Annotated in this window: 62 protein-coding genes (2 of these 62 running past the window's edge); 43 read left to right on the top strand and 19 right to left on the bottom strand. The window is 38.6% G+C overall.

The window, feature by feature from the left end; genetic code table 11:
- Together RMB03_RS10720 and RMB03_RS10725 are read right to left on the bottom strand one after the other, a co-directional pair.
- Positions 1-272: the 5' end (the start) of an FAD-dependent oxidoreductase gene (locus RMB03_RS10720; RefSeq protein WP_311076004.1), read on the bottom strand. It extends 934 nt beyond the left edge of the window; the window shows 272 of its 1,206 coding nt (coding positions 1-272); it begins with the start codon at positions 270-272; its stop codon lies beyond the left edge, outside the window.
- Positions 273-429: 157 nt separating this feature from the next.
- A complete protein-coding gene (locus RMB03_RS10725) occupies positions 430-978 on the bottom strand; it encodes an Rrf2 family transcriptional regulator (RefSeq protein WP_311076006.1) in 549 nt (182 codons plus the stop codon).
- 392 nt (positions 979-1,370) lie between these two features.
- Here RMB03_RS10725 and RMB03_RS10730 point away from each other — a divergent pair, with 392 nt between their 5' ends.
- On the top strand, positions 1,371-1,739 hold the full coding sequence (locus RMB03_RS10730) for a hypothetical protein (protein ID WP_311076134.1): 369 nt from the start codon (positions 1,371-1,373) through the stop codon (positions 1,737-1,739).
- Positions 1,740-1,796: 57 nt separating this feature from the next.
- Here RMB03_RS10730 and RMB03_RS10735 read toward each other — a convergent pair whose 3' ends face one another.
- Together RMB03_RS10735 and RMB03_RS10740 are read right to left on the bottom strand one after the other, a co-directional pair.
- The gene (locus tag RMB03_RS10735) at positions 1,797-2,816 is read right to left on the bottom strand and encodes an MBL fold metallo-hydrolase (RefSeq protein WP_311076008.1); all 1,020 of its coding nucleotides are present in this window, start codon (positions 2,814-2,816) and stop codon (positions 1,797-1,799) included.
- Between the two features lie 139 nt (positions 2,817-2,955).
- Entirely contained in the window at positions 2,956-3,525 is a 570-nt protein-coding gene (locus RMB03_RS10740) for a TetR/AcrR family transcriptional regulator (RefSeq protein WP_205469143.1), read from the bottom strand.
- A gap of 166 nt (positions 3,526-3,691) precedes the next feature.
- On the opposite strand from RMB03_RS10740, the gene RMB03_RS10745 reads away from it, so the two are divergent.
- From RMB03_RS10745 to RMB03_RS10755, 3 genes are all read left to right on the top strand, one after another.
- Positions 3,692-4,090, top strand: a complete 399-nt coding sequence (locus RMB03_RS10745; protein WP_311076011.1) for a hypothetical protein — start codon at positions 3,692-3,694, stop codon at positions 4,088-4,090.
- A 591-nt stretch (positions 4,091-4,681) separates the two neighbouring features.
- Positions 4,682-5,236, top strand: a complete 555-nt coding sequence (locus RMB03_RS10750; RefSeq protein ID WP_311076013.1) for a TetR/AcrR family transcriptional regulator — start codon at positions 4,682-4,684, stop codon at positions 5,234-5,236.
- A 227-nt stretch (positions 5,237-5,463) separates the two neighbouring features.
- Complete coding sequence (locus RMB03_RS10755) at positions 5,464-5,673, top strand: hypothetical protein (protein ID WP_035357968.1); 210 nt, start codon at positions 5,464-5,466, stop codon at positions 5,671-5,673.
- A 275-nt stretch (positions 5,674-5,948) separates the two neighbouring features.
- Here RMB03_RS10755 and RMB03_RS10760 read toward each other — a convergent pair whose 3' ends face one another.
- Together RMB03_RS10760 and RMB03_RS10765 are read right to left on the bottom strand one after the other, a co-directional pair.
- Positions 5,949-6,953 (bottom strand): NADP-dependent oxidoreductase, encoded by a 1,005-nt coding sequence (locus RMB03_RS10760; RefSeq protein WP_311076015.1) that lies wholly within the window; start codon positions 6,951-6,953, stop codon positions 5,949-5,951.
- A gap of 55 nt (positions 6,954-7,008) precedes the next feature.
- A complete protein-coding gene (locus RMB03_RS10765) occupies positions 7,009-7,812 on the bottom strand; it encodes an oxidoreductase (RefSeq protein WP_198078217.1) in 804 nt (267 codons plus the stop codon).
- Positions 7,813-8,241: 429 nt separating this feature from the next.
- Between RMB03_RS10765 and RMB03_RS10770 the strand changes: the two genes are divergently transcribed.
- Positions 8,242-8,373, top strand: a complete 132-nt coding sequence (locus RMB03_RS10770; protein WP_264158064.1) for a hypothetical protein — start codon at positions 8,242-8,244, stop codon at positions 8,371-8,373.
- A gap of 54 nt (positions 8,374-8,427) precedes the next feature.
- On the opposite strand, the gene RMB03_RS10775 is transcribed toward RMB03_RS10770, so the two are convergent.
- The gene (locus RMB03_RS10775) at positions 8,428-9,126 is read right to left on the bottom strand and encodes a TetR/AcrR family transcriptional regulator (RefSeq protein ID WP_013197756.1); all 699 of its coding nucleotides are present in this window, start codon (positions 9,124-9,126) and stop codon (positions 8,428-8,430) included.
- Positions 9,127-9,273: 147 nt separating this feature from the next.
- Between RMB03_RS10775 and RMB03_RS10780 the strand changes: the two genes are divergently transcribed.
- The 8 genes from RMB03_RS10780 to RMB03_RS10815 all read left to right on the top strand — a co-directional run bounded on the left by RMB03_RS10780 (position 9,274) and on the right by RMB03_RS10815 (position 18,345).
- The gene (locus tag RMB03_RS10780; RefSeq protein WP_311076019.1) at positions 9,274-10,380 is read left to right on the top strand and encodes an enoyl-CoA hydratase/isomerase family protein; all 1,107 of its coding nucleotides are present in this window, start codon (positions 9,274-9,276) and stop codon (positions 10,378-10,380) included.
- Positions 10,377-11,294, top strand: coding sequence for an alpha/beta fold hydrolase (locus tag RMB03_RS10785; RefSeq protein WP_311076021.1), 918 nt, complete (start codon positions 10,377-10,379; stop codon positions 11,292-11,294). The genes RMB03_RS10780 and RMB03_RS10785 overlap by 4 nt, the downstream gene beginning before the upstream one ends.
- Positions 11,295-11,332: 38 nt before the next feature.
- Positions 11,333-12,793, top strand: coding sequence for an AMP-binding protein (locus tag RMB03_RS10790; protein ID WP_311076023.1), 1,461 nt, complete (start codon positions 11,333-11,335; stop codon positions 12,791-12,793).
- Between the two features lie 80 nt (positions 12,794-12,873).
- Positions 12,874-14,475 carry a GMC family oxidoreductase gene (locus RMB03_RS10795; RefSeq protein WP_311076025.1) on the top strand — a complete coding sequence of 534 codons (1,602 nt, stop codon included), beginning with the start codon at positions 12,874-12,876 and terminating at the stop codon, positions 14,473-14,475.
- A 275-nt stretch (positions 14,476-14,750) separates the two neighbouring features.
- Positions 14,751-15,764: an alpha/beta hydrolase gene (locus RMB03_RS10800; protein ID WP_311076027.1), complete on the top strand. Its 1,014-nt coding sequence runs from the start codon at positions 14,751-14,753 to the stop codon at positions 15,762-15,764.
- Between the two features lie 24 nt (positions 15,765-15,788).
- Complete coding sequence (locus RMB03_RS10805) at positions 15,789-16,652, top strand: alpha/beta hydrolase (RefSeq protein WP_311076029.1); 864 nt, start codon at positions 15,789-15,791, stop codon at positions 16,650-16,652.
- A gap of 47 nt (positions 16,653-16,699) precedes the next feature.
- Entirely contained in the window at positions 16,700-17,086 is a 387-nt protein-coding gene (locus RMB03_RS10810) for a hypothetical protein (RefSeq protein WP_004642957.1), read from the top strand.
- An 8-nt stretch (positions 17,087-17,094) separates the two neighbouring features.
- Complete coding sequence (locus RMB03_RS10815) at positions 17,095-18,345, top strand: NADH:flavin oxidoreductase/NADH oxidase family protein (RefSeq protein ID WP_311076030.1); 1,251 nt, start codon at positions 17,095-17,097, stop codon at positions 18,343-18,345.
- A gap of 62 nt (positions 18,346-18,407) precedes the next feature.
- On the opposite strand, the gene RMB03_RS10820 is transcribed toward RMB03_RS10815, so the two are convergent.
- Positions 18,408-18,848: a helix-turn-helix domain-containing protein gene (locus RMB03_RS10820; RefSeq protein WP_311076032.1), complete on the bottom strand. Its 441-nt coding sequence runs from the start codon at positions 18,846-18,848 to the stop codon at positions 18,408-18,410.
- 106 nt (positions 18,849-18,954) lie between these two features.
- Entirely contained in the window at positions 18,955-19,314 is a 360-nt protein-coding gene (locus tag RMB03_RS10825) for a helix-turn-helix domain-containing protein (RefSeq protein ID WP_311076034.1), read from the bottom strand.
- 127 nt (positions 19,315-19,441) lie between these two features.
- Between RMB03_RS10825 and RMB03_RS10830 the strand changes: the two genes are divergently transcribed.
- On the top strand, positions 19,442-20,299 hold the full coding sequence (locus RMB03_RS10830; RefSeq protein WP_311076035.1) for an SDR family oxidoreductase: 858 nt from the start codon (positions 19,442-19,444) through the stop codon (positions 20,297-20,299).
- A 102-nt stretch (positions 20,300-20,401) separates the two neighbouring features.
- Here RMB03_RS10830 and RMB03_RS10835 read toward each other — a convergent pair whose 3' ends face one another.
- The 3 genes from RMB03_RS10835 to RMB03_RS10845 all read right to left on the bottom strand — a co-directional run bounded on the left by RMB03_RS10835 (position 20,402) and on the right by RMB03_RS10845 (position 25,048).
- The gene (locus RMB03_RS10835; protein WP_311076037.1) at positions 20,402-21,979 is read right to left on the bottom strand and encodes an aldehyde dehydrogenase (NADP(+)); all 1,578 of its coding nucleotides are present in this window, start codon (positions 21,977-21,979) and stop codon (positions 20,402-20,404) included.
- Positions 21,980-21,996: 17 nt separating this feature from the next.
- Positions 21,997-23,784, bottom strand: coding sequence for an IlvD/Edd family dehydratase (locus RMB03_RS10840; protein ID WP_311076039.1), 1,788 nt, complete (start codon positions 23,782-23,784; stop codon positions 21,997-21,999).
- Between the two features lie 88 nt (positions 23,785-23,872).
- A complete protein-coding gene (locus RMB03_RS10845) occupies positions 23,873-25,048 on the bottom strand; it encodes a fumarylacetoacetate hydrolase family protein (protein WP_311076041.1) in 1,176 nt (391 codons plus the stop codon).
- Positions 25,049-25,159: 111 nt separating this feature from the next.
- Between RMB03_RS10845 and RMB03_RS10850 the strand changes: the two genes are divergently transcribed.
- The 4 genes from RMB03_RS10850 to RMB03_RS10865 all read left to right on the top strand — a co-directional run bounded on the left by RMB03_RS10850 (position 25,160) and on the right by RMB03_RS10865 (position 29,575).
- Positions 25,160-26,095, top strand: coding sequence for a LysR family transcriptional regulator (locus RMB03_RS10850; RefSeq protein ID WP_311076043.1), 936 nt, complete (start codon positions 25,160-25,162; stop codon positions 26,093-26,095).
- Between the two features lie 220 nt (positions 26,096-26,315).
- Complete coding sequence (denD, locus tag RMB03_RS10855; RefSeq protein WP_132069628.1) at positions 26,316-27,287, top strand: D-erythronate dehydrogenase; 972 nt, start codon at positions 26,316-26,318, stop codon at positions 27,285-27,287.
- 33 nt (positions 27,288-27,320) lie between these two features.
- The gene (locus RMB03_RS10860) at positions 27,321-28,697 is read left to right on the top strand and encodes an MFS transporter (RefSeq protein ID WP_132069630.1); all 1,377 of its coding nucleotides are present in this window, start codon (positions 27,321-27,323) and stop codon (positions 28,695-28,697) included.
- Entirely contained in the window at positions 28,697-29,575 is an 879-nt protein-coding gene (locus RMB03_RS10865; protein ID WP_311076048.1) for an NAD(P)-dependent oxidoreductase, read from the top strand. Before RMB03_RS10860 ends, RMB03_RS10865 begins: the two co-directional genes overlap by 1 nt.
- Positions 29,576-29,677: 102 nt before the next feature.
- On the opposite strand, the gene RMB03_RS10870 is transcribed toward RMB03_RS10865, so the two are convergent.
- Positions 29,678-30,727 (bottom strand): AraC family transcriptional regulator ligand-binding domain-containing protein, encoded by a 1,050-nt coding sequence (locus RMB03_RS10870; protein WP_311076050.1) that lies wholly within the window; start codon positions 30,725-30,727, stop codon positions 29,678-29,680.
- A gap of 108 nt (positions 30,728-30,835) precedes the next feature.
- Here RMB03_RS10870 and RMB03_RS10875 point away from each other — a divergent pair, with 108 nt between their 5' ends.
- The 5 genes from RMB03_RS10875 to RMB03_RS10895 are packed head-to-tail and all read left to right on the top strand — an operon-like array spanning position 30,836 to position 35,463.
- A complete protein-coding gene (locus tag RMB03_RS10875) occupies positions 30,836-31,639 on the top strand; it encodes an SDR family oxidoreductase (RefSeq protein WP_311076053.1) in 804 nt (267 codons plus the stop codon).
- Positions 31,636-32,382, top strand: a complete 747-nt coding sequence (locus RMB03_RS10880; protein ID WP_045431675.1) for an acetoacetate decarboxylase family protein — start codon at positions 31,636-31,638, stop codon at positions 32,380-32,382. Before RMB03_RS10875 ends, RMB03_RS10880 begins: the two co-directional genes overlap by 4 nt.
- A gap of 13 nt (positions 32,383-32,395) precedes the next feature.
- A complete protein-coding gene (locus RMB03_RS10885; RefSeq protein WP_311076057.1) occupies positions 32,396-33,265 on the top strand; it encodes a metal-dependent hydrolase in 870 nt (289 codons plus the stop codon).
- Positions 33,266-33,322: 57 nt separating this feature from the next.
- Positions 33,323-34,552, top strand: a complete 1,230-nt coding sequence (locus RMB03_RS10890; RefSeq protein ID WP_311076060.1) for an NADH:flavin oxidoreductase/NADH oxidase family protein — start codon at positions 33,323-33,325, stop codon at positions 34,550-34,552.
- 35 nt (positions 34,553-34,587) lie between these two features.
- On the top strand, positions 34,588-35,463 hold the full coding sequence (locus tag RMB03_RS10895) for a metal-dependent hydrolase (RefSeq protein WP_311076062.1): 876 nt from the start codon (positions 34,588-34,590) through the stop codon (positions 35,461-35,463).
- A 71-nt stretch (positions 35,464-35,534) separates the two neighbouring features.
- Here the strand turns inward: RMB03_RS10895 and RMB03_RS10900 are convergent, their stop codons facing one another.
- On the bottom strand, positions 35,535-36,467 hold the full coding sequence (locus tag RMB03_RS10900; RefSeq protein ID WP_311076064.1) for a LysR substrate-binding domain-containing protein: 933 nt from the start codon (positions 36,465-36,467) through the stop codon (positions 35,535-35,537).
- A 99-nt stretch (positions 36,468-36,566) separates the two neighbouring features.
- On the opposite strand from RMB03_RS10900, the gene RMB03_RS10905 reads away from it, so the two are divergent.
- Together RMB03_RS10905 and RMB03_RS10910 are read left to right on the top strand one after the other, a co-directional pair.
- Positions 36,567-36,995, top strand: coding sequence for a DMT family transporter (locus tag RMB03_RS10905; RefSeq protein WP_311076066.1), 429 nt, complete (start codon positions 36,567-36,569; stop codon positions 36,993-36,995).
- Between the two features lie 9 nt (positions 36,996-37,004).
- Entirely contained in the window at positions 37,005-37,469 is a 465-nt protein-coding gene (locus RMB03_RS10910) for a DMT family transporter (protein WP_005040330.1), read from the top strand.
- 434 nt (positions 37,470-37,903) lie between these two features.
- On the opposite strand, the gene RMB03_RS10915 is transcribed toward RMB03_RS10910, so the two are convergent.
- Positions 37,904-38,050 carry a hypothetical protein gene (locus tag RMB03_RS10915; RefSeq protein WP_311076069.1) on the bottom strand — a complete coding sequence of 49 codons (147 nt, stop codon included), beginning with the start codon at positions 38,048-38,050 and terminating at the stop codon, positions 37,904-37,906.
- Positions 38,051-38,099: 49 nt separating this feature from the next.
- Here RMB03_RS10915 and RMB03_RS10920 point away from each other — a divergent pair, with 49 nt between their 5' ends.
- Together RMB03_RS10920 and RMB03_RS10925 are read left to right on the top strand one after the other, a co-directional pair.
- Positions 38,100-38,672: a TetR/AcrR family transcriptional regulator gene (locus tag RMB03_RS10920; protein WP_311076071.1), complete on the top strand. Its 573-nt coding sequence runs from the start codon at positions 38,100-38,102 to the stop codon at positions 38,670-38,672.
- A gap of 59 nt (positions 38,673-38,731) precedes the next feature.
- On the top strand, positions 38,732-38,986 hold the full coding sequence (locus RMB03_RS10925) for a hypothetical protein (RefSeq protein ID WP_311076073.1): 255 nt from the start codon (positions 38,732-38,734) through the stop codon (positions 38,984-38,986).
- Positions 38,987-39,037: 51 nt separating this feature from the next.
- Here the strand turns inward: RMB03_RS10925 and RMB03_RS10930 are convergent, their stop codons facing one another.
- Positions 39,038-39,748 carry a hypothetical protein gene (locus tag RMB03_RS10930; RefSeq protein WP_311076075.1) on the bottom strand — a complete coding sequence of 237 codons (711 nt, stop codon included), beginning with the start codon at positions 39,746-39,748 and terminating at the stop codon, positions 39,038-39,040.
- A gap of 430 nt (positions 39,749-40,178) precedes the next feature.
- On the opposite strand from RMB03_RS10930, the gene RMB03_RS10935 reads away from it, so the two are divergent.
- The gene (locus RMB03_RS10935; protein ID WP_005040355.1) at positions 40,179-40,319 is read left to right on the top strand and encodes a hypothetical protein; all 141 of its coding nucleotides are present in this window, start codon (positions 40,179-40,181) and stop codon (positions 40,317-40,319) included.
- A 221-nt stretch (positions 40,320-40,540) separates the two neighbouring features.
- Here the strand turns inward: RMB03_RS10935 and RMB03_RS10940 are convergent, their stop codons facing one another.
- Positions 40,541-41,476 carry a LysR family transcriptional regulator gene (locus RMB03_RS10940; RefSeq protein WP_311076079.1) on the bottom strand — a complete coding sequence of 312 codons (936 nt, stop codon included), beginning with the start codon at positions 41,474-41,476 and terminating at the stop codon, positions 40,541-40,543.
- A gap of 87 nt (positions 41,477-41,563) precedes the next feature.
- Between RMB03_RS10940 and RMB03_RS10945 the strand changes: the two genes are divergently transcribed.
- The 10 genes from RMB03_RS10945 to RMB03_RS10990 all read left to right on the top strand — a co-directional run bounded on the left by RMB03_RS10945 (position 41,564) and on the right by RMB03_RS10990 (position 52,944).
- On the top strand, positions 41,564-42,814 hold the full coding sequence (locus RMB03_RS10945) for an acyl-CoA dehydrogenase family protein (protein WP_311076081.1): 1,251 nt from the start codon (positions 41,564-41,566) through the stop codon (positions 42,812-42,814).
- A gap of 2 nt (positions 42,815-42,816) precedes the next feature.
- A complete protein-coding gene (locus RMB03_RS10950) occupies positions 42,817-43,878 on the top strand; it encodes a phosphotransferase family protein (protein ID WP_311076082.1) in 1,062 nt (353 codons plus the stop codon).
- Positions 43,879-43,893: 15 nt separating this feature from the next.
- A complete protein-coding gene (locus RMB03_RS10955) occupies positions 43,894-44,658 on the top strand; it encodes an SDR family oxidoreductase (RefSeq protein WP_311076084.1) in 765 nt (254 codons plus the stop codon).
- Between the two features lie 12 nt (positions 44,659-44,670).
- On the top strand, positions 44,671-45,426 hold the full coding sequence (locus RMB03_RS10960; RefSeq protein WP_003651898.1) for an SDR family NAD(P)-dependent oxidoreductase: 756 nt from the start codon (positions 44,671-44,673) through the stop codon (positions 45,424-45,426).
- Positions 45,427-45,471: 45 nt separating this feature from the next.
- Positions 45,472-46,383 (top strand): SDR family NAD(P)-dependent oxidoreductase, encoded by a 912-nt coding sequence (locus RMB03_RS10965; RefSeq protein ID WP_000154577.1) that lies wholly within the window; start codon positions 45,472-45,474, stop codon positions 46,381-46,383.
- A 2-nt stretch (positions 46,384-46,385) separates the two neighbouring features.
- Entirely contained in the window at positions 46,386-46,847 is a 462-nt protein-coding gene (locus RMB03_RS10970; RefSeq protein WP_311076088.1) for a MaoC family dehydratase, read from the top strand.
- Between the two features lie 9 nt (positions 46,848-46,856).
- A complete protein-coding gene (locus RMB03_RS10975) occupies positions 46,857-48,680 on the top strand; it encodes an acyl-CoA dehydrogenase (protein ID WP_311076091.1) in 1,824 nt (607 codons plus the stop codon).
- 212 nt (positions 48,681-48,892) lie between these two features.
- On the top strand, positions 48,893-50,266 hold the full coding sequence (locus RMB03_RS10980) for a long-chain fatty acid transporter (RefSeq protein WP_311076093.1): 1,374 nt from the start codon (positions 48,893-48,895) through the stop codon (positions 50,264-50,266).
- A gap of 68 nt (positions 50,267-50,334) precedes the next feature.
- Complete coding sequence (locus RMB03_RS10985; protein WP_311076095.1) at positions 50,335-51,975, top strand: AMP-binding protein; 1,641 nt, start codon at positions 50,335-50,337, stop codon at positions 51,973-51,975.
- 84 nt (positions 51,976-52,059) lie between these two features.
- Entirely contained in the window at positions 52,060-52,944 is an 885-nt protein-coding gene (locus tag RMB03_RS10990) for a bile acid:sodium symporter family protein (protein WP_311076097.1), read from the top strand.
- A gap of 318 nt (positions 52,945-53,262) precedes the next feature.
- Here the strand turns inward: RMB03_RS10990 and RMB03_RS10995 are convergent, their stop codons facing one another.
- Positions 53,263-53,526 (bottom strand): Arc family DNA-binding protein, encoded by a 264-nt coding sequence (locus RMB03_RS10995; RefSeq protein WP_311076099.1) that lies wholly within the window; start codon positions 53,524-53,526, stop codon positions 53,263-53,265.
- 202 nt (positions 53,527-53,728) lie between these two features.
- On the opposite strand from RMB03_RS10995, the gene RMB03_RS11000 reads away from it, so the two are divergent.
- The 3 genes from RMB03_RS11000 to RMB03_RS11010 all read left to right on the top strand — a co-directional run bounded on the left by RMB03_RS11000 (position 53,729) and on the right by RMB03_RS11010 (position 55,050).
- The gene (locus tag RMB03_RS11000; RefSeq protein ID WP_311076101.1) at positions 53,729-54,025 is read left to right on the top strand and encodes a hypothetical protein; all 297 of its coding nucleotides are present in this window, start codon (positions 53,729-53,731) and stop codon (positions 54,023-54,025) included.
- A 175-nt stretch (positions 54,026-54,200) separates the two neighbouring features.
- Positions 54,201-54,623, top strand: coding sequence for a hypothetical protein (locus tag RMB03_RS11005; RefSeq protein ID WP_005040396.1), 423 nt, complete (start codon positions 54,201-54,203; stop codon positions 54,621-54,623).
- 196 nt (positions 54,624-54,819) lie between these two features.
- The gene (locus RMB03_RS11010; protein WP_005040408.1) at positions 54,820-55,050 is read left to right on the top strand and encodes a hypothetical protein; all 231 of its coding nucleotides are present in this window, start codon (positions 54,820-54,822) and stop codon (positions 55,048-55,050) included.
- A 277-nt stretch (positions 55,051-55,327) separates the two neighbouring features.
- On the opposite strand, the gene RMB03_RS11015 is transcribed toward RMB03_RS11010, so the two are convergent.
- A complete protein-coding gene (locus RMB03_RS11015; RefSeq protein WP_003652272.1) occupies positions 55,328-55,504 on the bottom strand; it encodes a hypothetical protein in 177 nt (58 codons plus the stop codon).
- 353 nt (positions 55,505-55,857) lie between these two features.
- Between RMB03_RS11015 and RMB03_RS11020 the strand changes: the two genes are divergently transcribed.
- A complete protein-coding gene (locus tag RMB03_RS11020) occupies positions 55,858-56,067 on the top strand; it encodes a hypothetical protein (RefSeq protein WP_004643165.1) in 210 nt (69 codons plus the stop codon).
- Positions 56,068-56,304: 237 nt separating this feature from the next.
- A protein-coding gene (locus tag RMB03_RS11025; protein WP_311076136.1) for a DUF2314 domain-containing protein crosses the window boundary here: on the top strand, positions 56,305-56,691 show its 5' portion. 327 nt of this gene lie beyond the right edge of the window; only the first 387 of its 714 coding nucleotides appear in the window; it begins with the start codon at positions 56,305-56,307; the stop codon falls past the right edge of the window.

Below are 56,691 nucleotides of genomic sequence, written 5' to 3' on the forward strand. Positions count from 1 at the left end.
ACTTCAATTGCCTGTTGGTCGACATCAATTTTATTTACCCAACCTGCTAGAAATTTAACCCCAACCACACTTAATAAATCTGAAATATCAGGGTTCATGTTTTCTAGTACGGCTTCATAAAGACGAGGACGAATATCAACATTCGGGCTAGGGGAAACCATCACTACTTCAATATTTTGTTCTTGCGACGCTAAGTAAATTGCTCTTTGTGCAGCAAGTGCAGCCCATAAACCAGCAAAGCCAGAACCAGCAATAATAATACGCTTACTCATTTGATTATCCTTTTGATCGATTTTTCGGACAACAAATTCCAGCTCATCACAAAATTTAGGGTGAGCGAATCCTTTCTCTGATTGTCCGAAAAATCTGAGAAGGCGTTTAAAACGATTAGTGGAGTTTTAGCTTAGGGTTTGAGGCCCTATCAGCTCGTTAGTCGGGGGTGTCCTGCGATATTTTATTTTTCCGCATTTTTGCTGTTCTTCCTTCAATGCGATCATTGATCCAGCCATTTACATCGCTAAAAAATACGTCGGGTGCATAACGGCCAAAACGGTCTGCAATATCGCCAAGTGTATGAGCACCTAGCGCATCTCGCATGGCTTTTTCGGCCTGTAGCATGACCGCATGCACTGCACACACACCACTGGTTGCCCAATCTGGCGGGGCATGATTAAAGACCGCACATTTCCCACGAACTTCTTGGCACTCAAAAAGCGGTTTTTCACCTTCGATTGCATTCACGATATCTAAAAAACTGATTTCATGAGCGGATCGAGCGAGTAAATACCCACCACGAACACCTTCTTGAGCAATAACAAGACCTGCCTTTTCAAGTTTAGGAAAAATCTTGGCCATAAAACTCGGAGAGACTCCTTGTAATTCGGCAAGATCCTTACTACTCAAGGGTTTATCTTCATTGTTCACAAGAAAAAGAAGACAGTGAATCGCATACTCGACGCTACTAGTGATATAAGCCATTTAATTTCATAATTGATCAATTACAAACACAGACTAACTCGGTCTGTGTTTGTAGTCAATAATAAAACTAAGACAAAGTTAATCTTAGTTTTAAGAGGACTCTTTTAAAGCATCAATTATGAATATATCTAATTGAATAATTTAAATTTTATTAAATAATAAATTTTTAATAATTTATTTAGTTCTCTTGAGTGTAAAAATTTCTAATAGATGCTTAATGAGGTAGTTCACAACTTATAAGTAAGATAGAGGAAAGGGGGGAGATATTTATCTTTTATTTATAGAGTCTTTTAAATTATATTTGTGTAGATTGTTTCAATTAAAATATTGAATAGCTTTATCTGAATAAAAATATTTTTTACATAGCACGATGAATGAATAAGAGAGTTGTTTTGAAAACTGAATTTATTATTAGATGTATTTATGCACTTTGTCTTATCGGTGCAGGGTTCAATCATTTACAAACAGTTCTAATGCACGGTTTGTTTTGGGACTATAACAATGCACCACTATTTACCTGTATTTATTGGACATCTTTAACGTTTATTGATCCACTTGCAGCAATTCTTCTATTTTATAGACCTCGTATCGGCTTAATTCTAACTTTTCTCATTATATTTAGTGATGTCATTCACAACACTTGGATTACATTAAAAGTAGGCCGAGACTTACTCAACTATATGTATATTTCCCAATTTTTATTTCTGGTTTTTGTTTTATGCACAATTAAGTTTCCTTGGAAGGAACATAAGAAAAGTTAAAATTTAAAGATTGGAGAGCAAAAGCATTCTTTTCCTCTCCAAATAATTTCTTCAAACTTACAAACGCCACCAATAATTTTCGACATTTGGCTCGTTTAGATTTAGGATTTCACCCATTTGCGGTGTGCTAATGCCCAAATCTTTTTGCTTAGCCAAACCGACAATACGTTCAAATGGGTCATCCCAAGCATGAAGCGCCAAGTCAAAAGTACCGTTATGCACAGGCAACAAATGACGTCCTTTTAAATCGATATGTGCTTGTAAAGTTTGTTCGGGCTGCATATGTACATCTGGCCATTCGGGGTCATAAGCTCCAGTTTCAAGCATTGTAAGATCGAAGGGCCCATAACGATGTCCGATTTCTTTAAAGCCATCAAAATATCCCGTGTCACCACTAAAAAATACACGTAGATCATTATCAATAATTACCCACGATGCCCATAAAGTTGCATTACTGTCACTCAAGCTTCGGCCCGAAAAATGATGTGCAGGGGTGGCAACCAGTTCTAAACCATCAATATGTGTCGTATCCCACCAGTCGAGTTGTTGAACCTTTTCTGCTGCAATACCCCATTTAATCAGGGCATCACCCACACCAAGCGGTGTTATGAAATGCTCAACTTTGTCTTTAAGTTGCATGACTGCGTGGTAGTCCAAGTGGTCGTAGTGGTTATGCGACAAAATCACGCCTTTAATTGGCGGTAGTTCTGCAATGCTGATTGGTGGTTGGTGAAAACGTTTTGGCCCAATCCATTGAAAAGGTGATGCACGCTCCGAAAAAACAGGGTCAGTTAGCCAAAACTCATCGCGCAATTTTAACAATATGGTCGAGTGCCCCAGACGAAAGAGAGAGCGGTCAGGCGCACTAAGAAGTTGTTCTTTCGACAAACTTAAAACTGGAATTTGTTTATTTGGAACTGTGTCTTTCGGTTTGTTAAATAGAAACTTCCACATCAACTGAAGTGACTTACCAAAAGAAGGCTTGTGCTGGTTCGGACGTGTATTTCTAAATTTGCCATCATGCTGTTGTGACGGCATTAAGGGAGAAGGCAAGTCTGTTGTGTTTGAAATAGTCATCTTGTTTTTCCTTTAGTGGAATAAACCTATATGTGCAAATAAGAACTTTAAGAGTACTTATTAATATCTATATAAATGAGTATTTACTCACTCATTAATTGGTTCAAAAATAAGGACGCCGTGGGTCCTTATCTTTTATTTATATTGAAACTGCATGCCAAAATGCTTCAAAACCCGATTTGCGATAACGCTCGGTTTGAGAAGGGTCTTGGGCAATAAAATTCAGTGTGACTTCCGCAAGTGCCCCCAAAATTGAAGCAATAAATAACGGTGGGTAATCACGTAGTGTTCCACTATTAATATGTTCTTGAATATTTTGGGTCAGATCGCAAAAGGTTTGCATACCAATTTGTTTGCTTTGCTCGGTAATTTGCTCAGAGGTTGAAAGCTGTGCCATTACTTTGCGTTTGAGTGGAGCTTCTAAACTCCAGTCCAAATAGCTTTGCCAAATATGAGACATTTGTGTTTGCAAATCGGAGTGATCAGGGTAATTGAGTATCATGACCTGACGCAGTTCAGCTTTTAGTGAAAGATAGAGCTGATTAAGCAACTCTTCTTTGCTACTAAAATAGGTAAATAAAGTACCTTCCGCCACGCCAGCGACTTTAGCAATTTTTGAGGTAGACGCACGTTCGCCAAGCTCTGCCAATGTTTCTATAGCAGCACTTAAAATTGCATTACGTTTATCTTCACTACGAGGACGAGCCATACACAAATATATTAATTGAGTGATTACTCAATCATACAGAAAAATAGCAAGACAGCAAGATATATTTTGTAGGGCAGAACTAAGAATCCGATAAATTAATAGCTGAAAAGTTATAAAATACATCTGGAATAGATTATTAATCTTAAAAGAAAATTAGGTAAAAGATATGTCCTTATTTGAAGAATGCAAAAATGCGCTCAAAAATGATTTTCAAATTATTAGTGATATAGACGTAGAAGATGTTTATACGAAGTTGAATATGTATCCTATAAAACAAAACTATATTTTATGGAAAAATATAGATTTCAAAGATTTTGATGACATGGATGAGTTGTTAGAAAGCATGCAAACAATTCACAATGAAAATGTCTATGTTGTTGCAGATGATCAGAATATTCCAGTCTTTACTTCTAAGCTGAAATCAATAATTGAAAATATATACGACGTTATGGCTTTGTGCCCTAAAGTTTTTATTTTTAATGAAACTATCCTATTAGAACAACTTTTTCCAACTTATACCGTTAGAGTAGCTTTTAAGCCTAACTTAAATAAATCTCATACTTAAGGATATTCTTAAATATGTAATTAAATGAAAAACAATAATTAATTAAATATTTTCTAGCCAATTTCACATTGACACCTTAAATATTGCAGATTACCATTTGCGGGCTGGCCTACATTGCCAGTCGGTTTTGACGGACCGATGATCGACCACATCAGATTATTCCTTCTGAGGAATAGTTTCATGTGTGCACACCTCGTTCCCTCCCGTAGCGGTAGGACGGGAGTGGGACACTTTCGAGTGTGCTGGATGTCGAACCCAGTCCGTCAACCCACTTCCGTTCTGCCACCATAATTTATAATGCTTTGGCAGAACTCCATACTTAAAGGAGTTGGCTTTGTACATTCATCATTTCTTGGCAGTCACTGTCAAAATCTATATCGACACAACTTAATCACTTTAAAACAGTTTGATAGCCACTAGGTTTTTCAGGCTTTAATTCGTCACGACCAAAAAACTTAGCAACAATAAAACTTGAGATGTGCCCAGCACAGTCTTTATGGCTTTGCTATGCCTTTTTTTACCCTTAAAAGGGTCAAGGCTTTTTATATCTCATTTATATACAACAAAAATTTATTTTATAACGGTAAAACTATGCCACATTCAGATCTTCCATTTCGTGCTTTAAGTGTGCTTCATTCTGCAAGATATCTTTTTAATAAACATGGCTTTCACAATGTCGGGGTAGACCGAATTATTGAAGCAGCAAAAATCCCGAAAGCCATGTTTTATAATTATTTTCACTCAAAAGAACGTCTTATCGAAATGAGTCTGACCTTTCAAAAAGATGGTTTAAAAGAAGAATTACTTTCAATTATTTATGTTCAAAAAGACTTAACGCTAGTTGAAAAACTTAGGAAAATATACTTTTTACATGCCGATTTAGAAGGGCTATATCATTTGCCGTTTAAAGCTATTTTTGAAATTGCGAAAACACATCCAAAGGCGTATCAGGTCGTAATTGACTATCGAAACTGGTTGATCAAGGAAATTTATAATCTGCTTTTAACAACCAATGTAAATGCTTCAAAACAAGATGCGCACATGTTTTTGTTTGTGATTGATGGCGCGATGGTTCAGCTTTTAGACCCGAGTAAACCAGATGAACGGGAGAGGTTGCTTGAGTATTTTTTGTTGGGGTTGGGGTGAGAGAAAAACATTTTAATCTATGAATCTAAAATAAAATTTGTTTTATCAAGTAGTCAATGTAATTTCTATTTTTAGAAAATTCAAATAACTGCATCTTTATTAGTCATATATTTTTATCTTCAATCATAAAATTTACAATGAAAGGAAATGTCACATGAAGTAGGTAGCCTTATAATGATAAGTATGTAAATGTAAAAATGAATCATATTAAAGAATGGACAATTAATATGGCTAATCAAAAAAATGATCAACACCGGCAACAAGAGATTGATCAAGATCGCCAAAATAAACAGCAAGATCAACAATTCGAGCAAAACCAACAGGATCAACAACAGCAACAAAACCACCAATACCAACACCATATACCAAATCAACAGCGGCAACAAAACGTGAAAGATCAGAAAGATATACAGCGGCAAAAAGATCAGCAAAACTGATAAAACTATCGTAAATGTATAAAAAAACCTCAATATCTTATTGAGGTTTTTTTATACGTATTTAAGCCTATTTCTTGTAGCAGAAAGCATCCTATAAATATCATGATTTTTTATTTAAGGAATATCCTTGTCCTCATTGGCATAGTCATTTAAGAATACCAATGAAGAAATAGACTAGAAATTACTTCTGATTTTATAAAGCTACTACGAATGGTCGGGTAATTAAGATCTTTAATGACTTGATCATTCGTAGTGTTTTTTATTTAAATAAATGCTCAAAGTTCAGCAATATTATTTAAAACAACTTTCCCTTTTGCTCGTCCAGTATTTACATATTGGAGCGCTTCTTTAATTTGAATAAATTCATAGGTTTGGTCAACTACGGGTTTAATTTTTCCAGCTTCGACCAATTCGGAAATTTTTGAGAGCTGCTGACCATTGGGTTGCATAAATAAAAATGAGTAAGTAATGCCGAGTTTTTTTGCTTTATGTCGAATTGACCAGCTTAACATCGGTATAACACATTTTAGGAACCAGTTCGGATTAATTGCCTCTGCAAAAGCGTGATCGGGAGGTCCTGAAATACTGATAAGACGTCCACCGCGTTTAAGTACATTGAGTGATTTTTCTAAAGTTTTTCCGCCTTGTGTATCTAAAACCACGTCATAGTCTTTAAGTTCTTGCTCAAAGTTCATTGTTTTATAGTCAATGATGATGTCGGCACCTAGCTCTTTCACCCAACCACTGTTTTTGGCACTAGTTGTGGTCGCAACCGTAGCGCCAAGTGATTTGGCAAGTTGAATTGCAATTGAACCTACACCACCTGAACCTGCATGAATCAGCACTTTTTGACCAGCTTTAACTTTTGCAATTTCAACCAGCGCTTGCCATGAAGTCAAGGCAACTAATGGCAGGGCTGCTGCTTGCTCCATTGAAATATTTTGCGGTTTCAGTGCAAGTGAAGACTGTTGAACCACAGTATATTCAGCAAAAGCGCCGTTTAAATCTGTCTTGGCATAGACTTCATCTCCAGCTTTAAACTGGGTAACGTTCGATCCAACTTCTACGACTGTACCTGCAAAATCATTGCCTAATATGAAAGGAAACTTCACTGGGAGAATTGCTTTAAATTCACCCTCTAAAACTCTTAGGTCGAGAGGGTTAATGCTGGCTGCATGAACTTTAACAAGCACAGCGTCTGCTGTCAGTGGTGGTTGAGATTGTTCATTGAGCTGTACGTCATCAATGTTGCCATAACGGCTAATGTAGGCTGCTTTCATTTGAAACCTCTATTTCTCGAAATTATTTTTAAAGTTTTATAGGCTTAAGCGTGTTCTAAACTTTCAAGCTGCGGTGAATTAATTTGTCAAAGATCTTTGCAGGTGCAAATCGTCTTAACGCTTTTAAGCTTTTTGCAGTTTTTCCTGCTGTGTAGCGTGGTACGACCTGTTGGCTTTGAATGACAGTTAAAATTGTATTGGCAACTACACTCGGGTCATCTGACTTATTAATTGAATTAATCATTTGTTTATGTAGCTTTTCACGCGTTTGATCGTAAAAAGAAATTTTATTGTCTGCTTCGAGTAAGTTTACTCCCAAAGACGTATTGGTGTAAGCAGGTTCAATAAGTGATACACGAATACCTTGAGATCTTAATTCGTGATCTAAAGATTCAGAGTAACCTTCAAGTGCATGTTTTGAAGCAGCATATAGTGCGCCAAAAGGCAGAGGTAAAAGCCCAAGAATTGAACTGATATTTAAGATCAATCCTGATTTTTTCTGGCGCATATGTGGTATCACTGCACGAGTCATTCGAACCGCACCAAAAAAATTGGTATCAAAAATAGCCTGTGCTTGTTGCATTGAGCTTTCTTCGGCACCAGCAGGCGCTATTGCAAACCCAGCATTATTAATTAAGACATCAATTTTTCCTTCAGTTGCTATTACTTTCTCAACGGCTTGTGCAACTGAATTGTCTTGATTTACGTCTAACTCAATAAGATGGAATTTGTATTTTGATGAATCTTTTGCTTGTCGGCTTGTGCCATAAACAATAAATCCAGCCTCATGTAAAAGGTTTGCTGTTGCTAAACCAATACCAGAAGATGCGCCTGTAATGAGAACTACTTTACCAGTCATACCATTTTTTCCAATTTGAAGGTGTTCGCTATTCAGTTTCACCTTGATATTTTCATCATAATCTAAAAACAAAATAGTTACTACTAAAATGATAGTAACTTTTATCGAATTTATTTCTAGTTTTTATTGGCTCATACGATTTTCAAACCAATTTCAAAATTAATGGAGAAAGAAATTGCATACAAAAAATAAAAGCTCTGCAAATCATTCACCAACCTTAAAGCTCAATGTCGATGGAACTTTATTTACTTATCGTGAATTTGGGAAAAAGAAGGCGCACCAATTATTCTGCTAAATCATTTTAGTGCTGTAATTGATGATTGGGATCCTAGAGCCATTGATGGGATTGCTAAAGAAAAGTGGGGCATCATCTTTGACAATCGGGGTGTTGGTGGTTCACAAGAAAAAACCCTAACTACTGTTCAAGCAATGGCTGATGATGCGATTGAATTTGAAACGCGTGGTTTAGTTTTATTAATTATTTACCCAGACACAGGTTACGGAGGAATATTTCAATTTCATCAAGACTTTGTGGGAAAGGTAATTCAGTTTTTAGAATAACTTCAATATTGTATAAAATGATGCCTCGGTTGACATCATTTTATATAGCTAGCTTTATACGATATTCTTTGAATTCCAGATAGTTAGAGCTTTATTTGCCGCATTTTCTGCTATTTGTGCTTCTGCGCCTAATCCAACTATTAGATTAATACACATTGGAATTAAAATTTCGGTGGTTGGATTAGGGCAACTAGTAAAATGTTGCCCAAGCTCTAACATAATAAATCCATGCAGTGCACTCCATAACTGTGCTGCCATCACATCAGGGTCAATGTCTCGAATATATTTTGCTTCTATCAGATTCACACATTCTTGACGTAAGTATGAATAAGAATTTTTAAATGCTTCTGTACTTTCATTGGCTGAAGCTTCACTTCTCCGAAGTGGTGTATATCTTCCCTGAATAGACAAGCCAAACATCAAATCATAAAGATGCGGATTAGCCATAGCAAAATTTCGGCATTCTAAAGCCATTAAACACATGTTTGTCATTGGCTCGTCTGTATTTTCTATACTTTTAAATAAACGAGCTTGTTGGGTAAATCCTTCGTCAGCTATGGCTTGCAGCAGCTCAGGCACCCCGCCAAAGTGAGTATAAACACCCATAGTGGACTGACCTGCTTCTAAAGCAACAGTTCTCGCTTTAATTTGAGAAGGACCTTGGTTTTCGATTATTCGCATTGCTGCTTCTAATAAACGTGTACGAGGACTTTTTTTTTCCATAACAAAGTTATTGCGCAATAAAAATAACATTGTTATATTAAACCATAACAATGTTATTGTTAATGCTTAGTAGCTACTAATTTCATATTTTTAAATAAAAGTTAAGCAAAGCTGAACGGATTCTTCTAGCGAGATATCGAGCTTAGAGACATAAAATGTGGTGACTAGGATTGCATCATGAAGATACTTAAAAGTGCTGTTTTGTCAGCAGTAGCAATAAGTTTAGCGGCCTGTAGTCATTATTCTCAGTCGTTAAATACAAGTAATAGCAAGGCTAATGTTAGTCAAATAAAGAAGGGTTCTGAAATGATTAATAGTGAAATACAGAGAAAGCACATTAAATTGGAAACTCATGACAATGTGCTCATTGTTCACTTAGATGGTGGTCCTTATCAGTTAATGGGACTAGATATGGCTGAAGAGTTATCTGAACTATTAGATGACCTTGAAAAAAAGCATACCTCTGTTGAGGCAGTAATTTTTACTGGGGATCATCCAGATTATTTTATTGCCCATGCTGATGTCCGTTGGTTGCAAGAAGGTGGAGCTAGTATTCCAAAGCTGGGGCTAAAAACTTCTTCTTTGGTTGCACGTACATCTAAAAGTATTCGAGGAGTTCCAGGCTTAGAGCAGTTAGCGGAACTTACCCCTTTAGATGGTGGTATGCAATTAGATAAATTGCATGAAACTTTTTTACGAATGAATAGAAGTGGTGTGATTTTTATCGCAGCATTAAATGGCTCTGCTCTGGGTTTGGGTAGCGAGTTTGCACAAGCCTGTGACATCAGAATTATGGCTGATGGCAATTATGTGATTGGCCAACCTGAAGTCTTACTGGGTATTAATCCAGGAGGTGGTGGGACTCAGCGATTAACGAGATTAGTGGGAACTCATCGAGCGTTAATGATGATGCTTGAAGGAAAACCTGTATCTCCAAAAGTTGCGTTAGAAATTGGCTATGTAGATGAAGTCGTGCCTAAAGATCAGTTGATCGATAAAGCTTTAGAGCGAGCAATTTATTTGAGTAAACGTCCTAAAACAGCACGCGCTGCAATTAAGCGTGCGGCATATTTTGGTGGGTCGGAAACATTAGAAGAAGGTCTGCATAGAGAGCGAACTGAATTTATTCATATATCCCCAACAGAGACAGCACAAAAGCTCATGAAAGGCTATTTAGAGCAAACTGATCAACGTAAAAAATTACCTTTCTATGATGCTGAAGTATTTCAAGAAACTTTAAAGAGTGGCTCACTTCCATTAGCGTCTGAAGGAAATAAAAAATGAATAAAAATCAAGTAAATGCTTCTAAGTATCAGGTTATTAAAGAAGATATTCGTTTTGATTCAGGTGAAACTTATTGTTCTGCATGGCTATTTTTACCTAAAGGGGTAACCAAACCTCCTGTAGTTGTGCTTGGGCATGGTATCGGTGCAATCCGAGAAATGAGATTAGATGCTTTCGCAGAACGTTTTGCCCAAGCGGGTATTGCTGCTTTAGCCTTTACCTATCGATATCTTGGCGACAGTGGTGGTGAACCTCGCCAACTCATGTCTGTAAATCGCCAATTAGATGATTGGGAAGCAGCTTTAAAATTTGTAAAAAGCTATCCGTCGCTTGATGGTGAACGTGTAGGAATTTGGGGAAGTTCTTTCGGTGGAGGGCATGCAATTACTATTGCGAGCAGACATCCAGAACTTAAAGCCGCAATTGCACAGTGTCCGTTCACAGATGGTTTAGCTTCAGCGTCTGCACTAGGCTTAAAAGATACCTTAAAAGTAATTCCAGTAGTCACCAAAGATTTATTTGCAAAACTATTTGGATTGCCGCCGGTCATGGTGCCAATTGCAGCTCCTCCGGGGCAGCCCGCTCTTATGAACGCTCATGATGCGTTAGAGGGGTATCTAGCATTAATGCCAGAAGGCGTCGAATTCGTAAATTACTTAACCGCAAGAATTATTCCAGAAATTCTAAGATATCGACCTGGATTAGCTGCCTCTAAAATCCAAAGCCCAATACTCTTTTGTGTAAGTGATACCGATACAGTTACACCAGCGGGCCAAACTTTAAAACTCGTTAAACATGCTCCACGTGGGGTCATTAAACGTTATGAAGCAGGGCATTTTGATTTTTATACAGGTGAGGCTTTTGAGCAATTGGTTAACGATCAAACTCAATTCCTTAAGCAAAATTTCAATTAACTTGCTGTGATTTCATCTAGATTTGTAAAGGAACTACTATGCAATTTACTATGCTTTCTAAATTAAGGGCAGAGGAAGCCCCAAATGCTCACTGCATTTCTGACTCGAACATTTCTTTAACTAATTATGAGTTTCATAAAGCTGTTCTTCGTGCAGCTGGCACAATGAATAGCCAAGGTATTTGTGAGGGTGACGTCGTCGCTCTTATGCTACCAAATCAAGTTGAATTTGTTGTTGCCATGTTCGCCGCATGGTATTTAGGAGCTGCTATAACTCCAATTAATCCTATGCTTACGCACAAAGAAGCAAATCATCAGTTAAAGGATTCAGGAGCAAAACTACTCATCAATTTAACAGGTGAGAAAATTGATAATAATGTCTCTTCAATAGCTGTAACTATGCTCAAGCATGGTGATGAGTTTCAACATGCTCCAGTTGTTAATCCTGAGGCATTGGCTTTATTAATATATACAAGTGGTACAACGGGCTTACCAAAAGGAGTCATGTTAGATCATTCTAATATTATAGCGATGACTGAAATGGGGCGTGAGGGATTACAAATATCAGAAAAAGATCACTGCCTTTTAATTTTGCCCTTATTTCACGTCAATGGAATTGTTGTGAGTATTCTTGTTCCTCTTGCTTCTGGTGGCCGTGTAACGATACGTCAAAGATTTGATTTAGAGAATTTCTTTACTGATATAGAGCAATTGCGCCCAACATATTTTTCAGCTGTACCTACCATTTATGCAATGTTATATGCCTTGCCTAAAGAGGTTGTGCCAGACGTATCAAGTTTACGTTATGGAGTTTGTGGAGCTGCGCCTGCTTCAGCTGATTTACTCGTTAATTTTGAAAAGCGATATGGTTTTCCAATTGTAGAAGCATATGGCTTATCGGAAGGTACGTGTGGCTCTACATTAAATCCAGTGAATGGTATCAGAAAAGCTGGAACGGTAGGACTGCCATTACCCGGTCAAAAAATAGCTATAGCTGATTTTAATGGAAGACATTTATCTGTAGGTGAAATCGGGGAAGTGTTGATTCAAGGTAAAAACGTTATGCGGGGTTATCTGAATAAACCAGAAGAAACAGCCAAAACGGTTGTAAATGGTTGGCTACACACAGGTGATATAGGTCGAATTGACGATGAGGGATATCTTTCAATCGTTGGGCGATTAAAAGAAATGATTATTCGTGGGGGCGAAAATATTTATCCAAAAGAAATTGAAGATACATTGCTCGAAGTATCCGAAGTTTTTGAAGCGGCTGTGATTGGTGTTTCTGATGAAAAATGGGGGGAAGTAGTTTGGGCGTTTATATCCCTTAAGCCTAATACTGAATGTTCAATTGATCAAATAAATCAGTATTGTAAGCAGCATTTGACTCGTTATAAGCAACCAGAAAAAGTGATTGTTCTTCCGACTCTTCCTAAAAATGCAGTTGGTAAAATTGATAAACCTAAGCTTCGTGGGCTATATCAAGTTCAGGGAGCATAAAATGTCGAAATTACTAAATATCGTCATGCATCTAAAAAATGGGTTGTCCAAAAGATAACAAGCTAGAGTGAGGAATTATTATGCGAAACACTTCTTCTGACAGCCCATTATTTGATTACGACTGGGTGGTTATAGGTTCTGGTTTTGGTGGTAGCGTTTCTGCCTTACGCTTAGCTGAAAAAGGCTATCGAGTTGCCGTATTAGAGCGTGGAAAACGCTATAAAGATGAGGACTTGCCTAAATCGACTTGGCAACTCAGTAAATTTTTATGGGTACCTTCAATTGGATGGAAAGGAATCATGCGAATGAAGATTTTTCGCCATGTTTTTTTTCCCAGTCAATCTGCTGTTGGTGGCGGTAGCACGGTTTATGGTGGAGTTCTCTATCGGGCTAGACCAGAGTTCTTTAAAAATCCTCAGTGGAATCATCTTAGTGATTGGCAACAGGTTTTAACGCCATTTTACGATAAAGCCGAATATATGCTGGGCGTAGAGACAATTAAATTTGATTCCACAAATCAAAATATTGCAAAAGAAATGGCAGCTCATTTTGGTTGTAGTGATGGATTTAAGCGTGCACCGACAGGTATTTTCTTTGGGGAGCCAGACAAAAAAGTGCCTGATCCTTATTTTGGAGGTGAAGGTCCAGAGCGTACAGGATGTATTCGCTGTGGAGCATGTATGGTTGGTTGTCGAGTCGGAGCAGTAAACTCATTAAGTAAAAATTATTTATGGTTTGCTGAAAAGAAAGGCGTTCAAATTTTTCCAGAACATCAAGTTACTGATATTAAACCTTTAAATGCATCAGATGGAAGTGATGGCTATCGCGTTACAGTTCAAACAAAAGAGCTTTTCTTTACTAAAAAAATTACGTTTACGACTAAAGGTGTCGTGTTTGCAGGAGGCGCACTGGGAACTAATGAATTATTAGCCAATTGTAAATTGAATGGTTCACTACCGAATATCAGCAATAAATTAGGACAATTGGTGCGTACCAATAGTGAATCTGTGCTTAATGTAAGATTGCCCAAAGATCTAAAAACGTGGAATGACGTTACTGCAAGTAGCAGTGTACATATTGATCAAAATACACATATTGAGTTTTTGACCTATGGGCGACATGCGGACTTTATGAGTTTGATGTATACCGTTTTAGTGGGTAACGGAAATCGATTAACACGCCCACTCAAATGGTTGTGGCAAATTGTGCGGCATCCGGCACAATGGCTGAAAACAGTGTCACCTATTGGGTGGAGTCAGCACATGATTACGTTGTTGGTAATGCAATCTCTAGATAACTCAATCCAATTTTTACCTAAAAAGCGTTGGTTTGGTTCTGGATATAAATTAATTACTAAGCAGAATAGTGATAAGCCAAATCCAACATATATTGATATTGCCAATCAGGCTGCACAGTGGGTAGCTGATTATACAGGTGGTGTTGCGCAGAGTAATATTTTAGAAGCAATAGCTGATATCCCGACGACAGCACATGTTTTAGGTGGGGCTGTCATCGGAAAAGATGCTGCTCACGGTGTGATTGATCATAATTTACAAATATTTGGATATAAAAACTTATTGGTTTGTGACGGATCAGCAATGCCAGCAAATCCTGGGGTAAATCCAGCTTTAACAATTACTACTTTAGCTGAATATGCAATGTCTAAAGTAATAGAACCCTAGAGATATCCAACCTTTAAGTCTTGAACTGTTGATCAGTAATTTTAAGGGCTGTTTTGTGTATCAACACGAAGCAGTCCTTTTTTATTTCATTCAATTTTTGCAAGAAATTCAAGTAAATAATAGTTAGTACTAAAAAGATAGTGACAAACGGGATTTATCAATATATAGTTAGTATTAAATCGATACCTACTCTGTTTTTATCTTTTCTCTCTTTGAAAGATCACTCATAAAAACAGATGAATCAGATCAATGAATTAAATTTGAGGATCAGAGAAATGAATTTTTTATTAAATACAGTTGCTATGAGTTTGACGGCGATATCTATTTTTAGTGCTCCCTTAAGTCAGGCTGAGACTGTGGAATCACTCTCTTTTAGCACCCCCTTAACTAAGGCAAATGAAGTGACAAAAAACAGTGTTATCAATCAGCAAGCCGGTCAAAATTCCCAACTCAATACAAATTGGACAAATGTCCCAACTCAATTTATTAGTGCAGGTGGCGTTAACTTCGCTTACCGAGAATATGGTCAACAAAATGGTGGAACACCTGTCATTTTCTTAAACCATTTAGCTGCTGTACTAGATAACTGGGATCCACGAATTATTGATGGAATTGCGGCTAAACATCATGTTGTTGTGTTTGATAATCGCGGCGTCGGTGCTTCGACTGGTGAACCAGCAAAGTCAATTGAACAAATGGCAGATGATGCGATTACTTTCATTCAAGCAAAAGGCTTTAAGCAGGTTGATTTATTCGGCTTTTCGATGGGCGGCATGATTTCACAAGAGATTGTACTAAAACAGCCGAATTTGGTTCGAAAAATGATTTTATCGGGAACTGGCCCTGCGGGCGGTACTGGAATTAGTACAGTCGGGCGAGTTTCTAATTGGGATTTAGTTCGTGGAATGGTGACTGGTCAAGACCCTAAGGTTTATCTTTTCTTCACTCGTACAGAAAATGGTAAAGCTTCTGCAAAAGCCTTTATTCAACGTATTAATGAACGTACTGAAAACCGTGATAAAGAAATCACTATTTCTGCCTATCATGCCCAGCTTAAAGCATTAAAAAAATGGGGAAGTAAAAAACCTGCTGACCTTTCTGTGATTCAACAACCTGTTCTTGTTGCCAATGGTGATCATGACCGAATGGTGCCAACAGTAAATACTTATGATTTAGCAAAGCGTTTACCGAATAGTTCACTTGTAATCTATCCAGATGCAGGTCATGGGGGAATATTTCAGTTTAATGAAGATTTTGTAAAACAATCACTTACATTCTTAGCTAAATAAGAACTTAAATTTAGGACTATGACCATGACAACAATTACACACCAAACAGCCGAGACCCAATTCATTGAAGTAGATGGAGCAAATTTTGCCTATCGTCGATGGGGTAATGCAAATACAGAGCAACCACCGCTATTTTTTCTTCAGCATTTCCGAGGTGGTTTAGACAATTGGGATCCACTGATTACGGATGGTTTAGCTCAAGGACGTGAAGTCATTTTGTTTAACGGTCGCGGTGTTGCTTCATCTACTGGCCAGCCCCGTACTCGCATTGAAGATATGGCAGACGACGCGGCGGCAGTCATTCGTGCATTAGGCTTAAAGCAAGTTGACCTATTAGGCTTTTCACTTGGAGGGTTTCAGGCACAAGATTTAGTACGCCGCCACCCTGAACTCGTCAGAAAACTAATGCTTTTAGGTACAGGACCAAGAGGTGGCAAACCACGTGGAGATGATCCAGAAGTCGCTGCTTTGGTATTGAAGCATGCAACAACTGCTGTGCCTTCTGAAGAAAACTTCCTCTTTTTATTTTTCGGCCGATCTGAAGCTGCTATTCAGGCGGGTCATGAATTTTGGCAACGTCGCCATGAGCGTAAAAACCAAGATCCAGCAAGTTCAGTTGAAGTCATGCAGGCACAAATAGAAGCCAATATGCATTTTTTACCTAAACTTGATGAACAAGATCCTTTTGCACATTTACGTGAGATTAAACAACCTACTTTCATTTTAAATGGTGTCGATGATGTGATGATTCCAACCATCAATGCATATCACATGGCACTTAACATTCCAAATGCTCAGCTATTTATTTATCCCGATGCAGGACATGGTGCCCAATTTCAGTACCCTGAACGCTTCGTAAAACATGCAATCCAGTTTTTAGATGAATAATGTCCATGAGTTCGGTCCATTCAATTTGATGAATCAAGAAGATAAAAATGATGAAATTTAAATTATTGCTGTGGATGCTGACCAAGCTCATGCAGCGTGCTGTAAAAAAGAACCCGAAATGCGCAGCTTATGTGAAAGATAAAAATGTCATCTTTCAGATTCAAACAGCAAGTGGTGAAGGCCGCTATTTCGAAGTAAAAAACGGCAAGATTAACTCTTATTCAGGGCTAACCAAGTCACCAAGTTTTACCTTTACGTTTAAAACGGGTAGCAAGGGCTTCGCCGTGTTGTCAGCGAAAGACAGTGTAAACACTTTTTTAACTGCACTTAAAACACAAGACCTTGTCATTACCGGAAATTTTGTGGATGTGATGTGGTTTCAAAGTTTAGTGGACTTTATTCAACCCCATTCAAAACCCTCTTTAACTGTGTGAGATAAGCCATGACTCATCTGCAATTAAAAACGAATCTTTTGAATCAGCCTTTAACTTTACCGAATGGTGTCATCATTCCAAACCGGTTAGCGAAGGCTGCAACCAGTGAAACTTTAGCCAGCTATTCAAATAATCCAAACGAAAAACATGTTCGGCTATATCAGCGTTGGGCCGCATCAGGGATTGGGATGATCATAACTGGCAACATTATGATTGACCGCAAAGCCTTAGGTGAGGCTGGCAATGTGGTGGTTGAGGATGAGCGTGATTTTGCAATTTTACAGAAATGGGCAAAAACCGTGACCGAACAAGGTTCTCAATTGTGGGCACAGTTAAATCATCCGGGAAAACAATCACCGAAAGGATTAAATGTACGGAACATTTCTGCATCGGCAGTGCCATTTGGTGCAGAAATGCAGTCTTTATTTGCAACACCTGATGAAGCAACACACGAAGAGATTTTAGAAATTATTCAGCGTTTTGGTCGTAGCGCTGCGATATGTAAAAAGGCTGGATTTAGTGGAGTTGAGATTCACGCTGCGCATGGTTATCTGATTAACCAGTTTTTGTCACCTTTGCACAATTTAAGAAATGATGAGTGGGGTAGTACACCAGAAAAACGTCGCCGTTTCTTGATGGAAGTTTATGCAGAGATCCGAAAACAAGTCGGTAAAGAGTTTCCTATCGCGATTAAGCTTAACTCGGCAGACTTTCAAAAAGGCGGGTTTACCGAGCAAGACTCGTTAGAAACAATTCAGGCATTAGCGAATGCAGGCATTGACCTGATTGAAATATCGGGTGGTACTTACGAATCTGGTGTAGCCAAAGCTCCACAAAAAGCATCGACAATCGCACGCGAAGCTTTCTTTATTGATTTCGCAGAAAAAGTGAGAACACTTGTTAAAACGCCATTGATGGTAACAGGTGGATTCCGAACTGTAGAAGGTATGGATCAAGCTTTGCAGTCACATGCATGTGATGTCATTGGAATTGCAAGACTTATGGCAATTGAACCTGATGTACCCAAATCTTTACTGGCAGGAAAAAATGGTTTTCAGTCAGTGCAACCCATCAAAACTGGCATCAAAAAAATTGATAGTCTGGGGATTATGGAAGTACTTTGGTATACCCAACAACTCAAACGGATTGGGAAAGGTAAAGAGCCGAAACCTAAGGAAAGTGGGTTATGGGCATTTATTAAATCGGTTTTACTCAGTGGTTGGGGAACTTATGCAACCCAACGTAGCCGAGCAAAATAACCAATTTACTTTACATCAGGCCAATAAAAAGCACTCTAACTGAGTGCTTTTTTATATTTATATTATTCGCTTTTCAGGCGAATAGGGCGAGTGCCAATTTCAGCTCCCGTCATTTGGTCTAACACAATAGGTTTGATTTCAGTACCTTGTTCTGCATCAAGGAAAGTCACCATTTTTTCAGGCTGTTCATAAGGTTTGTATTTTCGACCCCATGCGCCAATCACAAATAGAACAGGTAAGAAGTCTTTGCCCGCTTGAGTTAATACATACTCTTCACGCGGTGGGTGTTCAGAATATTGTCTTTTTTCAAGTAAGCCTTCATCTACCAACACAGACAAACGTTTTGTTAGCATTGTAGGTGCAATACCTAAACTTTTACGAAACTGATCAAAACGAGTAGATCCTGCATGTGCATCTCGTAAAATCAACATGCTCCACGCATCACCTAGCACAGAAAGGCTTCTGGCAATTGGGCAGATTTCTAGATCGATATTTTTACTCATATAGTATTAATCAACTTAATGGTGACTACTAAAACAATAGTAACACAAAGTAGCGAATTAAGCGAGTTTGAATGCTAAATATACAATAATAACTCTATGTTCCGAGTCAATTTTGAACTATGTCTGCACTAGGCTGACTTTCTAATAACTTGGATAAATTATTTTCAAGCCAAGTAGTTAAATCAAAAAGTCGTTCGGAAGCCTCTCGTCCAAAGTCTGTTAATTGATAATCTACACGAGGTGGTATTTCTGCATAATCCTGACGTATGATAAAACCATCGTGCTCAAGCGTTTTTAAGGTTTGTGCCAACATCTTTTCACTAATGCCATCAATAATTTTCTTTAACTCATTAAAACGCAGACGTTGATCTCGAAGTGCAACTAAAATCAAGACACTCCAACGGCTCGTGAGAGTTAATAAAATTTTTCGAGAGGGACAATCTGCTGCAAAAACGTATCCTTTCATCGCGCACCACCTTAATTACAAAAGTCTACATTTGTTTCTAAACTTACTTTTAGGTAAGTACTTACTTTTAGTAAGTTAAGGTACTACGATGATTGAAAGATATCAACTACATCAGATGGAGATCATCATGCGTATTGCAGTTACTGGTGCATCAGGTCAACTCGGCCAATTGGTTATTTCTCAATTACTCGAACGGACTGAAGCAAAAAATATTGTGGCATTAGTCCGCAGCCCTGAAAAAGCAGCAGACTTAAGCACAAAAGGGGTAGAGGTTCGTGCTTTTGATTATGTTCAAGATGCAGATAAACTTTCAGCACAATTGGCTGGTATTGATAAGCTTTTATTAATCTCGTCAAATGAAATTGGTCAACGTACAGTACAACATCAAAATGTGATTAATGCGGCAAAGCGTGCAGACGTAAAATTTATTGTTTACACAAGTTTATTAAACGCAGATACATCACCACTTCTATTAGCACAAGAACATGTTGAAACTGAAAAATATTTAAAAAAATCGGATATCCCATATACGCTATTACGTAATAACTGGTACAACGAAAACTATGCAATGGGGCTTGTGCAAGCAGTTGAGCATGGCAAAATTTTTGGGGCAACGCATCATGGCAAAATAGCATCTGCTTCACGCTTAGACTATGCAACTGCTGCCGCTGTGGTATTAACGAAAGAAGGACATGAAAATAAAGTTTATGAACTAGCAGGTGATACGAGTTATACCCTTGATGATGTTGCAAAATGGGCAAGTGAAATTAGTAAAAAAGAAGTAATTTACCAAGACCTACCAGAAGAGGAATATAAAGCACTCTTGGTACAATTGGGTATACCAGAAGGGTTTGCTGGCATCTTGGCAGATTCAGATGAAGGCGTATCTAAAGGCGGCTTGTATAGTGATAGCAAAGATCTACATCAGTTAATTGGTCGTGCCACTACCAGTATGCAAGAGACGATTAAAGAATTCTTGTCTTAAATGATTAATGCTTTATACATAAAGCCCTCTATCTAATAGAGGGCTTTTATTCTTTTAAACGTCAGGAAATTATAGTAAGTCTCATATAAATTTTGATTAAGTTTATAGAGTATCTTTGGTCATTTCGCCATTAACCAGCCTTAAAATCTGCAACGGATTGCTGTCTTTTAAGGCTTCCGGCAATAAACTTTGTGGATAGTTCTGGTAACACACTGGACGTAAGTAACGGTCGATTGCTAAGGTTCCAACCGAGGTGCCTCTTGCATCTGAAGTCGCAGGATACGGTCCGCCATGTACCATTGCATCACAGACTTCTACACCCGTTGGATAACCATTTAAAAGCAAACGACCAGCTTTTTCTTCGAGTACCGGAACCACATCTGCAAACTCGGTTAAATCGGCTTCGTCGGCAATTAAAGTCGCTGTAAGCTGACCATTCATGCTTTGTAAGGCTTGAAGGAGCTGTGCTTTATCTGCCACTTCAATGATGACAGTTGCTGGCCCAAAGATTTCTTCTTGTAAAAGTTGGTCACCCGCCAGTAAAAGCTCAACATCAGCTTTAAACAATTGTGGCTGTGCCTGATTACCTTGCTGGGTTTGGCCTGCCAAGTGTTCAATGCCTTGATGCTCGGTTAAATGCTCAAGACCTGCCGCGTAGCTTTTTAAGGTTCCGGCATTCAGCATGGTTTGAGCAGGTTTGCCGCCCATAATATTGGTCAGGTTAGTAATGAGCTGAGTAAACTCGGCTGATTTAATTCCCAAGATTAAACCCGGATTGGTACAGAACTGACCACAACCTAGAACGACAGAATCTGCCAGATCCTGTGCAATTTTTTCACCACGGCTTTTTAAAGCTTCGGGTAACATTAGCATTGGGTTAATACTGCTCATTTCAGCAAAGACCGGAATGGGTTGTGGACGGGCTGCTGCCATGTCACATAAAGCGCGACCGCCACGGAGTGAACCGGTAAATCCAACTGCTTGAATTAAGGGATGCTTAACCAGTGGTTCACCCACGCCATTACCATAAATCATGTTAAATACACCTTTAGGCATATTTGATTTTTCTACTGCACGTTCAATTGCCTGAGCCACAAAGTCTGCTGTCGCCATATGTCCGCTATGGGCTTTCACCACAACCGAACAGCCTGCGGCGAGCGCAGAAGCAGTGTCACCACCAGCGGTTGAAAAGGCCAATGGAAAGTTACTTGCACCAAATACTGCAACAGGTCCAACACCAATTTTAATCTGGCGCAGGTCTGGACGAGGTAAAGGCTGACGCTCTGGCAAAGCGGTATCAATACGGGCACCTAAGAAATTTCCACGACGCAGCACTTTGGCAAACAAACGCATTTGTCCACTGGTACGGCCACGCTCACCTTGCAAACGTGCAAGTGGCAAAGCTGTTTCTTGTGAGACAATTTCTAGAAAGTCTGTACCCAAAGCATCGAGTTCATCAGCAATGTTTTCTAAAAAGATTGCACGCTGTTCAGGTGAAGTGTGGCGATAGGTTTTAAAAGCTTGACTAGCTGCTTCACAGGCCTGATTGACCTCTTGCTCGGTTGCATGGTGAAACTCAAAAGTCAGAGATTCGCCAGTTGTTGCATTCACACTTTTTAATAAGTTTGCACTTTGTGCACTGCGTGAACCGCCAATAAAGTTGTGTCCAATGATGGTCATAACGAATATCCTGAAAATTAATGAGAGTGTCTTGGAAGATTATTTTGGTTGACTACACGCATGTATAAAGTTGCTGGCTCTAAACAACCACCAGTAGATAGTTGACCTACCATGTTGCGATACATTTCTTGCCAAGGGGTTTGAGATGCAGAGACAGTGGGTTTCCATTCTTGGCGGCGTTTTTCTAACTCCTCATCAGAAATAAGTACATTCACTGAACGATTATTAAGATCAACGCGTAAGCGGTCATTGGTTTTTAATAAAGCAATTCCACCACCCACAGCTGCTTCGGGTGACATATTTAAAATAGAAGGGCTGGCAGATGTCCCACTTTGACGGCCATCTCCCAAGCAAGGCAGCGAGTCAATTCCTTTTTTAATTAACTCAGCTGGTGGAGCCATGTTGACAACTTCGGCACTGCCCGGATAACCGACCGTACCTGCACCTCGAATCACCAAAATACAACGTTCATCAATTTCTAAAGCTGGGTCATTAATTCGTGCGTGATAGTCTTCGGGACCTTCAAACACAATTGCTTTTGCTTCAAAACTATTTTCACTATTTGGGTCAGATAAATACGTTTTCTTAAATGCTTCTCCAACCACAGACATTTTCATAATGGCGCTGTCAAAGAAATTGCCGCTAAGCACAATAAAACCCGCGCCATGTTTAAGTGGTTGTTCATATGGGAAAATGACATCTGCATTTGAGGTTTTTGCATTTTTAGCAATTTCACCTATTGTTTTACCGCTGACCGATGCACAGTCTTCATGTAAAACACCTGATTTTTGTAATTCATGCATAACAGCTGGAACACCGCCAGCGCGGTGAAAACCTTCACCCAAATATTTACCTGCAGGCATACAGTTCACAATTAATGGAATATTTTCTCCCACGCGTTGCCAGTCTTCCAAGCTCAGCTCAATGCCCATATGGCGAGCAATTGCAATTAAATGAGGAGGGCAGTTGCTAGAAGCTCCCAAGGCAGATGCCACAGTAATAGCATTTTCAAATGATTGTTTATTCATGATTTTAGATGGGCGTAAGTCTTCTAAAACCATTTCGCAAATTCTTTTTCCTGTCATATAAGCCATCTGCCCACGCTCGCGATACGGCGCAGGAATGCTTGCACATGTAGGTAATGACATTCCCAAAGCTTCTGCCAAGGCATTCATTGAAAGTGCAGTTCCCATGGTGTTGCAATGGCCAACCGAAGGTGATGCCGAAGTCGTCATTTCCATGAAGCCTTCATAGTCAATTTCACCTGTTGCGAGTAAATTGCGTGCATGCCAGAGCACTGTACCTGAGCCAATTAACTCGCCTTTGAAATGGCCATCTAGCATTGGACCACCGGATAAAACAATGGCAGGTAAATCTGTAGTCGCGGCTGCCATTAAACAGGCAGGTGTGGTTTTATCACAGCCCGTTGTTAGCACCACACCATCAAGCGGATAACCATGCAATATTTCAACTAAACCTAAATAAGCTAAGTTCCGGTCGAGTGCAGCAGTCGGACGGCGCGACTGTTCTGCAATTGGGTGAACCGGAAACTCCATCGGAATACCACCAGCATCACGAATACCTGCTTTAACTCGTTCAGCAAGTTCTTTGTGATGACGGTTGCACGGGGTCAAATCACTACCGGTTTGTGCAATTCCAATAATAGGGCGACCCGACTGTAACTCGGCACGGGTCAACCCATAATTCATATAACGTTCAACATAGAGCGCTGTCATGTCAGCATGTGTAGGATCATCAAACCATTCTTGGCTACGTAAAAAAATCCGTTTATCTTGATCATTCATTTTTAGATCCTTTCACTCATACTTTTTGAAATTTAATTTTTTTCACGAGATGAATATTACAATTCAACTGATCGATAATACGTGAAAATTATAGTAATTCACGTTGCTTTAAATTACGTATCAAAGCATTTATTCCAAAATTCCACGGTGTGGCTTTGTCGCTGGTCATGACCGTGTTGTATAGAGTGCCGAGTTTTGGTGAATGAATACGGACGACATCGCCGACCTTATGAGTAAACCCTGCGCCAGCTTGTTCCCGATCTTGAGTAGGTGCAAATAGAGTTCCCAAGAACAACACAAAACCGTCCGGATATTGATGATTTTCATTGAGTGTTTGCTGGATTAAATCTTCTGGGTCACGGCTGATTTGTGACATAGAGCTAATGCCGTTCAGTACAAAGTTATCTGTACCATGAATCTGCAATTCAACATCGCAAGCGCGGATATCATCTAGACTAAATGTATGGTCAAAAAGGCGAATAAATGGGCCAATTGCACAAGAGGCATTGTTATCTTTGGCTTTACTTAAGAGCAAAGCACTACGGCCTTCAAAGTCTCGTAAATTAACGTCATTGCCTAAAGTTGCCCCTAAAATTTTACCGTGGCTATTTGCAACCAATACGACTTCAGGTTCTGGATTATTCCACTCAGACTTCGGGTGAATACCAATATTTTGACCCGTCCCCACAGCAGCTAAAACAGGTGCTTTGGTAAAAATTTCTGCATCTATTCCAATACCCACTTCAAGATATTGAGACCACATGTTTTGTTCAATTAAATATTCTTTCAGTTGTAGTGCTTTTTCTGAACCTGGTTCGATTGTTTTTAAATTATCACCAATTACATTCTGTACAACTTCACGGATGGACTGAGCTTTTTGTGCATCACCACCAGCTTGTTCTTCAATCACTCGCTCTAACATGCTTGCTGCAAAAGTGACACCAGCCGCTTTAATCACTTGCAAATCAATTGGGGCTAAAAAATATGCTTTATTTGTATCTGGTTCAGCCACTGTATTTGCAAATAATTCATCAATTGAACCAACTAATCTTCCTTCAATTTCAGATAAGGTTTTTAAAGGATCTGGGTGTTCGACCAACTCGGAAATCGTATTGAACTTTTCTGAAATATCAAAAACCTGATCACCTTTTAAAATAATAGGAGATGGGCCAGAAATTTGATTTGGAATCCATGCTCGGCCAATTAAACATCCTTGGGTAGCATCATCTGGTAATGAGTTCTGGGAATTTAAAGTAACGTTCATTTAAAGCATCCTTCTTTTATTTGAAATCATGATATGTTTCTTATTTAATAAACACCAATCGTAATAATTTAATTATTAATAACGAATAGTTATCGAAAAGGATTTTTATAAATGGCTGATTTGACGTATTCAAGCTTAAATAATTGGTTAAAATTCAAACATTTGGTTTTGTTGGAGACTTTGGCTCGAACCAATAATATGCATTTGGCTGCCGAGCAGATGAATCTAAGCCAACCTGCGGTGAGTAAAATGCTAAAAGAAATTGAAAGCTTGCTTGGCTTTCCTGTTTTTGAGCGGTTGCCTCGAAATATGCCAGTAACTGCTTTGGGCGAGCACGTGATTCGATATGCACAGCGTGTTTTGAATGATGCAAAGCATTTTGTTGAGGATATTGAGATTTTACGATTGGGTGGTCATGGTTTTTTAAAAGTAGGCGGTATCTTTGCAGCAACCGCAGTGGTGATTCCCAACTCAATTATTGAAATTAAGAAAAAATGGCCGCTACTTTCTATAGATGTTGTTGAGCAAACCAGTGACCATTTAATGGAAATGTTAAGCGAACACACTTTAGATTTAGCCATAGGCCGTTTTACCGATGTCACCCAAAGCCAGTTTTTTGATTTTCAACCTTTAGGACCAGAGCCGTTTTGTATTGTTGTGAATAGTGAGCATCCATGTGCTCAAAAAAAATTCTGTACCTTAGAAGAATTACTCAACTGGCCGTGGGTACTTTACCCTAAAGGCACCCCAATTCGAGAGCGCATGGAAGGTGCATTTGCCCGAGCAAAAGTCAAAATACCTTTAAATACGGTGAACACAATGTCTATGCAAACTTTTTTGCAGATATTAAAAGGTGCGCCCATGGTCGGAATGTTGCCAGAAGCGATGGTGGTTGATCAGGTAAAAGAAGGGCAATTGCAGATTTTAGAAACGGATTTAATTTTAGATGCCCAAGATTATGGAATATTGACACGTAAAGATGAGCCAGTTTCTGATATTGCAGCTGCGTTTATTAATATCTTACTTAAAAATGCGAAACGTAAGTAAATCAACAAGCCCTAAATCATAAAAGTATTTGGGGCTTTTATTTAAAAAAATAAGAAAAAATAGCAGGTTATTTCTGGGCGATATCCTTATAAAACTGATATTAAAAAGTTATCAATATTTAGAAATTATTCATTGGAAATTATTACAAGGACTCCTTATCGTTTAATTCACGATGATTAAAAAATTTTTAAGTGAATAAAAATTAGGAAAGGATCCCTGTATGAATGTACTAATCACTGGCGGAACTGGTTTTATTGGAAAACAAATTGCGAAAGAGATTTTAAAAACCGGTAGCTTAGCTTTAGATGGCGGTCAACCTAAACCGATCAATAAAATTATTCTTTTTGATGCATTTGCTGGTGAAGATTTACCGCAAGACCCAAAAATTGAAGTCATTGTAGGTGATATTACCGATAAAACTACTGTTGAAAATATTACAGACAATATTGATGTGGTATGGCACTTGGCAGCCGTGGTGAGTTCAGCAGCGGAGGCTGATTTTGATTTAGGAATGGACGTTAACCTCTATGGACTCTTAAATTTATTAGAAGAATTAAGAAAAAAACAGACACGGCCTCGCGTCATTTTTGCTAGTGGTTGCGCTGTATTTGGCGGTCAATTGCCAGAGGTGGTGACAGACGAGACAGTAGTTACGCCAAAGTCTTCTTACGGCATGCAAAAAGCGGTAGGAGAGTTGCTCGTTTCGGATTATTCAAGAAAAGGCTTTATTGATGGACGCATTTTAAGGTTACCGACCATTGTGGTTCGTCCCGGTAAACCAAATAAAGCAGCTTCTACCTTTTTTAGCTCAATCATTCGTGAACCGCTAAAAGGGGAAACAGCAGTTTGCCCAGTACAGTCAGATACACCCGTTTTTATTACTTCACCACGGCGCTGCGTTGAATCGATGATTAAGGCCGCCACAATTTCGACAGATGTACTTCAAGATAATCGGATTATTCCCTTACCGGGATTAACTGTCACTGTTAAACAAATGCTTGAAGCACTTGAAAAAGTTGCAGGCAAACAAGCCGCTGATTTAGTGCAATGGCAAGAAGATAAAACCATTCAACGTATTGTCCAAAGTTGGCCTATTCAAGTGAAAGCTGAATATGCCGAATCTTTAGGTTTCCAGGCAGATGAGAATTTTGAAAGCGTCATTCAGGCACATATAGAAGATACCCAAAATTAATGGCAGTGATCGCCAGTTGATGTGAGAGTTATTATGGAAGATATCAAGAATGTAACTGCTCTCGAAGAGCAGACAATTAAACGTGTTTCGAGTCGAATTATCCCGTTTCTCATTATTTTATTTATTATGGCATTTCTAGACAGAACCAATATTGGTTTTGCTGCACTACATATGAATGATGCCATTGGAATTACTCAAACCATTTTTGGTTTGGGTGCGGGCGTATTTTTCCTTGGTTATTTTATTGCAGAGGTGCCGAGTAATATTTTACTGCATCGGTTTGGGGCACGTATCTGGATTGCCCGAATCATGATTACTTGGGGCATTATTGCTGGACTCATGGGATTCATCCATAGTGGCACACAGTTTATAGTTTTACGGTTTTTGCTCGGTATTGCCGAAGCGGGTTTCTTTCCGGGTGTTATCTTTTATTTAACATTATGGTTTCCTGCAAAATATCGTGCTCGTGTTTTTGCCACGTTCTATCTTGGGTTGCCAATTGCTCAAATTATTGGGGCGCCAATTTCGGTAGGCCTTATGCAATGGGGAAATACCATTGGCTATGAAGGCTGGCGTTTGATGTATATTCTTGAAGGTATTCCTTCAATTATTTTAGGATTAATCTGTCTAAAATATTTAACCAATAATCCTAAAGAAGCTCAGTGGTTAACAGCTGAACAGCGTCAATGGTTAATGACCACTTTAGAGCGCGAAGAAAGAGAAAAAGAACAATCTACAGAAGCCGCTTTAACAAAAAAAGAAATGATTAAACAAGTGTTTAAAAACCCATTGGTTTGGATTATGGCAGTTGTTTACTTTGGCATTACGTCTGGTTCAAATGCAATGTTCTTCTTCTTACCAAGTGTTTTAGAGTCATTCCGTAACACATTTGGTATGCAAATAAGCCTAGTTCAAAATGGGTTACTCACTGCAATTCCATATGCATTTGCAGCTGTCGGGATGGTTTTATGGAGCCGCCGTTCTGACCGTAAACAAGAACGTTATAAACATGGTGCTTGTGCCGCACTCATGGCTGCTTCTGCAATTGCTATTGCCTTAATTGTGAATCAACCTTGGGCAATTATTGTCGGTTTTATTTTTCTTGCGATTGGCGTGTTTAGTGCAATTAATATTTTCTGGACCATTCCCGGTCAGACTTTAACAGGTGTGGGAGCAGCAGCGGGAATTGGGTTAATTAACTCAGTCGGCAACTTAAGTGGTTTTACTGGTCCGTATTTAACAGGATATTTATATACAACCACAGGAACCTATACGGTCGCATTCCTGACAATTGCAGGATTTGTGGCGATGGGTGGTTTAGGATTGCTTCTATTGGCAAAGTTAAAATCAAATAGCTTAAAAGCAGAGCAACAACAATTCAAAGTTCGAACTGCTACGGAGTTGAAATAATGGCGACCATCGGATTTGTTGGTATAGGCATTATGGGAATGCCAATGGCATTGAATTTATTAAAAGCAGGCCATCACGTTAAGGTCTGGAATAGAACCGCATCTAAAGCAGATTCTTTAAAACAGGCTGGTGCAGAAGTTTGCAGTCAACTCGAGCAAGTTGGAAAAGATGTAGAGTTTCTGATTTGCATGCTCAGTGATGGAAAAACTTGTGATGATATTTTGTTTAAAGAACATTGTGCAGTTTCGCAGCTAAAACCTGAAAGCACCGTGATTGTTATGAGTTCTATACCCGTTGAAGTTGCACAAAAGCAAAGTGAAAAATGCAAAGAGCTATCGCTGAGATATTTAGATGCTCCAGTCTCTGGTGGAGAAAAAGGTGCCCAAAATGCCAGTTTAGCCATTATGGTAGGGGGTGAACTTGCTACCTTCACACAGGCAGAGACTATTTTAAAAGCGATGGGCCGACCAATTTTAGTAGGTGCTGCTGGCTGTGGTGAGCTTGCTAAATTAGTCAATCAAATGATTGTGGCAACCACTATTGCAACAGTAAGTGAGGGCTTATTGCTTGCGAGTAAAGCAGGGGCTGACCCCGTGAAATTGAAACAAGCATTAACAGGTGGTTTTGCTGACTCTCCAATTTTACAACAACATGGCGAACGGATATTAACGCGAAATTTCAAACCGGGAGGCACTGCTCGAACCCAATACAAAGATATAGATACAGCCATTACCTATGCCAAATCACTAGAGTTGAATTTACCGATTGCTGAATTGGTCAATCAATTATTTCAAAACATGGTTGGAGCTGGAGACGGCGAGCTTGATCACTCTGGTTTAATTCGTGAGTTAGAGCGGATGAATCATTTAGCTCTATAACCTTTTATAAAAACACTACAAATAGTCGAGTAATTAAAATATTCAATTACTCTCCAACCATTTGTAGTGTTTTTAGATTTAAATAATGCTCAAAAAGTTAAGCTATTCTGTTCTTTTACGAAATTGGATTGGTGTCATTCCTGTCCATTTTTTGAAAGCCCGTGTGAAATTTGTAGGCTGTATATAGCCTAGATAAAGCGCAATCTCTTGTATTTCCATATCACTATTAAGTAATAAGTTTTCAGCTTCTTTTTGTTGTGCTTCTTCTAATAATTGCGCATATGAAGAGCCGACTTGGCTTAAGTGGCGCCTCAGTGTTCGACTCGACATATTTAAGCGATCAGCAATTTCATCAAAAGTGGGGTAACCCAGTTGTGGTTTTAAATTTAACTCTGCTTTTACGGTCAAGCATATATCTTTAATTTGTTCGGAAAAGCGGAGTTGCTCAGCTTCACATTGGGCTAGAGCTTGTTTGAAAGCAATTGGATCTGCCATCTTAATAGGTAAATCTAGAAGCTGTTTTTTATACCGAATTTGATTAGTCGGTTGATTAAAATGAATAGTAGGTAAGAGGTGTTGATAAGCTTTGTGATAGCTAGGTTCTGACCAGTCTACCGATAGCTCAATATCAGCTAAATCATGCTCTCTCAAAAATTGACCAGCTTGAATCACGCCAAACATCAAACATTCATAAAAAAACCGTCTAAGCGTTTCAGCTTGAGCAGGCTGATTACTTACAACAGGGTGAGTTTCTTTAATTTCAATAATAGAAAATTCATGCTCTTCTAGCAGGGCAATCCGATAATCTTTTAATCGCATATTAAAAAATTGTGTTGAAACCTCAATAGCCTGTCGTAAGTTTGGGCTGCTCATTAAGGCATATCCCATTGGGCCATGGGCAGTTAAACGCAGTTTTATTCCATATTCATATCCCAAGCCAGAATCTTTTGACAATATTAAGCTTTCCCACGCCAGTTTAGACCATTGCATTGGGGTAATTCGGGCGTCTAATTGGTCTAAAAGTGTTAAGGGAATTTTACTTTTTTTCAAAATCTCAAGCGCAGAAAACCCTTTGTCTACCATAATTTCTAATAATAAATGAGCATAAGAAATAGGAATGCTGGCTTTGGATAGCCCATAAGGATCCTTCATATTCTTTTTTTGTTGTGGCCGAAAATGATTATCAGTATGTCTGATCTACATCTCACGCTCAAGTTAAAACTTCGAAATAATCAATTTATTCTATTTTGAGCAAGAATTATGAGCCTACCTATTCCACGAGCCTCATCTCGCGTTGTGATTACAGGTGCTTCATCGGGCATTGGTGAAGAGTTAGCAAAACAGTTCGCTTTACGAGGCTATTCCTTAGTTTTAGTCGCTCGCCGTGTCGAAAAATTAGAAGCACTGGCTGAAAAACTAAAAGCTGAATATCAAATATCTGTAGATTTATATCCATGTGATTTGGGAGATAGACAAGCTAGAGCTAAGTTTCGTCACTATTTAGAAAGTATCGAAGTTTCCATTCTTTGTAATAACGCAGGTTTTGCTACTTTTGGACGACTTCAAGACTTAGATGCAGATCGAGAGCGTGAAGAAGTCGAAGTCAATAGTGTGGCAATTCATGACCTGACTTTAGCCGTGTTGCCACAAATGCTCAAACGAAAATCTGGAGCAATACTGATTGTAGGCTCTACTTCTGGTCATCAACCCACTCCGGCAAATGCCACATATGCGGCAACTAAAGCATTTGCAAACTCATTTGCAGAGTCTTTGCATAGCGAACTAAGCGGTACAGGCGTGACCTGTACTTTACTTGCTCCGGGTCCTACTAAAACAGGTTTTAATGAAGTTGCTGGAATTACCAAAATTGATGGAGTCGGTGGCAATTTTGTTTGGGTAACAGCAGAACGAGTAGCTAAAGAAGCGATTCAAGGCATGGATTGCAATCGCCGTATTGTGATTCCCGGTTTTATTGCGCAGGCGCAAACTTTTGGGGGACGTTATACCCCGCGCATCATCTTGCTCCCAATTCTGAAACAAGTATTTTCGAGATTAAAATCATGAGACAACTCATCAATGATTTAAGTGTTCCAGTGGGCTTAGCCAATCTTGGCAATAAGCTGTACCACAATGCGCAGTATTTGACGGCTGTTGTTGAAGTGGATGAAAAAGCGATGGCTCGTTGGTTACCCTCTGGAATGACACTGGTTCAACCTGCAAGAGCTGATTTGTTCTGTGCTTATTTCCCTGAAAATGTCTATACGGGTGCTTACCATGAAGCGGGTTTATTCGTTCATATTAAAGTAGGCAATAAAACAGGAATCTTTTGTCCTTGGATGATTTTGGACGATGATCGCGCCATGATTATTGGTCGTGAGTTGCTTGGCTATCCTAAAAAGATGGGTGAGATTAGTTGGGAAAATGACGGCAAACGTATTGTTAGCAATGCCTCACGCCGCGGTACAACACTCATTGAAATGGAAGCTAAGCTTGGTGAAGTCATTGATGATGCACCTCCAATTTTAGGGCTACCACATCGTAATATCACAGGTGGGTTGGGCCTTGGTCTACCACGTGAGGTTCGATTTACCCCGAAAGAACACCCACTTGAAGTCCGTCGTGTAGAAATGAACTTACGTTTTACGGGTACTGAAAATGATCCTTTACATGATATGGGACTAGGTAAAGTCATTGAGGCAAGATTGCATCGAGTTGATTTATCGGGTGGGTTAATTCCTCCAATTCAAATACCTCGTCTACGCACGCCGTTATTTTTATTGCGCCAATTTAATCCTCGCGTTTTATAACTGGAGAATAAAGATGAATGCGTTCTTTAAGTCAAAACAAACACAAGATTTTTCTAAAATCTCGGCTTCAATTGATATTCCTGTAAGAACAATGGATTTTACTTTTCCAGATGAAATCCCTGAGTTCTGGTTTGATAACAATGCCTTACTTACAATGTTGTTGACTGCATTATCGAGCGCATTTCCAGATGGTGAACGTCAATTTATTCATAGTGTGCGTAATTATCAGGCAAAAATTGAAGATCCTGTTCTGCTTAAACAAGTCCGTGCCTTTATTGGTCAAGAAGCACATCATGGTAAAGAACATGACGTGCTCAATGCTGTCATGCTGAAAAAGGGTTATCCCGTAGACCGAATTTATAAGCGCTTTAAAAAGATGAATCGCTTGATGCAAGAGCAATTCTCTACAGCTCATCAGCTTGCTTGCACGGTATGTATGGAACACCTCACAGCAATTCTAGCTGACTATTTTATTAGTACCGCGCCTCAAGATTTAGAGTTGTTTAATACTCATGTCAGAAAAATCTGGGCATGGCATTCGATTGAGGAAACCGAACATAAAGCTGTAGCTTTTGATGTGTATCAGTCTTTGGTCAATAGACCTTATTTCTTGCGATTGGTCATGATAGAAACCACGCTTTCTTTTCTTGTCATTACCACCAGAGGAACAACCGAACTGTTAAGAGCTTCGGGCAAACAACGAGATTTAAAAGAACTTTATCAAGGTCTTCGTTATTTGTTTGGAAAACAAGGTTTAGTTAGACGGATTGGCAGACATTATCTCGACTTTTTCTCCGCAGATTTTCACCCTTGGCAGCATGACAATCGGGACATGATGAACTTATTAAAAAAGCAATATTTCAATGAAGAGCTGCTGAAATAATCAAAAGTTGATGCTTGTGCAGTACTCACAGAACAAACAATTTTAGGAATAATTATCATGGCACAGTCTACATCTACAAATTCTCCGTTACAGCAACCATTAAAATTGGCATGTGGCATAACCATACCCAACCGTATTGCAAAGTCGGCCATGAGTGAACAATTGGCTGATCGACACGGCTCACCCACCACAGACTTACAGCAACTCTATGCAGCATGGGCAAGGGGTGGAACTGGGTTATTAGTTACGGGCAATGTGATGATTGACCATCGTGCTTTTGTTGAGCCACGAAATGTCGTTTTGCAAGATGAGCAATTTTTACAAGCAAATAAGTTATGGGCTCAGGCTGCTAAGGCCAATGGCAGCAAAATTATTATGCAGATTAACCATCCGGGCCGTGTTGCGGTTTTGCCACTTTTGAAAAAGCCGATCGCGCCCTCAGCAGTCGGGCTTGATTTACCTGCTATGAATATTATTCGTATTCCACGAGTAATGACTGAAGCAGATATTTTAGAGCAAATTAAACGCTTTGCTACAACCGCAGAGCTTGCTGTTAAAGCAGGGTTTGATGGCGTGCAGGTTCATGCCGCACATGGTTATTTACTCTCGCAATTTTTGTCACCACTCTCAAACGTTCGAACAGATGGGTGGGGAGGAAGTCCTGAAAATCGACGCCGTATGTTGATTGAAACGGTTCGAGCTGTTCGAGCTGCAATAGGCAAAGACAAAATATTAAGCGTAAAACTCAACTCTGCCGATTTTCAAAAGGGCGGCTTAAGTCAGGAAGAGTCTCTACAAATTGCATTAGCTTTAGAAGCAGAAGGGATCGACTTATTAGAGATTTCAGGCGGGAATTATGAATCTCCTGCGCAATTAGGCTATGCACCAGATCGTTCTGCTCAGCGTGATGCATATTTTATTGACTATGCCACCGCACTTCGCAAACAAAGCAAATTACCACTGATGTTAACAGGTGGGCTGCGAGATGTAGATTTCATGAATCATATTGTTGCTAATGGTACGGTCGATTTGGTTGGATTGGCTCGACCTTTTGCAGTACAGCCAGATTTAGCAAAACAACTGTTAGCCGGAAAATCGGTATTAAAACCAGCAAAAATTCCAGCCATTGGATACAAACCCGTTGATGCCTATTTGCAACTCGCTTGGCATGCTTCGCAATTTCGCCGTATTAGCAGTGGGCAACAACCCAAAGCGATTAAGGGCTTAGTGCGAACATTGATTGCCTTTGGTCCACGTATGGGCTTTAACATTCTGACTCAGGATTAATGGTAAGCGCTTTTGATATATAAGGATTTATTATCATGAATAGTTTAATCAGACAAAACCATGTGATTGTTCCGCGGCGTCCTGTATTTAATTTTACTGAAACGCCAACACATTGGATTTATGACGATCCAATAGTTTCGCAAATATTAAATTCAATTAACCCGATTACACCTGCACCAGAACGTTGGTTTTGTCAGACGTTTAGAGATGCATTGCCTTATATTAAAGATGAAAAACTCAAAGAGGCTGCAATTGCTTTCATTAAACAAGAGGGTGCTCATAGTTATGGGCACACTCTCGGAACACGGCACATAGAGGCATTAGGGATTGATTTAAGTCGTTATACCAAGATGACGAATTGGATATTTAATGACATGATTGGCCCAAAACCATTAGGCTATGAATTGAAGCATCCACGCTTAAAGACGATGTGGCTAACGACCCGATTAGCAATGGTGGCTGCTGCCGAACATCTGACTGGAGTGTTAGGACATTGGGTTCTCAATGCAGAGGGACTACAACAAGCACCTGTCGATGTAGAAATGTTACGTTTATTGCAATGGCACGGAGCTGAAGAAGTAGAGCACCGCGAAGTAGCCGATGCAATGTTTAGATATTTTAGCAATAGCAATGTACTTCGGGCTGGGGCGGCAGTTGTCACGTTCCCGCTATTTATTGTTTTGGCTTATGTTGCTGTCGAAAATCTAGTAGAGCAAGATGCGCAATTACCACATCGTTTTCGTTTCAAAGATTATTTCCGAGCAGCTCGACAAGACCGTGTGCCTAAAGCTGACGATATAATACGTGCCTGCTTGCGATACTTTAATCCCAATCATAATCCTTTAAATGAGGGATCAACTGAGCAAGCATTGGCATTTTTAAATGATGGTAATTACAAACAGGCCACTTAACTGGCTGTTGTAAAAGTAAATTGTTAAGCCAATATTTAAGGTTTTTCTTAATTGTGTAATTAAAAGAAAAATTAATTCTGCCAATATGGTGGCGAGCCGTAAACCTCAGCAAAATAATCAATAATTACCCGAATGTTTAAGGGCGGATGACGCACATTAGGATAAATCGCTGCGATGTGCTGGGGTTGCGATTTAATAGATGCTTCATATTGCGGTAAAAGTTTTATTAATTTGCCATCCTTTAAAGCCTCACCAATTAACCAGTCAGGAAATAAAACAATTCCCATCCCATTGAGTGCAGCCGTCATTAAGCTCTCAGCATTATTTGAAGCAAGTAAAGGCACAATTGGATAATGTATCCACTCCTCATTTGGCTTTTTAATTAACCATCGGTTAGGTCCTTCAAAACCTTTATAGACTAAGCATTTATGTTCATTGAGTTGTTTGGGATGATCAAGCGCGCCGTATTTAGCAATGTAAGCAGGAGAGGCTGCCAAATGATATTTTTGTGTGCCGAAAATACGTGCATGAAATGATGAGTCTGTCAGGGTTCCAATACGAAAAATTAAATCGGTACTATCCCGAAGAGGGTCTATAAATTCGTCTGTTTGAATCAGTTCTATTAAAAGCCTTGGATAACGCTCTGATAAACCCGCTAACCAAGGCGCAATATGCCTTTGACCAAAAAATACGGGTGCATTAATTCTGACCAGTCCAGTGGGTTCTACTGTTTTATCTTGCAATGCCTTTTGAGCTTCATCAAATTGCTCTGTAATTCTTTTGGCATACTCAAAAAATAATTTACCCGATTCGGTCGGTGTGATTGCTCGTGTATTTCGATAAAAAAGTTGCTGCCCCAAAGCATCTTCTAACTGTTGAATGGTCCGAGAAATCATCGATGCCGACACATCTTCTTTTCTCGCCACCATAGAGAAGTTTTGAGCATTGTATACACTGATAAAAAAGCGAAGGGTACGAATATCAATCGAATTAGTTAAATTCATCTGTGCAATTTCTGCAAAAGTGATTCATGAATTATGCTGTTTTTCTATTGAATTGACTACTCTAAGATTCATTGCCTAAATAAAATGAGGCAATATTTGATGCAAATTCTATTACTGTTCCTAACCACTTTGGGAGGAATGGGGCTATCCGTAGAAGCTGGGCTTTTAGGGCCATTAGGTACAGAAGTTGGGGAGTTGTGGGCCACTTTTAGTATTTTTGGAGTAGGGGCAGCACTTACTTTTTTATTGATGTTGTTTTTTAGTCCACGTAACAGTCCTTCATTTTTTACTCTTCCATCTTGGCAGTTATTGGGAGGCGTTATTGGTCCCATCTACGTCATTATTCTCACCATTACCGCGCCGATTATTGCCATGACAATGATTGGAATTTTGGCTGGTCAAGTTTTTAAGAGTCTGATTATTGATCATTATGGGTTACTCGGAACTCCGCATAGAAAAGTAGATCGTAAACGTGTGCTTGCGCTTGTTTTTATTGTGGTCGCACTTTCATTAGTCGCAAAAGCATAAGAGGGTAATATGGCGATATTCATGATTTTATTAGCAGTCATCGGCGGTGCTCTTTTAAGTGTTCAAGCCGCAATTAATGGTCAGCTTGGCAGTAAAGTTGGTGTATTTCGTAGTGCATTTTTGACGTTTTCGGTAGGAGCTTTAATTACAGCATTGCTTATTTTTTATTTTGAACCAAAACAAACATTAACACTGCTAGATGTACCTAAATGGCAATTGCTCGGAGCAATGTGTGGCGTTCCCTATATTGTAATTATGGTTTTAGCTGTGCAAAGAATAGGGGCGGCAGTTGCTACGGTTGCGGTGATTTTTGGGCAACTTCTCATGAGTATGTTGATTGATAATTTTGGTTGGTTTGGCAATGAAATTCTGCCTTTTTCAACATATAGATTGGGCGCACTTATCTGTTTAGCAATTGCTCTTTATTTTATCTATTCAAGTAGCAAAACAATTCAAATTAAACCTAACAGCTAACTTGCTTATAAAACAGAAAGGTTTTATTAAGCTAATATTTAAGGTTTTACTTAATTGTGTAATTAAATGAAAAACAATAATTAATTAAATAATTTCTAGCCAATTTCACATTGACACCTTAAATATTGAAGATTACCATTTGCAGGCTGGCCACATTGCCAGTCGGTTGTCGCAGACCGCATAATAACTCCCGCATCAGAGCTTTTTCTTCTGAGGAATAGCCTTGTGTGGTGTACCACTCGTTCCCTCCCGTAGCGGTAGGACGGGAGAGGGACACCTTCGGGTGTGCTAGTTTGAGTTATTACTAGTCTGCGAACCCTCTTCCGTTCTGCCACCATAATTTAAAATGTCTGGCAGAACTCCCAATAGAAGGAGTTGGCTTTGCACATTCATCATTTATTGGCAGTCTTTGCCAAAAGCTATATCGACACAACTTAAACTTTTAAAGCAGTTTGATCGCCATTAGGCTTTTCAGGCTTTAATTCGTCACGACTAAAAAACTTAGCAACAATAAAACTTGAGATGTGCCAAGCACAGTCTTTACGGCTTTGCTGTGCCTTTTTTTCTCCCAGAAAAGGCACAGGCTTTTTAATCTCTTTTGAAACAACAAGAATTTATAACGGTAAAACTATGCCAACTTTAGAAACATCTTCCAAAAAATTACAGGTTATTCACACCGCCATAGAGCTGTTTAATATCTATGGATTTCACAATACGGGCGTGGACTTAATCGCCAAAGAATCCAAAATTCCTAAAGCTACTTTTTATAACTACTTTCATTCAAAAGAGCAGCTTGTTGAAAGGTGCGTATCTTTTCAAAAAAGCCGATTGAAAGAAGAAGTACTGGCAATTATTTACTCAAGCCGTTACCGAACATCAAGCGATAAACTCAAAGAGATTATGGTTTTACATGTCAATTTTAATAGTCTGTACTATCTATTGCTTAAAGCCATTTTTGAAATTAAACAGATTTACTCTCAGGCCTACCACATGGCAATTGAATATAGAAAATGGCTGCTTCGAGAACTTTTTGATCTGGTCTTTAGCTTGGAAAACCGTCCGCTAAAACCTGATGCTAATATGGTTTTAAACCTTATTGATGGCTTAATGTTCCAGATTTTAAGCTCAAACAGTTTGGAGGATCGGGACGTGGTGGTGGGGAGGTTTTTGGGGAGAGGCAAACGTACTGTCAACAGAAAATGATATCTTTTTAACTGCTTTTGTTAAGGTTAAACTCCTTAAACGATCAAAGCAGTTGAACAATGAAAAACCAATCAGAAGTTATGTGGCAAAGAAATGAAACTAAGGCTATTGTAGTTTCAAAAAGTGATGGTACTGAACTTTTAGGTTTGATGATTACATCTAGAACGTTAAAACGTGTAAACCTAACTCAATTAATTGGCTCCACTTTAATTGATCACGTAGTAGTTTGTGGTCAGAAGTTTAGTAGACCAGTAGGTCTCGATATATTTTGTTCTGAGAGTGGAGAACAAGTGACATTAAAGCGTTTAGCTTAATTAATCGGATGTATTACGGTATGGAAAGCTCCCGCTAAATAGGGAGCTTTCTTAATCAATTTGTATTGGATTGGATTTAGCTGAATAGATTAAGCCAAGGTGGGGGGATACCTCATATTTAAAGGCAGTCACTTCATATTTTAATATATATTTCAAACCAATACTTGTTCGGTATTCAATTTGAACTTCTAAATCGATTGAATCCTTAACACTATATTCTTTAATTTCATCTTCTTTTAAATATAAATGAGCTTTTAGGACTTGAGATTTATCTATTACTTTATTGTAGGTAATATTGTTATTGAAGGGTTTCAAGCATTTAATATTAACTTGTGATATTTTTTCACCTGAATTGGTAATTATGAAAGTAAATTTCCAATGATAACTTTCAATTGGTCTACCAGTTTCATTATTTATTTGATCCTTTTCATACGACAATTCATCTGCGTAAACTTCAAAATCAATTATGGGTTGAGCTGCATGCTCTTTCGCTAATTGATCCTTTAATTGCAATTCAAGCATTTTCTTCTGAATTTTTAATTGTTCTAGAAGATCTTGATTTGTTTGATTTAATGCTTTTTCCTGTTGTCTATAACCTAAATATAAGTAAACGAAGGCTATAGGTGCAAAAAGCCCAGATAAGAAACTACCTAACCCTGAAGAATCAAGAAGGTTAACTTTGCTGGAGTTTTGAAAGTAAAATGCGACTGTATAAATGAGTATAATTAAAAAGTAAATGATCAGATATTTGGTAGTATTCAAAATATACCTATTCTCTAAGTTTTTTTTATCGTATCAAATTTCAAGTAGTTGTTGGGAGGCTGTGAAAGAAAAATAAATATATATTATCGGAAAAATTTAAAGTCAGAATCAGAAAATTTAACAGCAGAGGCGCATATAACACAGCCTTTTATCACCACACCAGATAATGAAGAAATTCAAACAGAAAAATAACTATTTTGTATCTTTTATTGAGAACTTATCGCTGTAAAGAGGAAATACTAAGTTTGCGTTATAGTGGTCAAAGCGAAAGTGAATTACATAATTGTCATTAAAGCAAACTTACAAAGATAAGGGCTTTTTTATTACACATTGCTTAAAATATATACAGAAACCTCGCTAAAACGAGTTGGAAGGCTACAAACGCGAATGATACTTTAAGTTCTACTCTTCCCAATAAGTGAGATGAGCAATGAAATTGTTAGCTTTGTTCAGTATGGGAGTTGCAGCGAGTTATTGGTATGAAACTATAAAAAATAGCAAGCCAGCTCTTCTGAAACCAACTTTTGATGAAATAGTAAAAAACTTTGTATTAGCAGAATTTAACGCCTAATACATACCTTTAATTTTAATTAAATAAAAAGCTCATCGAATGGTGGGCTTTTTGTACATAGGATATATGTGACTTAGCATAAACGTATTTTCATACTTTTATTCTGTAAAAGATTTCTTAAATGCTGTTTTTTTTAGAGATGTATATCTGAAATTGGAACTGAATCAATAAGAGTATTAAATTCAAAAATAAATCTAAAGAGTTAGGTTGTGAAAAAAATTCTATAAATTATTCATAATCTGCAATAGTTGCGCCTTGCACCATACTATTTGGTGTTCATGGGACTTTTGCTGATCCCAATATAGATTCATTTGGTATCCAGCTATATCAATGGGGAGTGGATGCACCTTAATTTGAGGGTAATTATCTTTAAAATAAGCAATTTGGCATTGAGGAATCGTGAGTAAATGGTCCGTTTGTGTAATTAATCGGATTGCCGTTTCATATTGTTGGCAGCGGAAACTAATTGATCTTTTGATCCCTTGTTTAGATAAGAAAAAATCTTCGAAGACACGACCTGTGGGACGAGAGGACACAGTAATGTGCTTAGCATCTAAATAAATTTCTTTGGTGAGATCAGTAGATGATAATAAAGGATGCTGCTTGCGACTTATTACCACAAACTGATCTTTAGTACAGCATTCATAACCAATGCTCTCTTCAACAGAATGATGAACATCAATCGCAAAATCGATTTTACCCGTAGAAAGCTCATGTCTTAAGTTTTTACGATCAATGCGTACGCTATTTAACTGCAAATTAGGATTAAATTGAGTTAAGTGTTGAATAATAGAGGGTAAAAAAATCCCTTCATATTCATCATTCATAGCGATGGTGAGATGCTTTAAATCTCGTGCTGGCACAAAGTCATAAGTGCTTTGAATTGCTTGATGCATCAGTTGCAATGATTGTTCAATTTTAGGCCATAAACGTTTGGCTAAAGGTGATGGAACAACACCATGCCCATCTCGAATAAAGAGTGGGTCATTAAAATGATCGCGTAAACGAGCCAACGCATGGCTAACAGCAGATTGGCTTAAAAAGAGTTGTTCACTCGCACGTGTTAGATTTTTTTCTTTATAAATTGTGACAAACACCCGAAATAGATTGAGATCAATACGAGCGAGAGAGGCGACATTATTATTCATTTCATTCATGGTTTGTTATTCAAACAATTCATTTTATTCATTGTAGCAAGTTAGGTATGTTCAGGAAATAGCACAACAAATAGAGTGATTAAAACCGTGAATTTTGAACTTAGCGCTCGTGGTAAGCAATATTTAGAAAAAGTTAAGCAATTCATGGCAACTGAAATTGAGCCTATTGAAGATGAGTTTTGGGCTGAGGTTCGACGTACTTGCGACCATGAAGATTGGACCACATGGAAATGGCCGACCGCTTTGGAAACATTAAAAAATAAGGCAAAGGAAGCTGGTTTGTGGAATATGTTCTTACCTGATGACACATTAGGCACGGGTTTGAATATTCAAGAATATGCTCATATCGCAGAACAAACAGGTCGTAGTTTTTTAGCTCCTACCGTTTTTAACTGTAATGCTCCTGATACTGGCAACATGGAAGTTTTATGGCGTTATGGGAATGAAGAGCAGAAGAAACAATGGTTAGAACCATTATTAAAAGGTGAAATTCGTTCAGTTTTTTGTATGACCGAGCCTGAAGTTGCATCAAGTGATGCCACCAATATGCAAACTACCGCAGTTATTGAGGGTGATGAAATCGTTCTCAATGGTCGAAAATGGTGGTCATCAGGTTTAGGTGATCCGAACGCTAAAATATTGATTGTGATGGCACGCACACCCGATGAAAATAAAGGTCAACACCAACAGCATTCGATGGTTTTAGTACCTATCGATACGGCTGGAATCAAGATTGAAAGAATGCTTCCAGTTTTTAATGAAACTGAGGCACCCCATGGTCATGGTGAAATTAGTTTTAATAATGTACGTGTACCCGTGAGTAATTTCATTAGCGAAGCTGGACAAGGTTTTGCAATTGCACAAGGGCGTTTAGGGCCAGGGCGAATACACCATTGTATGCGCTGTGTGGGAGCATCGGAACGTGCCCTAGAGTTGGCAATTGATCGTGGTATGAGCCGTACGGCGTTTGGTCAACCAATTTTAGAATTAGGCGGCAATAAAGAGCGCATTGCAGATGCCCGAATTGCGATTGATCAAGCTCGATTATTGACTTTGTATGCAGCTTGGAAAATGGATACCGTTGGAAATGTTGCAGCTATGACTGAAATTTCAGCCATTAAAGTAGTTGCCCCTAATGTAATGCAACAAGTCATGGACATGGCAATTCAAATTCACGGTGGAATGGGAATATCAAATGATACGCCGTTGGTTCGTTTTTTTGCTCTTGCGCGAACTTTACGTTTAGCGGATGGTCCAGATGAAGTTCATAAACGCGTCATTAGTAAAATCGAGTTAAAAAAGCGGGGATATAGCCATCATCGAGCAGAGGGGAAATAACCATGTCTGTGATTGATGTTGGTGGTCAGGTACGTCAGGGTGAAGAACTCAACATAACTGCTATACAAGACTGGCTGTTTCAACAAGGTATTTGCTTAAAAGGTACACCCAAAATAACTCAATATTCGGGTGGGGCCTCTAATTGGACTTATCGGATTGAATCCGATAATCACGATTTGATTTTACGTCGCCCACCATCAGGCACAAAAGCAAAGTCTGCTCACGATATGGTGCGGGAATATCGGGTGCAAAAAGCACTTAAACCACTTTATCCTATGGTTCCAGAAATGGTGGCATTGTGTACAGATCACACTGTCATTGGTTGTGATTTTTATGTGATGGAACGTATCGAAGGCATAATTCTTCGTGCTGATCTGCCCCAAGACCTAAGTTTAAGTAGAGATCAGCTCAAAGTTCTCTGTACAAATATGCTGGATTCTTTAATCGCCTTACATCAACTCCCTTATCAAGGCACTGATTTAGAAATGCTAGGTAAAGGCGAGGGTTATTGTCGTCGCCAAGTTGAAGGATGGGACAAGCGTTATGAAAAAGCATTAACGCCTGATGTACCAAATTTCAGTACGATACGACAATGGCTCCATGCGCATGTCCCGCAAGACAGTATGACTTGTGTTATTCATAACGATTGGCGATTTGATAACCTTATTTTAGATCGACAGCAACCTACTTCTATTATTGGGGTTTTAGATTGGGAAATGACCACTCTGGGCGATCCACTTATGGATTTAGGGTGTGCTTTAGCTTATTGGGTACAAGATGACGATAACGCAACATTGAAATCTATGCGTCGTCAGCCAACCTATTTACAAGGTATGTTTTTACGTCAGGAAGTCGTGGACTATTATCTGCAAAAAACAGGTTTACAAACCAACAATTGGACGTTTTACGAGGTATTTGGCTTATTTCGTTTAGCCGCTATTCTCCAGCAAATTTATTATCGTTATTACCATAAAGAAACTCAAAATCCTGAATTTAAAAATTTTGGGATTTTTGTCGAAAATTTATATGAGCGTTGCTTACAACTGACTTTACAAAACCCATGAACATAAGGAAATGATATGGCTACAAATTTATTCGATTTGACTGGGAAAATAGCCTTAGTTACAGGTGCAAGTCGTGGTATTGGTGAGGAAATTGCCAAACTTTTAGCTGAACAAGGCGCACATGTGATTGTATCTAGTCGCAAGGTTGAAGATTGCCAACGCGTTGCTAATGAAATTATTGCAGCAAATGGTAAAGCGGAAGCAGCTGCTTGTCATGTGGGTAAACTAGAAGATATTGCAGAAATTTTTGAATATATTCGTAAAGAACATGGTCGTTTAGATATTTTAGTCAATAATGCAGCTGCCAATCCTTATTTTGGGCATATTTTGGATACGGATATTGCGGCCTATAACAAAACGGTTGAAGTCAACATTCGTGGATATTTCTTTATGTCTGTCGAGGCGGGCAAATTAATGAAAGAACAGGGCGGAGGTGCAATTGTGAATACCGCATCTGTGAATGCCCTACAACCCGGAGACCAACAAGGTATTTATTCTATTACCAAAGCTGCGGTGGTGAATATGACCAAAGCCTTTGCAAAAGAATGCGGACCATTGGGTATTCGAGTGAATGCTTTATTGCCGGGTCTTACCAAGACCAAATTTGCATCGGCCCTATTTGAAAATGAAGATATTTATACAAACTGGATGAGTTCAATTCCATTACGCCGTCACGCAGAACCACGTGAAATGGCGGGCACCGTACTGTATCTTGTGTCCGATGCTGCAAGTTATACCAATGGTGAATGTATTGTGGTTGATGGCGGTTTAACTATTTAGGGAAGAATAGCAATGTACGAACATTATTCAGGTCAAGTGGTCTTAATCACAGGTGCGGCGAGTGGATTTGGTGCATTGCTGGCAGAGCAACTGGCAAAGTATGGCGCAAAATTAGTGTTGGGTGACTTGAATATTGAAGGGTTAAATACTGTAGTTGAACCGCTACGCCAAGCAGGAGTAGAGGTGGTGGCGCAAGTGTGTGATGTCAGCTGTGAAGCAGATGTACAGGCGTTGGTGCAAAGTGCAGTTACTCAGTTTGGTAGAATCGATGTCGGGATCAATAATGCAGGTATGAGTCCGCCTATGAAAAGCTTTATTGATACCGATGAAGCAGATCTGGATTTGAGTTTTGCCGTCAATGCCAAAGGTGTGTTCTTTGGAATGAAGCATCAAATTCGTCAGATGTTGCAACAAGGTGGTGGCATTATTCTGAATGTTGCTTCTGTTGCGGGTTTAGGCGCGGCTCCCAAATTGGCTGCCTATGCTGCGGCAAAGCATGCTGTGGTGGGATTAACCAAAACAGCAGCGATTGAATATGCAAATAAAGGCATTCGAGTTAATGCAATTTGTCCATTTTATACAACCACCCCGATGGTGGTCGACAGTGAACTCAAAGAGAAACAAGACTTTTTAGCGCAGGCCTCGCCAATGAAGCGTCTTGGCCATCCAAGCGAAGTGGTAGCAATGATGCTGATGATGTGTGCCAAAGAAAACTCATATCTCACAGGTCAAGCCATTGCAATTGATGGCGGCGTGACAGCTTATTAAAACATTTATTAAATAATATCTTATTCATTTATTTAGGAAAAAATCATGACAATTAATTTAAGCAATCGAGTGGCTATTGTTACCGGTGCTGGCGCTGGTCTAGGGCGAGAACATGCGCTGTTACTGGCTCGTTTGGGTGCAAAAGTGGTCGTGAATGATCTGGGTAGTGATGTAAACGGAAAGGGCGGCTCAACCATGGCGGCCCAAAAAGTCGTGGATGAAATTATTGCAGCTGGTGGCGAGGCGATGGCAAATGGCGCTTCAGTCACTGATATTGAACAAGTTCAACAGATGGTAGATGAAACAATTGCCCGCTGGGGTCGTGTAGATATTTTAATTAATAACGCTGGAATTCTCCGAGATAAAACCTTTAGTAAAATGTCACTAGATGACTTCCGTACAGTAATTGATGTGCATCTCATGGGGGCGGTAAATTGCACTAAAGCGGTATGGGATATTATGCGTGAGCAAAAATATGGTCGTATTGTCATGACCACGTCATCCTCAGGTTTGTACGGCAATTTTGGGCAGTCCAACTACAGCGCTGCAAAAATGGCATTGGTTGGGTTAATGCAGACGCTGGCTTTAGAAGGTGAAAAATCTAATGTTCGGGTGAACTGTCTAGCACCAACAGCTGCAACTCGTATGCTTGAAGGGTTGTTACCCGAAGAAGCCCTCAAAGCTCTTGCGCCAAGTGCTGTCAGTCCTGCAATCGCGACTTTGGTTAGCGAAGATGCACCTACCCGTATGATTCTTTGTGCTGGCGCAGGTAGTTTTGAAGCTGCCCACATTACCCTTACGCAAGGAATTTATTTAGGTACGGATGAACAAGTTCCGCATGTTTTAGCACAACGTTTAGCTGATGTTTCGGACCGAACAGATGAGTTTGTGCCTGTCAGAGGAGGCGCTCAGGGTGAGCTTGAGCTGAAAAAGGCTTCATTAATGGCAGGAGAATAATTTTGACAAAAAATACATTAAGCATCGACCAGCTTTTTGAGTTACAAGACAAGGCACTCGGTAGCTCAGACTGGATTGCAATAGAGCAAACCATGATCAATACCTTTGCTGATGTAACACTGGATCGTCAATTTATTCATGTGGATGAAGACGCTGCTCGTCAAACTCCCTTTGGTGGCACGATTGCACATGGTTTTTTAACGCTATCTTTACTTTCAGCTATGGCCGCCCAAGTTATTCCTACTGTACAAGGGCAGCAATCTGCCGTGAATTATGGCATCAATAATTTGCGTTTTATCAGCCCAGTGCATAGCGGGAAGCGTGTGCGCGGACATTTTTACTTAAAAAATGTTTCCGAAAAAAATAAGGGAGTTTATCAATTGGTCATGGAAGTCACGATTGAAATTGAAAACCAAGCCAAGCCAGCACTTGTTACAGAGTGGCTTACACTTGTAAATGTATAGGAATAAACCATGAGCAATGAATTAATTCTCTCTCGCCGTGATGTAGATTTTTTGCTATTCGATTGGCTAAAAGTCGAAGAACTTAGTCAACGCAATTCTTTTGCAGGACAGGACCGTTTTGAATATACGTCTGTTTTAAACGTTTACGAGGCTTTGGCAACCGATTTATTTGCTCCTCATAATAAAAAAAATGACAGTAACGAACCTGTTTTTGATGGTGAACGTGTGACTGTCAATCCTGAAGTCGGAGTCGCGCTTAAGGCCTTTGCTGATGCTGGTTTGATGAGTGCAGCTTTTCCATCAGATTGGAATGGTATGAACTTACCCAATACCATTGAGCGTGCAGGTATGGCATATCTACTCGGTGCCAATTCAGGAACAGCAGGCTACGCCTTTTTAACTATTGGTAATGCAAATTTATTAATGGCCCATGGTGAACCTGAAAAAGTGAAACCCTATGTCAACGCCATGATGGAAGGTAAATGCTTCGGAACGATGTGTTTATCTGAACCACAAGCAGGTTCAAGTCTTGCTGATATCCGTACACGTGCGATTAAAACAGAAGATGGTCGTTATCGCTTGTTTGGAAACAAAATGTGGATTTCAGGTGGCGAGCACGATATCTCTGACAATATTGTTCATTTAGTTTTGGCAAAAATTCCAGATGAAAATGGACAATTACCAGCAGGTGTGCAAGGCATTTCTTTGTTTACTGTACCGCGCAAATTACTCAATGAAAATGGACAGCCAAGCGAACGCAACGATGTAGTGTTGGCTGGGATTAACCATAAAATGGGCTATCGGGGAACAGTGAATTGTGTGCTGAATTTTGGGGAAGGTCGTTTCACACCCGAAGGAGAAGCAGGTGCAATTGGCGAGCTAGTCGGCGAAGCTGGTAAAGGGCTGGCCTATATGTTCCATATGATGAATGAAGCCCGAATTTCGGTTGGACTTGGGGCGGCAGCATTGGGATATACAGGTTATCTGCATGCTTTAGATTATGCAAAAACTCGAGTACAAGGTCGCTCTCGTAGCGAACGTAATCCAAGTTCTCCACAAATCCCGCTCATTCAACATGCGGATGTCCGCCGTATGCTTTTGGCGCAAAAAGCATATGCCTCAGGTGCGTTGGCACTGTGCCTATATGCAGCCCGATTAACCGATGATATCCACTCACTTGAAGATGCCGAGCAGCGTAATCAAGCCAATCAATTACTTGATCTATTAACACCGGTGGTGAAAAGTTGGTCTTCTGAATGGGGACTTGTAGCAAATGATTTAGCAATTCAAGTTCATGGTGGCTACGGTTATACCCGTGAATATAACGTTGAACAGTTTTATCGGGACAATCGACTCAACCCGATTCATGAAGGAACATTTGGTATTCAGGCACTCGATTTATTAGGACGTAAAACTCGTCTTAATCAGGGGCTGTCGATGAAACTATTACATGAAAAAATCATGAATACCATTACGCAAGCCAAAGCAGAGCCTTCGTTAAAAGATCATGCAGATCACTTAGCTCAAAAGTGGCAACTCATCCAGAATGTAACAGAAAAATTACATGCCTTAACCGATGTAGAACTCCAACTGGCAAATGCCGCCAATTATCTGGAAGCCTTTGGGCATCTTGTGGTGGGGTGGTTATGGCTTGATCAAGCAGTAGTCATTCATAAACTCATGCCAAATTCAACAGACCCTGATTTTTTGCGTGGGAAGCTTGCAGCTTGTGATTATTTCTTTGGTTGGGAAATGCCAAAAATTATAAGTTGGTTAGCAGTGCTTGATCCGGTAGAGAAAACGCCACTCACTATGCCGGAAGAATGGTTCTAGTAAGAATCATTCCTTAAACATGCCGTTGAATAGGCAAGAGAAGAACCTAAGTTTATTGAAGATGCGTTATGTCCGGTATCAATGGGAGATGTGGAATCAGCCAGTTTATTTGAAGTTACCTAATAAGAACCACCACGTAGAAACAAACTTCGGGCGTTCGGTATAAGAGCGCTCTAATAAGTAAAAATAAAAAATCTAGGACGGATTAAAAGATGGAAAAGAAAACTTTAGTCATGGTAATGGCTTCATTTTGTACGAGCCCACTCTATGCAGCAGCATTTGATCGAACAGGACAATCAATTTCTGCATTTCTACAACCTGATAATTATTTTGAGGCAAGTTTATCTGTTTCAGACACTTCGTTAGAAGGACAAGAAGCGGGTACGAACCCAACGCGTAATGCTATTTCTGATATTGCAAATTCTGATTATCGCCCCAGTGCAGCTTTGAAATTACAGTTAGCACCGCAGTTTTCATTTGGCTTTCTTTATGATCAGCCATTTACATCCGACTCAGAATATTATGGAAAGAACAGCTTTGTTGCTACCCCGAACGATACGGTTTTAGTACCAGGCATTAATTCTGCAACACTTGCCCAAAAGACAGGTGGAGAAGTCGTAACAGGGAACACCAAATCGAATTTTGTTATGCAAAATTTTAGTCTGATTTTTAGTTATCAACCGAATAAAAACTGGAATTTTTATGCAGGTCCTGTTTATCAAACTTTTAAAAGTAACGTCAATTTAAGAGGTCAAGTTTTCAGTTTATATAATGGTTATGACTTTGATGCCAAAGAAGTTGGAGATTGGGGATGGTTGGCAGGATTTGGTTATCAAATTCCCGAAAAAGCTATTAAAGCCTCATTGACTTATCGTTCAGAAATTCTGCATGAAGTGACTGCCAATGAAAATGCGCCTATGGTTGATATGTTAAGTACGCAACAAGGTCGTGATTTTCTTGATCAGCATTTGGCGTATATGGTTTCTATTGGGCAACTCACTGAATCACGTAAAGAAGCACTCGATCGTATTGTTGCGGGCTTACCAGATGCAGGAACGTCAGGTCCAACTAAATTTAGAGCACCAGAGTCAGTGAATTTGGAATTTCAGACCGGATTACGCAAAGGCACTTTATTGTTTGGTAACGTGCGTTGGGTTAACTGGAATGATTTTGAGTTTAAACCGTATCGTTTTGGCGAAATCTCAGAAGTTGTTGGGGTTCTATCAACACCAAGTCGTCCAAATGGTTTTAATCTGGTTCGCTATTATGACGATCAATGGTCTGCCAATCTTGGAATTGGGCAACGTCTAAGTGATAAATGGTCAGGTTCAGTTTCTGTTGGTTGGGATTCGGGTGCAGGAGAACGTGTGTCCACAGGCGGGCCAGCGAAAGGTTATTACAATGTTGGTTTTGGTGCGCAATATAGTCCAACTTCAAAATACTTTATTTCAGGTGGAATGAAGTATCTATGGCTCGGTGATGCCAAAGGCCAGCTTGGCGCTCAGGCAGGAAGTGAATATTATGTCGGTGAATATAAAAATAACTATTCAATTGGTTATGGTTTGAAAATTGGTTATAAATTTTAACTTAACAATAATGACATAGATGACACAGAAGAAAATCGAAATTCCTCTCTATCATAAAGGACGATAAGATGACAGATCAGATCTGGTTAGATGAATATAAGCAATGGAATATTGAAAGTACGATTACATTGCCAGATGAGCAAACTTCACTTCTCGATTTTTGGGACAACAGTTTTAATAAGTTCCAGCAAAGAAATGCGTTCATATTTGCAGATAAATCTTTTTCTTATGCTGAAATCGATTTATATAGCCGACAAGTAGCAACATTCTTACAAAGTTTAGGGCTAGAAAAAGGTACACGTGTTGCTGTAATGATGCCCAATATTATTCAATACCCGATTATTTCACTTGCCGTGATTCGCGCAGGTTACATTCTGGTCAATATTAATCCACTCTATACCGCACGTGAATTAAAGCATCAATTAAATGATGCAGGCGCAAAAGTCTTATTTATATTGGAACAGTTTTTACCTGTTTATGAGGCTGTCAAAGAGCAGGTGTCGGTTGAGCAGATTATTACCACCACAATGACTGAAATGTTAGTCGAACAACCTGCTGAATTAGACACATCAGATTCAAAAAACTATAGTTTTAAGCAAATCTTATTAAAGGTAAATGCCCAAGACTATATACGCCCTGAACTTGTTCTTGATGATACTGTGCTTTTGCAATATACGGGTGGAACAACAGGTGTATCAAAAGGTGCGGAATTAACCCATAAAAATATTGTCGCCAATTTATTACAAAATAATGTGGTTTTTAAAAGTTACTTTGGTGACCGAGATGCTCTTGAAGATGAAATAGCGATCTGTGCTTTACCGCTTTATCATATTTTTGGTTTTACTGTGTGTTTATTGCACAGCGCAATGAATAAAGGTTATGCCACTGTTTTAGTTCCAAATCCGCGTGATTTAGACGCTCTCGTGCATTGTTTTGAAAAATATCGCCCTACAGTTTTTCCTGCTGTAAATACTTTATTTAATGCGCTGCTTAATCATGAAGGCTTTAATAAATTGGACCATAGCCGTTTGGAAATTACCACAGGCGGCGGTATGGCAATTTTAAAATCCACCGCCGATGGATGGGAAAAACTGACAGGGCGTATTATCCGTGAAGGATATGGCTTATCAGAAACCTCACCAGTTGCTACCTTTAACCCGCCAATCTCTAATCTGTTTAGTGGCACGATCGGTATTCCTGTACCGAGCACGGATATTGCTATTTTGGATGATGAAGGTAATCAATTAGCACCCGGTGAAACTGGAGAAATTGCAATTCGTGGCCCGCAGGTCATGAAAGGTTACTGGAATTTGCCTGAAGAAACTAAAGCGGTCATGACGGATGATGGTTTCTTTAGAACCGGTGATATTGGTTTCATGAATGAAAAAGGCTATACCAAAATCATTGACCGTAAAAAAGACATGATTTTAGTTTCAGGTTTTAATGTTTTTCCAAACGAAATTGAAGAAGTTTTAGCTCAACATCCAAAAATTTTGGAAGTCGCCGTGGTTGGCATTGCAGATGAAAAATCGGGTGAAGTGCCTAAAGCCTTTATTGTAAAAAAAGATGACTCTTTATCGGTTGAAGAAATCCAGACCTATGCAAAAGAAAACCTGACAGGCTACAAACAACCACGCTATATTCAATTTATTAATGAATTACCCAAGTCGAATGTGGGTAAAATTTTAAGAAAAGAACTAAAGGTTTAATAAGAATTTTTAATTTTTTAATTAAAAACATAAGCGTATGGGACTAGAAGGTCAATCAATAAATGGAAAAAAAGGAATGAGATTATGGGTTCAGGATTAATTACCGTATTTTTACCAATTGCACTTGCAATTATTATGGCTGGTTTAGGTCTAGAGCTGACCGTAAATGACTTCAAACGTGTACGACAACACCCTAAAGCAGTCTTTATCGCATTATTTTGCCAACTGGTTATTTTAGTCAGTATTGCCTTTATTATTTGTAAGGTTCTTGCTTTACCACCATTGCTCGCTGTGGGATTAATGCTACTTTCTGCCTCACCGGGCGGGCCAACTGCTAATTTATTTAGTTATCTCTATAAAGGTGATATCGCTTTAAATATTACTTTAACGGCTATAAATTCGGTGATTGCTGCCTTTACACTTCCATTAATTGTGAATTTTGCAATACAACACTTTATGGAAAATGGACAAAACGTAGGTTTGCAATTCTCTAAAATCATACAAGTTTTTCTCATTATTTTAGTACCTGTGGGTATTGGGATGTTAGTCCGTCATTTTTCACCGCATATGGCTGAAAAGCTCAATAAACCAGTCCGTATTTTTGCTATCGTTTTTCTCGTATCCATCATCATATTGGCAATTGCGCGGGATTACCAAAATCTGATGACTTATATTGGGCAAATTGGATTGGCAACTTTGCTGTTCTGCGTATGTAGTTTAATGGTTGGCTATTTTGTTCCACGATTATTTGGTGTAAATAGCTTTCAGGCAAAAGCTTGTGCGTTTGAAATTGGGATTCATAACAGTACCTTAGCCATGACCATTGCATTTACAGTAATGGCAAGCAGTACGGCCGCTATGCCAGCAGCAGTTTATTCATTATTTATGTATATTGTTGCAGCAATCTTTGGCGCATTGCTAAATCGTCTAGAAAAGAAAGAGATGGCACAAATATCAACAATCACCTAAAACGAACTTAATATCTTGCAGATAAAGATATTTAACTACCGCCAGATGTTTATAGTTTGAATTAAAAAAAGGAGGCTAGTACCTCCTTTTTTAGTCTCAAAAATTAAAATATTTATGGCCGAGTCAGCGTAGTCACAATAAAAAGAAAGCTTTAGTGTGCAGTTATAAAAGCAAATTGTTAAGCCAATATTTAAGGTTTTTCTTAATTGTGTAATTAAATGAAAAACAATAATTAATTAAATAATTTCTAGCCAATTTCACATTGACACCTTAATTTTTGAAGATTACCATTTTTAGCATAAACGTATTTTCATACTTTTATTCTGTATCTCTTTTATTTAACTCCTCAAACATTTTATATTGCTCTTCAAATATTTTTTCATGGTTCTTCACTGTCTGTAAGTACTTAACACACTCAGGGCACTTTTCTAAAATTAATGATTGTTCAAGTCTTGTAATTATCTCTTTGTTTAGTGAGTGGGAGTTGTTCTTTGCTGCATTTGTAAGTTTTTCGCGAAGTTCTATAGGTAAGCGCAAGCTATATTGAGGCGATATAGGTTCGCCATCATTGGTATTTGTCATAGTTATTCCATCCCTGTAATAGATTTTTGTTATAAAGTAAGACTTAAAGATAATTGTAGGACAATTTGAACTAAAAAACAGTACATAGTACTTTTTACTGAATAAAAATTTCTTAAATGCTGATTTTTTTGAGCTGAATATCTGAAATTGGATGTAAATAAACAAGAGTATTAAATATAGAAATGAATCCCAAGGGTAGGTTATGAAAAAAATTCTATTAAATTGCTTAATTATTTTTGGTGTGATTGGGTGTGCAACCAATGAACCTAAAGAAACCCCATTAGAAGTAAAGCCTAAAGATACTTATTGCAATCCTAATGAGGCTCAAAAGCTTATAGGACAGTCTGTTCCTAGTGAGGCAGAGTTAAAGAAAATAACTAATGCAGGTGTTGTGCGGATTTCTCGTAAAGGTGAACCTGTTAGATCAAATTTAGTTCATGATCGGCTGAGTATTGTGATTGATAACGAATCGAAGATCATCTATTCAAACTGTAGTTAAGTTGATAAATAGAATCAAAGTATTCAATTAAATTTCATAAATGCGATAGCATTTTTTTGGGATACAGTTGAATGCAGAATAGTCTGTATATTAAGTTCTGCTAAATATCGATTATTGGTGGGGCTTTTAATTTTTTATTTGGTATATTTGAGATTCAACATTTTGAGTAATTATTATGACGATTAGAATTGATTTAGTTCAGGGCAGGACAAGCTATCATGATCGTTATGATAGGAATCCTGATTTACTGTTTATCAGTTTACAGACTTACGAAGATATCTTGCATGACCCAAACACCGATTTAAGCAAAGACTTTAATAATTTTTATGGTTGTGAAGTCATTACAGTGAACTCTTTAAATATTGATTATATATTTTTTGAGAAAACCGATTTGGATGCTGCTCTTGAAAAGTATATAAGCCAAAGAACCCAATTGATAACTATTCCAAAGCATTTGCCCTCACATAGTACATCAGCTCCTACAGACTCCAAACTACGATCTATTGAAGATGATTTTACTTTAGAAAATTTACAAATTGAAGAGAAGATAATTGTTGCTTACCGACAGTCTCAAGAAAGTAAAAAATTAGATTTTTAAGAGCCGAAAGGCTCTTTTTTTAATGGGAATAATCTAAGTCTTCTATGTCCTATATCTTAACTATAAGTACCAGTACTGAAATATTTAAATTAGTTGAACATGTTTTTGCAGAGAAAGCCTCGCTAAATATCGATTATTGGCGGGGCTTTTTACTTTGTGTGTTAAGCTGATCTTTATAATTATATGGATTAGTACAATGTTCATTTGCATTGGTGGTGATTTAGACGGTGAAGTTGTTAATAACCGTGAAGGAACGTTTTTTAAGGCTAGTGAAATAGATACAAGTAAAGAATCAACATACAACCGCCAGAGCTATATTATTGGTGAAAACACTTATCGCTTTTGGCTTTGTGCGGAGTTGACCTATGCTGAGACAACAAAAATAGCGAATGATTACTTGGCGCAAAAACATCCATATCTTTCATAATTCGGTATTAAAAAATAAGCCCGCCAATTTTGACGGGCTTAATCTATCTAGGGTGAGTCGGCTAAATACTAGTTAAGTGAAAAAACAATTAAAAAAGCCCCTCATATCTGAGAGACTAGTCATATCAATTTTCTGGGATGAATGGTTGTAATTTCTTAAATAACTAAACAAATCAAATTGATAAAAGTAGTTAATAATATAATAAATCAGTGCACTAATTTATTCTTTATAGTAGCAGAGCCTCAAAAACAACTTCCAAGGCACTGTTAATAAGAAATTATTTGTTATTAGGATCAGGTTGTTCATTATTCTCAGGCAGATCTTTTACGGTGCCAGGAACTTGTGAAGGCTGAGTTTCAGTAGGTGGTGTTGCTGCAGAATGCTTATTCACTTTAGCTTTGATGATATTGGCGTGGTTAGTTGTATTTTGAGAAAAACTTTTAAACCCCGACATTTTTATCTTCTTATCTTCACTAGGGAGAATTCATAGTACGCTTTAAAAGCCTTTACATTGCGGTAGTTTTAAGACTTATGTGTGTTGATTTGTCCTAGAAAATATCTTTATCTCGACGACTTATTTCATAAATAAAATCAATTATATATAACCTGTTGAGTCTTATCCTTTAAATTTTGAAATTACGTTATCCAACTTTCAAGTAGGGGTACATAAAGCACACATATATAAATTTTCTCAAGGTATGGGATTAATAAAGTTTTAAAAATTAATTCAATCTAGTTGCCTACAAAATATTGGTAGTATAAAAATATTGTTGGGCATAATATGTATGATTAAATTGGAGTATATTAATGCTAAAAGACATTACAATTATTGATTTCCAAGGTAAAGAAAAAAGAGCGCAGGCAAACTATACAGAAGTAAATACTAATAAAATCAATCATTCATCTAGAGTTCAGAGACCCAAAGTTGAATATATTTTGTTAAAAGGTGAATGCATTTACCCTACTTTAAATTTGGTTTTCAACAGTTCCGATGGCAACAGCTATTATATAGAATAAACATGACTCACTTCGGTGGGTTTTTTAATAGTTGATTTTAATTTGCCGAATTTCTTACAGCCCACGACGCCTGCTTTGATTTGGTTTTGGCGGGTGCTCTTTTTTGAACATTCGTGTTCATAGTGGAGAAATTTCAAGATATTTAAATTTATCATAGTGTTAATATAAGCAAGTTTAATATTAATTAACTGTTATTTGGATTATATGAATAAATTGCATAAGAATGAATCTCCGGAAATGATTTTAGCTTTTGAGAAAGCTATAAGTACATTTAAATATTTTTGGCGTGAACTCTATTGGGAATATCGACGAATTGTTCCTGCCCTAGAGCTGGCTTATGTGAAATGTGTATTTATCCAAGAAAACCCTGAGGATAAAAATCAACCTTTGATTGAGTATATGTGGATTGATCAAGTTGATTTTGATGGGAGTACAATTTCAGGAACTTTGTTAAACGAACCTTATATTATTGATAATGTGCAAGCTGGTGAGACTGTAAGGCTTCAATTTGAGTCCATAGTTGATTGGATGTTTTTATCTAATGGCACTGTTCATGGTGGGTTTACGATTCAAGAATATCGTAAAACTTTAGATGCAGTAAATCGTAAAGAATATGATGAGGCG

Source organism: Acinetobacter sp. V91_7 (genome assembly GCF_031799075.1).
Lineage (GTDB): Bacteria > Pseudomonadota > Gammaproteobacteria > Pseudomonadales > Moraxellaceae > Acinetobacter > Acinetobacter calcoaceticus.

Coding starts and splice junctions, on each gene's coding strand:
- RMB03_RS10740 (WP_205469143.1), bottom strand. CDS start 3,525: ATGGCTCGTCCTCGTAGTGAAGATAAACGTAATGCAATTTTAAGTGCT.
- RMB03_RS10845 (WP_311076041.1), bottom strand. CDS start 25,048: ATGAACGTTACTTTAAATTCCCAGAACTCATTACCAGATGATGCTACC.
- RMB03_RS10820 (WP_311076032.1), bottom strand. CDS start 18,848: ATGAGTAAAAATATCGATCTAGAAATCTGCCCAATTGCCAGAAGCCTT.
- RMB03_RS10950 (WP_311076082.1), top strand. CDS start 42,817: ATGTCTGTGATTGATGTTGGTGGTCAGGTACGTCAGGGTGAAGAACTC.
- RMB03_RS10900 (WP_311076064.1), bottom strand. CDS start 36,467: ATGAATTTAACTAATTCGATTGATATTCGTACCCTTCGCTTTTTTATC.
- RMB03_RS10880 (WP_045431675.1), top strand. CDS start 31,636: ATGAGACAACTCATCAATGATTTAAGTGTTCCAGTGGGCTTAGCCAAT.
- RMB03_RS10910 (WP_005040330.1), top strand. CDS start 37,005: ATGGCGATATTCATGATTTTATTAGCAGTCATCGGCGGTGCTCTTTTA.
- RMB03_RS10750 (WP_311076013.1), top strand. CDS start 4,682: ATGCCACATTCAGATCTTCCATTTCGTGCTTTAAGTGTGCTTCATTCT.
- RMB03_RS10850 (WP_311076043.1), top strand. CDS start 25,160: ATGGCTGATTTGACGTATTCAAGCTTAAATAATTGGTTAAAATTCAAA.
- RMB03_RS10955 (WP_311076084.1), top strand. CDS start 43,894: ATGGCTACAAATTTATTCGATTTGACTGGGAAAATAGCCTTAGTTACA.
- RMB03_RS10760 (WP_311076015.1), bottom strand. CDS start 6,953: ATGAAAGCAGCCTACATTAGCCGTTATGGCAACATTGATGACGTACAG.
- RMB03_RS10840 (WP_311076039.1), bottom strand. CDS start 23,784: ATGAATGATCAAGATAAACGGATTTTTTTACGTAGCCAAGAATGGTTT.
- RMB03_RS10805 (WP_311076029.1), top strand. CDS start 15,789: ATGACAACAATTACACACCAAACAGCCGAGACCCAATTCATTGAAGTA.
- RMB03_RS10795 (WP_311076025.1), top strand. CDS start 12,874: ATGCGAAACACTTCTTCTGACAGCCCATTATTTGATTACGACTGGGTG.
- RMB03_RS10825 (WP_311076034.1), bottom strand. CDS start 19,314: ATGAAAGGATACGTTTTTGCAGCAGATTGTCCCTCTCGAAAAATTTTA.
- RMB03_RS10890 (WP_311076060.1), top strand. CDS start 33,323: ATGGCACAGTCTACATCTACAAATTCTCCGTTACAGCAACCATTAAAA.
- RMB03_RS10980 (WP_311076093.1), top strand. CDS start 48,893: ATGGAAAAGAAAACTTTAGTCATGGTAATGGCTTCATTTTGTACGAGC.
- RMB03_RS10790 (WP_311076023.1), top strand. CDS start 11,333: ATGCAATTTACTATGCTTTCTAAATTAAGGGCAGAGGAAGCCCCAAAT.
- RMB03_RS10810 (WP_004642957.1), top strand. CDS start 16,700: ATGATGAAATTTAAATTATTGCTGTGGATGCTGACCAAGCTCATGCAG.
- RMB03_RS10885 (WP_311076057.1), top strand. CDS start 32,396: ATGAATGCGTTCTTTAAGTCAAAACAAACACAAGATTTTTCTAAAATC.
- RMB03_RS10865 (WP_311076048.1), top strand. CDS start 28,697: ATGGCGACCATCGGATTTGTTGGTATAGGCATTATGGGAATGCCAATG.
- RMB03_RS10780 (WP_311076019.1), top strand. CDS start 9,274: ATGAAGATACTTAAAAGTGCTGTTTTGTCAGCAGTAGCAATAAGTTTA.
- RMB03_RS10770 (WP_264158064.1), top strand. CDS start 8,242: ATGGCTGATGATGCGATTGAATTTGAAACGCGTGGTTTAGTTTTATTA.
- RMB03_RS10735 (WP_311076008.1), bottom strand. CDS start 2,816: ATGACTATTTCAAACACAACAGACTTGCCTTCTCCCTTAATGCCGTCA.
- RMB03_RS10725 (WP_311076006.1), bottom strand. CDS start 978: ATGGCTTATATCACTAGTAGCGTCGAGTATGCGATTCACTGTCTTCTT.
- RMB03_RS10965 (WP_000154577.1), top strand. CDS start 45,472: ATGACAATTAATTTAAGCAATCGAGTGGCTATTGTTACCGGTGCTGGC.
- RMB03_RS10935 (WP_005040355.1), top strand. CDS start 40,179: ATGAAATTGTTAGCTTTGTTCAGTATGGGAGTTGCAGCGAGTTATTGG.
- RMB03_RS10960 (WP_003651898.1), top strand. CDS start 44,671: ATGTACGAACATTATTCAGGTCAAGTGGTCTTAATCACAGGTGCGGCG.
- RMB03_RS10990 (WP_311076097.1), top strand. CDS start 52,060: ATGGGTTCAGGATTAATTACCGTATTTTTACCAATTGCACTTGCAATT.
- RMB03_RS11005 (WP_005040396.1), top strand. CDS start 54,201: ATGACGATTAGAATTGATTTAGTTCAGGGCAGGACAAGCTATCATGAT.
- RMB03_RS11000 (WP_311076101.1), top strand. CDS start 53,729: ATGAAAAAAATTCTATTAAATTGCTTAATTATTTTTGGTGTGATTGGG.
- RMB03_RS10860 (WP_132069630.1), top strand. CDS start 27,321: ATGGAAGATATCAAGAATGTAACTGCTCTCGAAGAGCAGACAATTAAA.
- RMB03_RS10785 (WP_311076021.1), top strand. CDS start 10,377: ATGAATAAAAATCAAGTAAATGCTTCTAAGTATCAGGTTATTAAAGAA.
- RMB03_RS11020 (WP_004643165.1), top strand. CDS start 55,858: ATGCTAAAAGACATTACAATTATTGATTTCCAAGGTAAAGAAAAAAGA.
- denD (WP_132069628.1), top strand. CDS start 26,316: ATGAATGTACTAATCACTGGCGGAACTGGTTTTATTGGAAAACAAATT.
- RMB03_RS11010 (WP_005040408.1), top strand. CDS start 54,820: ATGTTCATTTGCATTGGTGGTGATTTAGACGGTGAAGTTGTTAATAAC.
- RMB03_RS10875 (WP_311076053.1), top strand. CDS start 30,836: ATGAGCCTACCTATTCCACGAGCCTCATCTCGCGTTGTGATTACAGGT.
- RMB03_RS10870 (WP_311076050.1), bottom strand. CDS start 30,727: ATGAAGGATCCTTATGGGCTATCCAAAGCCAGCATTCCTATTTCTTAT.
- RMB03_RS10895 (WP_311076062.1), top strand. CDS start 34,588: ATGAATAGTTTAATCAGACAAAACCATGTGATTGTTCCGCGGCGTCCT.
- RMB03_RS10800 (WP_311076027.1), top strand. CDS start 14,751: ATGAATTTTTTATTAAATACAGTTGCTATGAGTTTGACGGCGATATCT.
- RMB03_RS10940 (WP_311076079.1), bottom strand. CDS start 41,476: ATGAATGAAATGAATAATAATGTCGCCTCTCTCGCTCGTATTGATCTC.
- RMB03_RS10985 (WP_311076095.1), top strand. CDS start 50,335: ATGACAGATCAGATCTGGTTAGATGAATATAAGCAATGGAATATTGAA.
- RMB03_RS10920 (WP_311076071.1), top strand. CDS start 38,100: ATGCCAACTTTAGAAACATCTTCCAAAAAATTACAGGTTATTCACACC.
- RMB03_RS10755 (WP_035357968.1), top strand. CDS start 5,464: ATGGCTAATCAAAAAAATGATCAACACCGGCAACAAGAGATTGATCAA.
- RMB03_RS10975 (WP_311076091.1), top strand. CDS start 46,857: ATGAGCAATGAATTAATTCTCTCTCGCCGTGATGTAGATTTTTTGCTA.
- RMB03_RS11015 (WP_003652272.1), bottom strand. CDS start 55,504: ATGTCGGGGTTTAAAAGTTTTTCTCAAAATACAACTAACCACGCCAAT.
- RMB03_RS10775 (WP_013197756.1), bottom strand. CDS start 9,126: ATGTTATTTTTATTGCGCAATAACTTTGTTATGGAAAAAAAAAGTCCT.
- RMB03_RS10765 (WP_198078217.1), bottom strand. CDS start 7,812: ATGACTGGTAAAGTAGTTCTCATTACAGGCGCATCTTCTGGTATTGGT.
- RMB03_RS10995 (WP_311076099.1), bottom strand. CDS start 53,526: ATGACAAATACCAATGATGGCGAACCTATATCGCCTCAATATAGCTTG.
- RMB03_RS10830 (WP_311076035.1), top strand. CDS start 19,442: ATGCGTATTGCAGTTACTGGTGCATCAGGTCAACTCGGCCAATTGGTT.
- RMB03_RS10745 (WP_311076011.1), top strand. CDS start 3,692: ATGTCCTTATTTGAAGAATGCAAAAATGCGCTCAAAAATGATTTTCAA.
- RMB03_RS10925 (WP_311076073.1), top strand. CDS start 38,732: ATGAAAAACCAATCAGAAGTTATGTGGCAAAGAAATGAAACTAAGGCT.
- RMB03_RS10815 (WP_311076030.1), top strand. CDS start 17,095: ATGACTCATCTGCAATTAAAAACGAATCTTTTGAATCAGCCTTTAACT.
- RMB03_RS10835 (WP_311076037.1), bottom strand. CDS start 21,979: ATGACCATCATTGGACACAACTTTATTGGCGGTTCACGCAGTGCACAA.
- RMB03_RS10905 (WP_311076066.1), top strand. CDS start 36,567: ATGCAAATTCTATTACTGTTCCTAACCACTTTGGGAGGAATGGGGCTA.